Here is a 55,005-nt window from a genome sequence, read left to right as displayed (position 1 = left end):
CTTTCACTTCGGACGTGCCGAGGTCGATGCCTAGGTACATGGGAGCGAAACCTTCGTCGTTGGGGATGCGCTACTTTAGCGGTTCATCGCGCGCGCTGTCATGCGCATTAAGCCTGGCTAGTCGCGCCGCGTTCGGCGAGCCATGCGTCGACCCGCGCGAGCGCGCCCGCGAGCGCCGCTTCGAGCTCGGGCGTCTGCGCCATGCCGCCCCACAGCAGCCGGTCGGCCGCGAACGCGCGCAGCGGATCGGGCGCCGTGAAAAAGGCGTGCGCGACGCGCGCTTCCATCACGCCGTCCTGATACGCGTAGGGCAGCTTGCCCGTGTGCCAGCGTTCCAGAAAGCGGAAGAACAACGCGGGCAGCATCGCGCTCGCCGCCGGCGTGACGCCGCGCTCGAAGCATTCGGCGAGTGTCGGCGCGATGAAGCCGGGCAACTTCGAGAAGCCATCGGCGGCGACGCGCTGGTTCGTGTCGAGGATATGCGGGTTGCTGAAGCGCTCGAGCACGACGTCGCGATAGCGTTCGAGATCGAGCGGACTCGGTGTCAGACACGGGATCACGTCCTCGGTCACGTAGTCGTACGCGAACTGGCGGATGTCGGCGTCGAGCGTGCCTTCGTGGATGTAGTTCAGGCCGACCAGCGTGCCCGCCCACGCGATGCAGCTATGCGTCGCGTTGAGAATGCGGATCTTCGCTTCCTCGTACGGCAGCACCGAATCGACGAGTTCCGCGCCGACCTTCTCCCAGGCCGGCCGTCCCGCGATGAAGCGGTCTTCGATCACCCACTGGATGAACGCCTCGCCCATCACCGGACTCGCGTCGTCGACGCCGGTCGCGGCCTTCACGCGCTCGCGCACGTCGGGCGTCGGACGCGGCGTGATGCGATCGACCATCGAACACGGGCATGACGTGTTGTCGTCGAACCATTGCGCGAGTTCGTTCGCGCCGCGTCGTTCGAGAAACTCGCTCATGCCCGCATGAAAGCGCTCGCCGTTGCTGCGCAGGTTGTCGCAGGTCTGCAGCGTGACGGGTCCCGCGCCGCGCTTCGCGCGCGCGTCGAGAATCGCCGCGAGCGCGCCGTAGATCGTCGTGTGGCCGCCGGCGAGGTCGGCGGCGAGATCGGCATTCGCGGTGTCGAGCCGGTCGTGTTCGTCGAGGTAATAGCCGCCTTCGGTCACGGTGAACGCGATGATCTTGCAAGCCGGATCGGCGCCCGCTTCGATCAGTCCGTCGAGGCTTTCGCTCCACGGCAGCACGCGCTCGATCGAGCGGATCGTCTCGTAGGCGCGCTCGCCTTGCGGCGTGACGGTTTCGAGCGTGTAGACGCCGTTCTGCGCGGCGAGCGCTTCGAGCACCGGGTTCATGTCGCCGCGGATATTGCCCACGCTCAGCGACCAGCGCGGCTCGCCGGCCGTGCCCGCTTCGTTCAGCCGGTGCAGATACCACGCCTGATGCGCGCGATGAAACGATCCCGCGCCGATGTGCAGGATCACGTGTGCGGCCGCGCCGCTGCCTTGCCCGCTGTTCATGTTGTGTCTCCAAAAACTTGTCCGCGGCGCTCGCGGCGCGCGTTCTGTGCGTGCAGAGCATTTGCTCTGTATGTGAGCGAATGATCGTACCCGGAGAAACGAAAGTCAAGGCAAGGGGGCGGGCTTTTGATGGCGCAGCGCGGCATGGGCGATGCGCCGGCGGGAGCGACGAGCGCGGCGAGAAAACGAATCGCACCACTCATATTGCATTGCATCAAATTTGACCGCGCACGCGTCGGGGCTAATCCGAATACAAAAAAGTATCGGTCCGCGGTTTCTTTTAAAGTGGTCGCCAACGCGTTTGGCGGTTACTTTTCGCTTTACAAGATCAAGATCGGCGGCGCCTCCCGCGCGCCGCTTCATGGAGGCAGACAGTGCAACCTGATCTCGAAATCGTGGCCGTACGCCACGACGAATCGTTCAAAGTGTGGTCGCATGGCTATCCGTATCGCACGGTGCGCTGGCACTTTCATCCGGAGTACGAAATCCATCTGATCGTCGCGACGACCGGCAAGATGTTCGTCGGCGATCACATCGGCAGCTTCGCGCCCGGCAACCTCGTGCTGATGGGGCCGAACCTGCCGCACAACTGGGTCAGCGACGTGCCCGAAGGCGAGAGCGTCGCGCAGCGCAATCTGGTCGTGCAATTCGGCCAGGAGTTCGTATCGAACTGTCTCGAGAGTTTTCCGGAGTGGCGTCAGGTCGAGGCGCTGCTCGCCGATGCGCGTCGCGGCCTGTCGTTCGGTCTGGAGACATCCGCGCAGATCAAGCCGCTCTTTCTCGAACTGCTCGCGGCGCGCGGGCTGCGCCGGCTCGTGCTGTTCATGTCGATGCTCGAGATCCTGATCAACGCGCCGGATCGCGATACGCTCGCGAGTCCCGCTTATCAGGCCGATCCGACCAGCTTCGCGGCGACCCGCATCAATCACGTGCTCGCGTATATCGGCAAGAACTTCGCGAACGAGTTGCGCGAGTCGGAGCTTGCGCAACTCGCCGGCCAGAGCGTCAGCGCGTTTTCGCGTTATTTCCGCCGCCATACCGGGCTGCCGTTCGTGCAGTACGTGAACCGCATGCGCATCAATCTCGCGTGCCAGTTGCTGACCGACGGCGAACTGAGCGTGACCGACATCTGCTTCAAGGCGGGCTTCAACAACCTGTCGAATTTCAACCGGCAGTTTCTAGCGATGAAGGGCATGGCGCCGTCGACGTTTCGCCGTTATCAGCAACTGAACGATGCGAGCCGCGATGCTTCCGAGCAAGCGGCCGCGCATGGCAGGGGCATCGACAACGCGCCGGCGATCGTGCTCGCGCCGGGCTTGTCGCGTAGCGGCGTCGCGTACCCGGTCACGTAGTGCCCATCCGGTAGTTCACAGCTTTATTCCACTCGCGTTTCAACACGCATCGATCGCGCTGTGCGCCCACAGCGCGAGGGGGCGTGCTCACTTCAAAAAATGGAGACAACCATGAAGCCGTCTACTCTTTCGCTCAACCCTTCGATGATGTTCGCGCGCCGTGTCGCCGCGCTCGCGTTCGGTTTGTCGCTAGTCGCTGTGTCGGCAGCGCAGACCGCGCAGGCCGCGCCGCTCAAAATCGGCATGACGTTCCAGGAACTGAACAACCCGTACTTCGTGACGATGCAGAAAGCGCTGAACGACGCGGCCGCGTCGACCGGCGCGACGGTCGTCGTCACCGACGCGCATCACGACGTCAGCAAGCAGGTCAGCGACGTCGAAGACATGCTGCAAAAGAAGATCGACATCCTGCTCGTCAATCCGACCGACTCGACCGGCATCCAGTCGGCGGTCACGTCGGCGAAGAAGGCGGGCGTCGTCGTGGTCGCGGTCGATGCGAACGCGAACGGTCCGGTCGATTCGTTCGTCGGCTCGAAGAACTACGACGCGGGCGTGATGGCGTGCGAGTACCTCGCGAAGTCGATCGGCGGCAGCGGCGAAGTGGCGATTCTCGACGGCATTCCGGTCGTGCCGATTCTCGAACGCGTGCGCGGCTGCAAGGCGGCGCTCGCGAAGTCGCCGGGCGTGAAGCTCGTCGATACGCAGAACGGCAAGCAGGAACGCGCGACCGCATTGTCCGTCACCGAGAACATGATCCAGGCGCATCCGAATCTGAAGGGCGTGTTCAGCGTGAACGACGGCGGCTCGATGGGCGCGCTGTCGGCGATCGAATCGTCGGGCAAGGACATCAAGCTGACGAGCGTCGACGGCGCACCGGAAGCGATCGCCGCGATCCAGAAACCGAATTCGAAATTCGTCGAGACGTCCGCGCAATTCCCGGCCGACCAGGTGCGCATCGCGCTCGGCATCGCGCTCGCGAAGAAGTGGGGCGCCAATGTGCCGAAAGCGATTCCGGTCGACGTGAAGATGATCGACAAGAGCAACGCCAAGGGCTTCAGCTGGTAACGCAAGCGCAGGCTGCCGCGCGTGCGGATCATGCGCGGCGGCGCGCGGCACAGGAACATGCGATGGACACGATTCTGAAGCTCGACAACATCAGCAAGAGCTTTCCCGGCGTGAAGGCGCTGCAAGGCATTCACCTCGAGATCGCGCGCGGCGAGATTCACGCGCTGCTCGGCGAGAACGGCGCGGGCAAGTCGACGCTGATGAAGATTCTATGCGGTATCTACCAGCCGGACGAAGGCACGATCACGCTCGACGGCGAGCAACGCCACTTCGCGAACTATCACGACGCGGTGGCCGCGGGCGTCGCTATCGTGTTTCAGGAGTTCAGCCTGATTCCGTATCTGAACGCGGTGGAGAACATGTTTCTCGGCCGTGAATTGCGCAATCGCTTCGGTCTGCTCGAACGCGGCAGCATGCGGCGCGCGGCGGCGCGGATTTTTGAGCGGCTTGGCGTAGCGATCGATCTGTCGGTGGCGATCCGGGAACTGTCGGTAGCGCAGCAGCAGTTCGTCGAAATCGGCAAGGCGTTGTCGCTCGATGCGCGCGTGCTGATTCTCGACGAACCGACCGCGACGCTGACGCCCGCCGAGGCCGCGCATTTGTTCACGATCATGCGCGAGCTGAAGCAGCAGGGCGTCGCGATGATCTTCATCTCGCACCACCTCGAAGAGATTTTCGAGGTGTGCGACCGCATCACGGTGCTGCGCGACGGCCAGTACGTCGGCACGGCCGAGGTCGCGCAATCCGACGTGAGCCGGCTCGTGCAGATGATGGTGGGACGCCGCATCGAAAGCAGTTTTCCGCCGAAGCCGACGCCGCGCGCCGGCGCGAAGGTCGTGCTCGACGTCGCGCGCTTGCAGCTGTTCAAAGACAGCCCCGAGCTGAGCTTCACGCTGCGCGAGGGCGAGATTCTCGGCTTCGCGGGACTCGTCGGTTCGGGGCGCACCGAGACCGCGCTCGCGGTGATCGGCGCGGACCGTGCGTACGCGAAGGAAATTCGCGTCAACGGCGCGGCCGCGAAGCTCGCCGACCCGGCCGATGCGCTGCGCGCGGGCGTCGGCATTCTGCCCGAGAGCCGCAAGACCGAAGGGCTCATTACCGAGTTCTCGATCAAGCAGAACATCTCGATCAACAACCTCGGCAAGTACCGGTCGCTACGTTTCTTCATCGACCAACGTAGCGAAGCGCGCGCGACCGCCGACATCATGAAGCGGGTCGGCGTGAAGGCCCCAACCATGCACACCGAAGTCGCGACGCTGTCGGGCGGCAATCAGCAGAAGGTCGTGATCGCGCGCTGGCTCAATCACCACACCAACATCCTGATCTTCGACGAACCGACACGCGGCATCGACGTCGGCGCGAAGGCCGAAATCTATCTGCTGATGCGCGAACTGACCGCGCGCGGCTACTCGATCATCATGATCTCGTCCGAGTTGCCGGAGATCGTCGGCATGTGCGACCGCGTCGCCGTATTCCGGCAGGGCCGCATCGAAGCGCTGCTCGAAGGCGACGCGATCGAATCGAATGCCGTGATGACCTATGCGACCGCCGGTTCGGCTGGAGCCTCTCATGAACATGCCTAATCCTTTCTCTTCGCCGAAAACATCGAGTGTCAACCGCGACACGCCGGGCGCGCCGGTGCGCTTCACGTGGGCCGCGCTGAAACGCTCGACACTGTTCTATCCGTTCATCGGCCTGCTGGTCGTCTGCATCGTGATGGTGTTCGCGAGCGACAGCTTTCTGTCGGCCGCGAACATCGAGAACGTGCTGCGCCAGGTGTCGATCAACGCGATCATCGCGGTCGGCATGACCTGCGTGATCCTGACGGGCGGCATCGATCTGTCGGTCGGCTCGGTGATGGCGCTTTCGGGCACGCTGTCGGCCGGGCTGATGGTCGCCGGCATGAATGGGGTGGCCGCGCTTGCGGTCGGCCTCGCGGTCGGTCTCGGCTTCGGCGCGGCCAACGGCTTTTTCGTCGCGTTCGCCGGCATGCCGCCGATCATCGTCACACTCGCGACGATGGGTATCGCGCGCGGCCTCGCACTGATCTACACGGGCGGCTACCCGATCGACGGTCTGCCCGACTGGGTCAGCTTCTTCGGCAGCGGCAAGATTCTCGGCGTCCAGGCGCCGGTCGTGATCATGGCGGTGATCTATCTGATCGCGTGGGTGCTGCTCGAACGGATGCCGTTTGGCCGCTATGTGTATGCGATCGGCGGTAACGAGCAGGCGACGCGATTGTCCGGCGTGCGTGTGGCGCGCGTGAAGCTGGTCGTCTACACGATCGCGGGTTTGACGTCCGCGTTCGCCGCGATCGTGCTGACCGCGCGCCTGATGAGCGGCCAGCCGAACGCGGGCGTCGGTTTCGAACTCGACGCGATCGCCGCCGTCGTGATGGGCGGTACGTCGATCTCCGGTGGGCGCGGCTCGATCATCGGCACGCTGATCGGCGCGCTGTTACTCGGCGTCCTGAATAACGGCCTGAACATGGTCGGCGTGAATCCGTACGTGCAGAACGTGATCAAGGGCGGAATCATTCTGCTCGCGATCTATATCAGCCGCGAGCGCAGAAAGTAACGCTCGCTTCCCCACATCCCTCTTTTCGCAGGATCATGCAATGACGACTCAATCCGACCAGCGGAACATGACCGCCATCGTCTGTCATGCACCGAAAGACTATCGCGTCGAGCAGGTTCAGAAACCACGCGCGCGCGCGCACGAACTCGTGATCCGCATCGCCGCGTGCGGCATCTGCGCGAGCGACTGCAAATGCCATTCGGGCGCGAAGATGTTCTGGGGCGGCCCGAGCCCATGGGTCAAGGCGCCGGTGATTCCGGGCCACGAGTTCTTCGGCTATGTCGAGGAACTGGGCGAAGGCGCGGCCGAGCATTTCGGCGTGCAGAAGGGCGAGCGCGTGATCGCCGAGCAGATCGTGCCGTGCGGCAAGTGCCGCTATTGCAAGTCCGGCCAGTACTGGATGTGCGAAGTGCACAACATCTTCGGCTTTCAGCGCGAGGTGGCGGACGGCGGCATGGCCGAGTACATGCGCATTCCGCCGACCGCGATCATCCACAAGATTCCCGACGGCATCTCGCTCGAAGACGCCGCGATCATCGAGCCGCTCGCGTGTGCGATTCACACGGTCAATCGCGGCGATCTGCAACTCGACGACGTGGTCGTGATCGCGGGCGCGGGGCCGCTCGGTCTGATGATGACGCAGGTCGCGCATCTGAAGACGCCGAAGCAGCTCGTCGTGATCGATCTGGTCGAAGAACGGCTCGCACTCGCGCGCGAATATGGCGCGGACGTGACGATCAATCCTCGGAAGGACGACGCGCTCGCGATCATCCGTTCACTGACGGACGGCTACGGTTGCGACGTCTATATCGAAACGACGGGTGCGCCGATTGGGGTGAATCAGGGGATGGACCTGATCCGCAAGCTCGGGCGCTTCGTCGAATTCTCGGTGTTCGGCGCGGATACGACGCTCGACTGGTCGGTGATCGGCGATCGCAAGGAACTCGACGTGCGCGGCGCGCATCTCGGGCCCTATTGCTATCCGATCGCAATCGATCTGCTCGCGCGCGGACTCGTTACGTCGAAGGGCATCGTCACGCACGGCTTTTCGTTGGAAGAATGGGACGAAGCGATCAGGATCGCGAACTCGCTCGATTCGATCAAGGTGCTGATGAAGCCGCGCGCGTGAATCTGGGGCGCGGCGTTTCAACGGAGACTCTATGAACTACGTCATCGGCGTCGATATCGGCACGCAGAGCACGAAGGCGCTGCTGGTCGACGAGCACGGCGCGATCGTCGCGCAGCATGCGTCGAGCTATCAGCCCGATACGCCGAAGCCATTGTGGGCCGAGCAGTGGCCCGCGGTGTGGCTGAAGGCCGTGGTCGAATGCGTGGCCGCGTGCGTCGGCGAGGCGAAGGCGGCCGGCATCGCGCCGGGCGCGATCAAGGCGCTGTGCGTGAGTAGCCTGTACGGCGGCTCGGGCATTGCGGTCGACAACGACATGCGGCCGCTCGCGCCGTGCCTGATCTGGATGGACCGGCGCGCGACCGCGCAGGTCGACTGGGTGCGCGAGAACGTCGATCTCGAACGGCTCTATACGATCACCGGCAACGGGGTGGACAGCTACTACGGTTATACGAAGATGCTGTGGCTGCGCGAGAACGAGCCGGACGTGTGGGCGCATACGCGCTATTTTTTGCCGCCGAACGCATACGTGATCTACATGCTGACCGGCGAGGTCGCCGTCGATCACAGCTCGGCCGGCAATATCGGCGGCGTCTACGATATCGCGCGGCGCGACTGGTCGGACGAAGCGCTCGACATGCTCGGCATTCCCGCGACGATGATGCCGGAGCGGCTGGTCGAATCGTCGGAGGTGGTGGGCGGGCTGTTGTCGCAATGGACCGCGCAGCTCGGGCTCGACGCGGGCACCGCGATCGTCGCGGGTGGCGTCGATGCGGCGATGGCGACGTTCGCGGCCGGCGTCACGCGCGCGGGGCAGCACGTCGCGATGATCGGCACCAGCATGTGCTGGGGTTACATCAATCAGCGTGTCGACGCACGGCACGGTTTGATCAGCATGCCGCACGTTTTCAACGGGCAGCACGACATCTACGTATTCGGCGGTGCGATTACCGCGGGCGCGTCGGTCACCTGGTATCGCGAGCAGTTCTGTCACGCGGAGATCGAGGCCGCGCGCGCGACACCGCATGGCGATCCGCATCGGCTACTCGAAGAGAGCGCCGCGCAAGTGCCGGCCGGCGCCGACGGCGTGCTGTTCCTGCCGTATCTGATGGGCGAGCGCAGCCCGGTGTGGGATGCGAAAGCGAGCGGCGCGTTCGTCGGGCTGTCGCTGTTTCATACGCGCGCGCATCTGTATCGCGCGGTGCTCGAAGGCGTGTCGTTCGCGCTGAAGCACAACATCGAGGCGGGGCGCAAAGGCGCGCAATCGCTCGACGACAAGCTGATCGTGGTCGGCGGCGCCGCGCATTCGGACCTGTGGATGCAGATCATCGCCGACGTCACCGGCTATCCGGTCTACACGATTGAGCAGGACGTCGAAGCCGCGATGGGCGCCGCGCTGCTCGCCGCGCTCGGCGTCGGCCTCGTGTCGCGCGAAGCGGCGCAAGGCGGCTGGGTCACGCTGATCGAGCGCGCGCAGCCCGACGCACGGCGCATGGCGCTATACAAAGGGCGCTTCGGCGTGTACACGGACCTCTATCCGGCGTTGAAGCCGGTCATGCATCGCTTGCAATCATCATGAACGCTACTTTCGATTTTTCCGGCCGCTCGATTCTGGTGACGGGCGCCTCCAGCGGCATCGGCCGCGCGACGGTCGAGGCGCTGTGCGCGAGCGGCGCGTCGGTCGTCGCGGCCGCGCGCAACGTGAACGAGCTCGCGCGGCTCGCCGAGGAAACCGGCTCCGAGCCGTTGAGGCTCGACATCAGCGACGAAGCCGCGATCGACGAAGCAATGGCCTCGCTCGAACCGTTCGACGGTCTGGTGAATTGCGCGGGCATCGCGTTGCTCGAACGCGCGGTGGAAACGACGGCCGCAAGCTTCGATCGCGTGATGGCGGTGAATGCGCGCGGGGCGGTGCTGGTCGCGAAGCACGTCGCGCGTGGCATGCTCGACGCGGGGCGCGCGGGCAGCATCGTCAACGTGTCGAGCCAGGCCGCGCTCGTCGCCCTCGACGATCATCTGAGCTATTCGGCGTCGAAGGCCGCGCTCGATGCGATCACGCGCGCGTTGTGCATCGAGCTGGGGCCGCACGGAATTCGCGTGAACAGCGTGAACCCGACGGTCACGCTGACGCCGATGGCGGTGCTGGCGTGGAGCGATCCTGTCAAACGCGATCCCGCTTTGCAGGCGATTCCGCTCAGGCGCTTTGCCGAATCGGCGGAAGTCGCCGCGCCGATTCTGTTTCTGTTGAGCGACGCGGCGTCGATGATTAGCGGGGTGTGTTTGCCGATCGATGGTGGTTATACGGCGCGCTAGCGGGTGTCAGGCACTGCCGGTTGCCGGGTGAAATGGAAGTACGCGGAGGCCCTACCCGATGGTGTGGGGCCGTCCGGTGGGAGGAAGTGCGTGCTACTCACTCAGAAGAAGACGCTTAAGTTTGTCGAGAAAAGCCTCAGTGGTCTGCTCCCACGCCGTCGGATCGCACTGGTAGCCAAATTCCTCCTCGAAGGCCGCGTCAAGATTTCCAGCATGATCGCTCTTGAACCGGTCTATGTCGGCCACCGTCGCGTTGATCATGTCTGGCGTGCATCCGCTTGCACAAGCCCGGACCAACTCTTCAATTGTGTTTCCCCAGTAGTCGAAATCTTCATTGAAGTAGCCAAGGATCAATTGATCCAGATTGTCGTATCTCATATATCGATATTCACTCGAAATCAGTTCACGGAAGCCCTACTAACTGACGGGGGGCCGTCCGGTGCGAGGAAAATCAGGCTACTCGCTCAGGAGAAGACGCCTAAGTTTGTCGAGAAAAGCCTCAGTGGACTGCTCCCACGCCGTCGGATCGCACTGGTAGCCAAAATTCTCCTCAAAGGCAGCGTCAAGATTTTCAGCATGGTCGCTCTTGAATCGGTCTATCTCGGCCACCGTCGCGTTAATCTCTTCCGGTGTGCATTCGCATGTAAAAGACAAAACCACTTCCTCAATTGTGTTTCCGAACAAGTCGAAATCTTCATGGAAGCGGCCACAAATCAATTGATACAAATTTTCGTATCTCATAGATCGCTGTCCATGCGGAATCAACGCTGAGCGACGCGTCGTCGATGTTCAGCGGCGTGTGTCTGCCGATCGACGGAGGCTGCACCGTGCGCTAGCGGGGGGGGGCGGGCACTGTCGGTTGCCAGGTGAAATGAAGGTAGACGGAAACCATATCAGACGGCATAGGGACGTCTGGTGGGAAGAAGCACAGGCTTACTCACTTAGAAGGAGACGCTTAAGCTCGTCAAGAAAAGACTCGGTGGTGTGACCCCACAGCGTCGGATCGAACTGCCTGCCGAATTCCTCCTCGAACGCAGCGTCCAGATTTCCAGCGTGATCTCTCTTGAACCGGTCTATGTCGTCCACCTTCGCGTTAATCATTTCTGGCGTGCATCTGCTTACACAAGCGCGAACCAACGCTTCAATTGTGTCTCCCCAGTAGTCGGAATCTTCATTGAAGTAGACTCCGATCAATTGATCTAGATTGTCGTAGCTCATGTATCGGTATTCATTCGAAATCAGTCACTGAGCATGGCTGTGAGAATGTAGTACGGCATCCCGTTATACGTTTCGTATTTCAAGACAACCCATACTTTACTGCTATCCACCAACGTGTCGGTCTTTCTGACCAGTGCGTAACCCACTTTTCTTCCGACGTCCTTCTTCAGCCTAAGAGGCTCCCTCGGTGCTTTTGTCCATGCGTTAATCAGCAAGGCATTTGCGCGCATCGTTTCCGATATAGCCCACTCCGCCTCCTCGAGATTTACGAAAGACGATACTACGCGTTTTGTCGGCTCCAGCCTGAGTCTTTCCCGCAACTGCGCTTCAGTCCGACCGACATGTTTCAAAAGCGTATGTCCGCCAATCGAGCTGCCCGCCTTCGCCTCATGCATGTCCAGCTTGATCCGGCCCATCGTGACGCGCGCAGCGCGTGCCGCCCTGATCGAGCCGGCAAAGCCGAATGGCACGGCGATATCGAGCGACAGGCCGATATTGTTCGCCATGTCAGGGCTCGCCTTCATCGCTTCAGCGAGTTTCGTCGTGCCCTGCTGGGTCAGCGTGGCCGTGTCCTGACCAGTCCAGACCTGCCGCAAGCCAGCCGCCGCCGAGTCGGAGCCATGTACTCCGAACACGACACAGCCGGCTTTGCTCGCCATCGTCGGTTCCGGCAAAACGCACAGCGCACCCGCACCAACCATTTCCAGCACGCCGCCGATGACCTGTAACCCGCCCCAAAGCCGGTTGGAAAGCGTCTCCGTCTGGCTGATCGACTGGCGGGATAGCACTGCCGCGAGTTGCGGAGCACTTAGTACAACCTTCACTCCTTCGGTGTTATCGGCACCGGGCATATCGAACCCTCTGATGTTTTTATGGGGTTCCGATGCTGCCGTGCGGACGGTCTCTCAAGATTCGGACGACTCCGAATTTTCCGTAGCCCGATGCACGAGGCCTGTTCTGCATCACTGCAAGTAGTGATGGCTTGCTCTTTGTTCCCCGCCAGGATGCCAGGTTTGCCCGGGAAGTGCCTTACACGCGCTAACCGTTACAGCATCGTCCGCACGTGCCACAGCTCGGGAAACAGCACCACGTCGAGCATCTTGCGCAGATACTGCGCGCCGCTCGTGCCGCCGGTGCCCTGCTTGAAGCCGATGATGCGCTCGACCGTCGTCACGTGGCGGAAGCGCCACTGGCGAAACGCATCCTCCAGATCGACGAGTTCCTCGGCCATCTCGTACAGATCCCAATACTCGGACGGATTGCGATACACCTCGAGCCACGCCGCTTCGACCGATGAATCATGTTCGGTCGGCTTCGTCCAGTCGCGTTCGAGCCGCGCGGGCGAAATCCTGAAGCCGCGGCGCGCGAGCAGCCTCACCACTTCGTCGTAGAACGACGGCGCTTCGAGTGATGCCTTCACTTGCGCGTACACGTCGGCGCGATGCTCGTGCGGCTTCAGCATCTGCTCGTTCTTGTTACCGAGCAGGAATTCGATCTGCCGGTACTGATACGACTGAAAGCCCGACGAACTGCCGAGGTACGGCCGCATCGCCGTGTATTCGGACGGCGTCATTGTCGCGAGCACGCTCCACGCCTGCACCAGCTGCTCCATGATTCGCGACACGCGCGCAAGCATCTTGAACGCGGGCGGCAGGTCGTCGCGATGCACGGCCGCGAGCGCCGCGCGCAGTTCGTACAGCGCGAGCTTCATCCATAGCTCGCTCGTCTGATGCTGGATGATGAACAGCATCTCGTTGTGATCCGGCGACAACGGATGCTGCGCGTCCAGCACCGTGCCGAGCGACAGATAATCGCCGTAGCTCATCGACTCCGAGAAGTCGAGCTGCGCGTCGTGCCAGCCGCTGTCGGCCGCGCTCGCAGACGGCGCCGACGCCGTCCGTCCGTGCCCGAACGGGCAGCCTTGTGCCGCCGGTTCTTCTGGCAAGCCCGGCGTGTGCATGTGATCGGTCATTCTGTCGTCCTCAGGTAACGGCGCCGCGCTGGGCGAATTCAGGGGCCCGCCAGGCCTCGCGGGTGAGCACGTCGCGCAAGATTTCGACGGCGTCCCATACGTCAACGAAGCGCGTGTACAGCGGCGTGAAGCCGAAGCGCAGCACGTGCGGCTCGCGATAGTCGCCGATCACGCCGTGCGAGATCAGCGCCTGCATCACCTCGTAGCCGTGCGGATGTTCGAAGCTCGCGTGCGAGCCGCGCTGCGCATGCTCACGCGGCGTCACGAGCTTCAGTGGAAATTCGCTGCAACGTGTCTCGACGAGTTCGATGAACAGATCGGTCAGCGCGAGCGACTTCTGGCGGACCGCCTGCATAGACGTTTGCAGGAACACGTCGAGCCCGCATTCGACGAGCGCCATCGACACCATCGGCTGCGTGCCGCACAGGTAGCGGCCCACGCCGTTGTCGGGCTGATACGTCGGGTTCATCTCGAACGGCGCGCGATGCCCCCACCAGCCCGACAGCGGCTGCGCAAACTCGTTCTGGTGACGTCTGGGCACCCACACGAACGCGGGCGAACCGGGACCGCCGTTCAGATACTTGTACGTGCAGCCGACCGCGTAGTCGGCACCGACGCCGTTCAGATCGACCGGCACCGCGCCCGCCGAATGCGCGAGATCCCACAGCGCGAGCGCGCCCCTGTCGTGAATCAGCTTCGTCAGCGCGGCCATGTCGTGCATGTAGCCGGTGCGGTAGTTCACGTGCGTGATCATCGCGATCGCGGTGTCCTCGCCGATCGCGTCGGGCAGTTCGGACGGATCGTCGACGAGGCGCAGCTCATAGCCGCGATCGAGCTGCTCGATCAGGCCCTGCGCGATATACAGATCGCTCGGGAAGTTCGAGCGCTCGGACACGATCACGCGACGCTTCGGATCGCGCGCATTGGCGAGCCGCACGGCGGCCGACAGCAGCTTGAACAGGTTGATCGAGATCGTGTCGGTAATCACGACTTCGTCTTCGGCCGCGCCGATCAGCGGCGCGAGCTTGTTGCCGAGTCGGCGCGGCAGCGCGAACCAGCCGGCATTGTTCCAGCTGCGGATCAGTCCTTCGCCCCATTCGGCGGCGATCACGGTCTGCGCGCGCTGCGCGGCGGCGGCCGGCGGCACGCCGAGCGAGTTGCCGTCGAGATAGATGGTCGTCGGCGACAGCGCGAACTGGTCACGCAGCGCTGCGAGCGGTTCGGCGCTGTCGAGCGCCACGGCTTCATCACGATGGTTCATAGTGGTTCGATGGGTTGGGTTGTCGGGTTGATCGCTCGCCGGGGAGCGTGGCTGAGCGCGAGCCGGGCAGTGCACGCAGCACCGCGCGCACCGGGCTCGCGTCGAGCGTGGTCAGCTTCAGCGGCAGCGCGATCAGTTCGTAGTCGCCGGGTTCGACCGCGTCGAGCACGATGCCCTCGAGAATCGCCATCCGGTGCGCGCGAATGCGGTGATGAGCGTCCATCGTCTTCGATTCCTGCGGATCGAGCGACGGCGTGTCGATGCCGAGCAGCGTCACGCCGCGCGCGGCGAGCAGGTCGACGGTCTCGGGCGCGACCGCGCAGAACGCACTATCCCACTCGCGCGTCGGCGCTTTTCTGTAAGTGTGCAGTAAGACTCGCGGCGGCAAATCGTCGAGCGAGCCGGCCAGATGTTGTGGCGTCACAACAGGCGACGCGCCGATACAGTCAATCACTCTGCATAAACCGAGATATGCGTCGAGCGGCACATTGCCGATCGCGGCGCCGTCGGCGTCGTAGTGCAGCGGCGCATCGGTATGCGCGCCGGTGTGCGGCGAGATCGTCAGACGCGCGACATTGACCGGCGAGCCAGCCTCCATGCGCCAGACGCGCTCGATGCCGACCGGCGTGTCGCCCGGCCAGACGGGCGTGGTGGTATCGACGGCGGGGGTGATGTCCCAGAGTGCTCGCATGACGGTGTCGACGGTTGGTGACTATCTCTAAATCATAGAGGTCAAGCTGTGAAATGTGATTGCGAAATAATCTCCTTAGCAGCCGTGTCTTGGAACATAATTTGAGTCAAACGGGAAAGGGAGACCGAATATGAACGCGATCTCGCTCGACGCCACCGATTGCCGTATCTTGACGGTGCTTCAGCAGGAAGGACGGATCAGCAATCTCGACCTGGCGGAGCGCATCTCGCTCTCGCCATCGGCCTGTCTGCGACGCCTGCGTCTGCTGGAAGAGCAGGGCGTCATCGAACACTACCGAGCGTGCCTGAACCGCGAAGTTTTGGGGTTCGAGCTGGAAGCGTTCGTGCAGGTATCGATGCGCAACGACCAGCAGAACTGGCACGAGCGCTTTGCCGAAGCGCTGCGCGACTGGCCAGAAGTGGTCGGCGCTTTCGTCGTGACCGGCGAAACCCACTATCTGCTGCGCGTGCTCGCTCACAACCTCAAGCACTATTCGGACTTCGTGCTCAATCGCCTGTACAAGGCGCCGGGGGTGATGGACATCCGCTCGAACATCGTGCTCGAAACGCTGAAGGAAGATTCGGGCGTGCCGGTGTCGCTCGTGAAGAAGAACAGCGGGCACGGAGCCACGCATAGCGACCGTTGAGGATGATGAGGGCGGGGCGCGCTGTTTTCGACGCGTCCGACCGACAGGCGCTACAGACGCCAGGGAAGCGCCGCGCCGCTCAAAGCGGCTTCAGGCCGTGGAACTGCGCGCTCTGGAACACGAGCGGCAGCATGTCCGCGGCATTTTCGTGCACACCGCAGCGCTCCACTTCGCCGACGAAAATCACGTGGTCGCCTTCCTCGTAGCGGCTGCGGTTATGGCATTCGAACCACGCGAGTGCGCCGTCGAGCACCGGCATGCCGCTGTCGCCCGCCGCGTGCGACACGCCTTCGAAGCGGTCGCCCTTCACGGTCGCGAAGCGCTTGCACAGATCGAGCTGCGTCGAGGCCAACACATTGATCACGTAGTGACTGTTGGCGCGGAACACCGGCATCGACGCGGAGCGCGTCGCGAGACTCCACAGCACGAGCGGCGGAGAAAGCGACACCGAGTTGAACGAACTGGCCGTGATGCCGATCAGTTGGCCGGACGCGGCGCGCGTCGTAATCACGGTGACGCCGGTCGCGAACTGGCTGAGCGCCTGTTTGAACGCGGACGGGTCGAAGTTGGGTGGGCTCGCGCGCTTCATCGGGGCGAGGCCCCCGTCGCGCGCCGTGTGAAAGACCGACTACGGCGCGAATCAAGGCGCGAATTGAAGCGTATACCCGCGCGGCGGGAAGCGGATGTTTCGAAAGTCATAGTGAAAATCGTTGATTTCCGCCAATTTTAACTGCAATCGCCGCGCGCGCCGCAGCACGATGCGTGCGGTGCGTGGCAGCCGGGCGGCTGGATCGGTGATCTCCTCGACGGGCTGCACCCGAAAATTTGCCGATCGTGCTGGATCGAGGCGCGGGCGCGGCGCTTGCGTGTGTGAGGCACGGTTATTCACCCGTTGCGTGCCGGCGTTTCTATACTCGATATCTGCACGGCCGGATTTGCGGTCATTGCGCGACGGGTGCCTGACTCGTGCCTGACTGCGCCTTTCGGAACGCGTTTTCGGCCATATATTCGGATGCGGTGGCAGATACGGCGGCGCTACGCAGGCCGGCTGCCGATCATGGTGTGAATCTGATCCTGGGGTGAAGCTTATGAACGAGACAGCAACGCTCGGCGGTGGATGTTTCTGGTGCCTCGAAGCGGTGTATCTGGGTGTCGAGGGCGTCAATGCGGTGGAGTCGGGTTATGCGGGCGGTCACACGCGCCATCCGAGCTACGAGCAGGTCTGCGACGGCGACACCGGTCACGCGGAAGTGGTCAAGATCGACTTCGATCCGGCCAAGATCAGCTATCGCGAGATTCTCGACATCTTTTTCGCGATCCACGATCCGACCCAGCTGAACCGGCAGGGCAACGACGTCGGCACGCAATACCGCTCGGTGATCTTCACGCATTCCGACGCGCAGCGCGAGACCGCGCTGCAGGCGATTCGCGAGATCGGCGAACAGCGCATCTACGGCGGCAAGCTCGTGACCGAGGTGCTGCCGCTCGGCGACAACTACTGGCCCGCCGAGGCTTATCACCAGAACTATTTCGCGCAGCATCCGAATCAGGGCTACTGCTCGTTCGTGGTAGCGCCGAAAGTCGCGAAATTCCGCCAGAAGTTCGCGCATCGGATCAAGGCGGGTTAGCGGCGCAGCGCGGGGATTGGAGTCGGCAACGGGCGGATGCGTGAGACCGCCCGCTGCTGTTCGTCACTGCGGTTCCTGTGCTCGCGATGGCACCTCGTCGCCGTTATCGCCGCGCCCCTGCGTGACACGCACGCAGGCTTCGACGATTTCTGCGGCCAGTTTCGCGCAGCTGAGCGGCGCCGATCCCTCCGCCTTGTTGTTGACCGCGATCATGACCGGCTGACCAGCAAGCGCGTAACGCGCGGCCAGTTCGGCGAGCGACGCGCGCGTCGCCGGATCTTCGTCGACGAGCCGGTTGAACGGCTCGTACTTCGCCTTCGCCTGTTCGTACTTGAAACCGCCGTGCAGGCTCCAGCGCACGATCAGCGGACCGGCCGGCTCGCCATCGAGCAGCGCGAGCGCCGCGGCCTGGCGCAGCGGATCGGGCATCCGCGCATGAATGCCGACGCAGTAGCGCACGCCAGCCGTCTTCAGCATGCGGATGAAGCGCGGCGTGAGCAGGCTCGCGTCGCGAATCTCGACCGCGTAGCAACTGCCGTCGGGCAGCCCGGGCAGCGCGTCGAAAAACTCTCCCAGTCGTTCGATGAATACCGCCGGCTGCGCGAGCATCTGATCCGGCAGCGGCGAGAACTGGAACACCAGCGCGCCGGCCTTTGCGCCGAGCCCTTCGAGGCAGGGCGTGACGAAATCGTCGATCGCCATCCGCGCGTTCAGGAAGCACGGGTTCAGCGATACCGGCTCGCCGCGCTCGGCGCGCACGGTGGCGTCGGTGATCGTCATCGGCGCCTTGACGATGAAGCGGAAGTGCTCGGGCACCTGCTGCGCGTAGCGCAGGTATTCGGTGACCGTCAACGCCTGGTAGAACGAGCGGTCGATGCTGACCGTCTTCAGCAGCGGATGTGCGCCGTACGCACTCAAGCCCTCGCGCGACAGTTTGCTGTTGCTGTAGTCGTCGCCGTAGACGATGCCTGTCCAACCCGGGAACGACCATGTCGACGTGCCGAGGTGGATCTGCGGCGGCAATTGCGCCGCGAGCGCGAGCAGCTCCGGCGACGGCGGTGCAGCGAGCACGGCGCGGCTGCGGCGCTTTTTCGGGGCGTCGGCGGAGGCCGGGGCGGAGTCTGGCTCAGGAGGGGGGCTGTCGGGCGGGGTGTCGGCTTCGAACAGCGACGCGGGGGCGTTGGATATTGCGGTCTTCGGCGCGCGCTTGTGCTCTGGCTGCGCGGCAGCGCTTGCGGCCGAATCGGCTTCACGTGCGGACATGGCCGGCGCTTCTGCCGCGGCCTCCATCGGCATCCCGAACAGATCGAACTGCTGCGTGGCCTGATGCGCCGCATCGTCCGCGCTGCCGTCCTTGCCGTTCAACGGCTCTTCAACGTCACTCGTCCTGCTCTGGTCCATCAATGTCCGGCCTGCTGTTCATCAGAATTACGCCGCGGCGCGCGCTCCATGCACGCCGCCGCGGCGCGACCGGTCACACACCAGGTCACAGCCGGGTCACAGCGGTTTTTCGTACATGTAGCGGCGCGACCACGGCAGGGTTTTCGCGCTGCGGCCGGCTTTGCGGCACACCACCTGGAAAATCGACACGTCGTCGTTTTCGAACGCATACGCGCAGCCGGCCAGATACACGCGCCAGATGCGGAATTTTTCGTCGTCGACGAGCTTGCGCGCCTGGTCTGCGTGGGCCTCGAAATTTTCCGCCCAGATGTCGAGCGTGTGCGCATAGTGACGGCGCAGGCTTTCGACGTCAACCGGTTCGAGCCCGCCGCGCTGCATCGCTTCGAGCGCGAGGCTGATGTGCGGCAGCTCGCCGTCCGGGAACACGAAGCGGTCGATGAACTCACCGCCGCCGAGCGCGGTTTCGCCGCTGTCGGCGTCGCTCGATGTGATGCCGTGGTTCATCGCGATGCCGTCGTCGGCGAGCAGATCGTGCATCTTCTGGAAATAGCCGGGCAGGTTCTTGCGGCCGACGTGCTCGAACATGCCGACGCTCGTGATGCGGTCGAACTGCCCCTTGATGTCGCGATAGTCCTGCAGGCGGATATCGATCTGGTTTTCGAGGCCCGCCGCTTTCACGCGCGCGGTGGCGAGATCGAACTGGTTCTGCGACAGCGTGACGCCGACGCACTTCGCGCCGAATTTCTGCGCGGCGCGCAGCACGAGCGCGCCCCAGCCGCAGCCGATGTCGAGCAGACGCTGCCCGGGCTGCAGCTGGATTTTGGTCAGAATGTGATCGATTTTCTTCAGCTGCGCGGTCGCGAGGTCTTCGGTGCCGGTCTCGAAGTACGCGCACGAGTAGACCATGTTCTCGTCGAGCCACAACTTGTAGAACTCGTTCGACACGTCGTAGTGATACTGGATCGCTTTCTTATCCGACGTCTTCGAGTGATTGAAGTAGCGCCGCACGCGCGCGAGCTTGCCGGCGCTCGTCACGGTGCTGCGCGCGAGCTGATAGCCGATATTGATGATGTCCGACAGCTTGCCCTCGATGTCGATCTTGCCTTTGACATAGGCTTCGCCAAGATTGTCGAGGCTCGGTTCGAGCAGATAGGGCAGCGCGGTTGCGCTCTTCACGTGTAGCGTGACCCGGGGCGCGGCGAACTGCCCGAAGTCGTGTTGCTGACCGTCCCACAGCACGAGGCGTGCGGGCAGGTTAGCTGTGGTTTTGACATCTTCAACCCACTGCGCCAGCTTTTTCTCCCAGAACATGTGATCTCTCCGTGTTCGTTGATTTAAAGCAAAGCTATGTGGATCGCGACACGGCGCGGCGCATTCCGCGGGCCGCGCAACGCAATCCCGCCGACGCGCGCCGCTACGTTGGCGCCGCCGCCGGCCTCATTCGTCCGGTTATCGACCGGTCAGGGCGACAGGCGTGCGATCAGCCAGTTGGCGCTTTCTTCCGCGCGCGTGTAAAGCAGACGATCGTGCAGCCGAGACGGCCGCCCCTGCCAGAATTCGATCGCGTCGGGCACCAGACGGTAGCCACCCCAGTGCGGCGGACGCGGAGGATTTTCGCCGTATTGCAGGCTGATTTCGCGTTCGCGTACTTCGAGCTGCGAACGGCTTTCAATCACCTGACTCTGATTCGATGCCCATGCGCCGATCCGCGAGCCGAGCGGACGAGACGCGAAATACGCGTCACTGTCTGCCTCGCTCGTTTTGACGACGCGGCCCTCGATGCGCACCTGGCGTTCGAGTTCGATCCAGTGAAACAGCAGGCTCGCGTAGGGGTTCACGTTCAGTTCGCGGCCCTTGCGGCTTTCATAGTTGGTGAAGAATACGAAACCGCGCTCGTCGACGCCCTTGATAAGCACGATGCGTGCCGAAGGCCGGCCGCGCGCGTCGACCGTGGCCAGCGTCATTGCATTCGGCTCGGGCAGCTTGGCGTCGATGGCCTGCTGGAACCACGTGTCGAATTGACGGAACGGATCGTGGTTGACGTCGGCAACGTCCAGTGAGCCCAGCGAGTAGTTTTTTCGAAGCTCGGCGAGTGAGATCATGTTCTTATGCGAACGCTACAGTGTGGGCCAAGTATAGCTAAGGCGTCAGGTTTTTGCGCGCGAGCGGAGCAACGTATGGCGCGGCGCATGTTGCGCCAGCGCAAGCCTGCAACATCGCGTCGCTGCTCGTGGTCCTGCGCGGCTGTTTTCACGTGTTCAGGCAAAATACGGGCTGCGCGCCCCATTTGCCAAAGCAATTTGCCCAGGCGATTTGCCAAAGCGCCGCCGCTTGCTTTGTTCCGCCTGTGTTTTCGAGCCCTGCCATCATGTCCAGCACCACCGCGCAATCCGATCTTACTACCAGCCTCGACGCGAACGAAACCGCCGACCGCGCGCGCCGTTTCGGCGGCATCGCCCGTCTGTATGGCGCGCCCGCGCTCGCCGCATTCGAGGGTGCGCACGTCGCGGTGATCGGCATCGGCGGGGTGGGGTCGTGGGTCGCGGAGGCGCTTGCGCGCAGCGCGCTCGGCACGCTGACGCTGATCGATCTCGACAACGTCGCGGAAAGCAACACGAACCGGCAGATTCACGCGCTCGACGGCAACTACGGAAAACCGAAGGTCGAAGCGATGGCCGAACGCATCGCGGCAATCAATCCGTACTGCGAGGTGCGGCTGATCGAGGACTTCGTCGAGCCGGACAATTTCGCGGCCACGCTCGGCGGCGGCTTCGACTATGTGATCGACGCGATCGACAGCGTGCGCACCAAGACCGCGCTGATCGCATGGTGCGTCGAGCGCAAGCAGCCGCTGATCACGGTCGGCGGCGCGGGCGGTCAGCTCGACCCGACGCGGATCCGCATCGACGACCTCGCGCTGACGATCCAGGACCCGCTGCTGTCGAAGGTGCGCGGGCAGTTGCGCAAGCAGCATGGCTTTCCGCGCGGGCCGAAGGCGAAGTTCAAGGTGAACGCCGTGTATTCCGACGAGCCGCTGATCTATCCGGAAGCGGCCGTCTGCGATATCGATGAAGAAGCCGAGCACGTGAGCACGTCGCCGGGGCATACGGGGCCGGTCGGCTTGAACTGCGCGGGGTTTGGCTCCAGCGTGTGCGTGACCGCGAGCTTTGGTTTTGCGGCCGCGGCGTACGTGTTGCGGGAGCTGGCGAAGAAGGCGACGGTTTAGGTGGCAGCCCGGGCGGCGGTTTCAACCGCGCTGACCCAGGCTGCCATCGGGCAAAACATCACAATCGATCAATACAACGACGCGCTCAGCCTGCGCCGCCACTGCGACACCAGCTCCGGCTGATGCGCGGCCAGATCGAACACCGACAACATCGTCTTGCGGCCGATATCGTCGCGGAACGCGCGGTCGCGTTGCACGATCGCGAGCAGATGTTCGAGCGCCTGCGCGTATTTGCGTCGCGCGATAAACGCATTCGCGAGATCGAAGCGTGCTTCGAGATCGTCGGGGTGGCCGGCGACACGCGCTTCGAGCGCATCGGTGGGCGGCAGGTCCGCGGCGGCGTCCACCGCGTCGAGCCGCGTCTTGATCGCGTTGAAACGCGCGTCGATGCCTTGCGTGGTTTTCGGCGACAGCAGATCGACTTCGTTGCGCGCCTCATCGATGCGGTTGTCTTCGAGCAGTAACTCGATGCGGTCCATGCGCGCGTCGTCGAAGCCCGGGTCGTAAGCGAGCGCCGCTTGCAGCAGGTCGTAGGCGTCGTCGCGGCGGCCTTCGGCGAGCGCGGTCTGCGCTTCGATGCGCGCGGCCGGCGCCCCTTGCGGCACGAGCCGGTCGAGGAACTCGCGCAGCTGCCCTTCCGTCAGCACGCCGACGAACTGATCGACGGCCTGGCCGTCGGCGAACGCGATCACGTGCGGAATGCTGCGCACCTGGAAGTGCGCGGCCAGCTCGTGGTTCTCGTCCACGTTGACCTTCACGAGCTTCCATTTGCCGGCGGCTTCGGCTTCGAGCTTTTCGAGCATCGGGCCGAGACTCTTGCAGGGGCCGCACCACGGCGCCCAGAAATCGACCAGCACGGGGGCCAGCATCGACGCCTTGATGACGTCCTGTTCGAAAGTGGCCAGAGTGGTGTCCATTGCGTCCTCGTCGATAGAAACGGTTTGTGAACAGGCGCTAGGTGGGGCCGAATCGCGCGAATTCAATGCGGTGATTCGCGCGCGGCCCGGCGCCGTCACTTGCGCTGCGGCAGCGGAATCCATTCGGTTTCGCCGGGCACGTGGCCCATTTCCTGATTGGTCCACGCGAGCTTCGCGGCTTCGATTTTCTCGCGCGAGCTCGCGACGAAATTCCATTCGATGAAGCGCTCGCCGTCGAGCTTCTCGCCGCCGAGCAGCATCGCGCGCGCGCCGTGCGTGCTCGCGAGCGTGACGGTTTCGTCGAGCGCGAGCACGGCCATCTGGCCCGCTTCGAGCGGCGTGCCGTCGATCTCCAGATCGCCTTCCACCAGATATACACCGCGCTCCTCGTGCTCCGGTTCGAGCGCGAACGCGCTGCCCGGCGTGAAGTCGGCGGCGACGTACAGCGTGCCCGAAAACGTCGCGACCGGCGACACCGCGTCGAACGCGGTGCCCGCGATCACGCGCAGCGTCACGCCGTTGCGCTCGACGACCGGCAAGGTCGCCGCCGCGTGATGCGCGAACGACGGCTCGGCGTCTTCATCGGCGAGCGGCAGCGCGACCCAGGTCTGGATGCCGTGAATCGTCTGGCCGCGCGCGCGGTCTTCCGGCGGCGTTCGCTCCGAATGGACGATGCCGCGCCCGGCCGTCATCCAGTTGACGTCGCCGGGGACGATCTTCTGCTCGGAGCCGAGGCTGTCGCGATGCATGATCGCGCCGTCGAACAGATAGGTGACGGTCGCGAGGCCGATATGCGGATGCGGGCGCACGTCGAGGCCGCTGCCGGGTTCGAGGGTCGCGGGGCCCATGTGGTCGAAGAAAATGAACGGGCCGACGAGGCGCGCCGCCATCGCGGGCAGCACGCGCCGCACGGTCAGATTGCCGATGTCGCGTAAGTGCGGTTTGAGGACGGCTTTGATCGAGGAAGTCATGGGCAGGCTCGACGGGAAAGTGAAGGAGAAGGCTCGAATGGTCGATTCTACTGCGCGTCGCGCGCGGCCGAGGCATCGGCGCACGCTCGCCATGAGCGGGCGCACCGAAGCGAATTTGCGGCCTCCGTTACACTGCCAGATCGAACCATTTCTTTGGAGACCCGGATGTCGCCCAGGGACTTGCTGCTCGCGCTGATCGTCGTGCTCGCGTGGGGCGTCAATTTCGTCGTGATCAAGGTCGGCCTGCACGGCGTGCCGCCGATGCTGCTCGGCGCGCTGCGCTTTACGCTCGCTGCGGTCCCGGCGGTGTTTTTCGTCAAGCGGCCGCAGATGCCGTGGCGGTGGCTGTTCGCCTACGGCGCGACGATCTCGTTCGGGCAATTCGCGTTCCTGTTCTCGGCGATGTACGTCGGCATGCCAGCGGGGCTTGCATCGCTGGTGCTTCAGGCGCAGGCGTTTTTCACGCTGATCTTCGCGGCGCTGTTTCTGCACGAGCGCTTCCGTTTGCCGAACGTCGCGGGTCTGCTGATCGCCGCGGCGGGGCTTGCGGTGATCGGCCTGCAAGGCGGCCACACGATGTCCGTCGCTGGTTTCCTGCTGACGCTGTGCGCCGCGTGCATGTGGGCACTCGGCAACATCGTTACGAAGAAGGTCGGCAAGGTCGATCTGGTCGGACTCGTCGTGTGGGGGAGCCTGATTCCGCCGCTGCCGTTTTTCGCGGCGTCGTTCGTGTTCGAAGGGCCGCGCGAGATCGCCGCCGCGCTGACCGGTATCAGCGCGCTGTCGATCTTCGCGATCGTCTATCTGGCGTTTATCGCGACGCTGCTCGGCTATGGCTTGTGGAGCCGTCTGCTGTCGCGCTATCCGGCGAGCCAGGTCGCGCCGTTCTCGCTGCTGGTGCCAATCGTCGGACTCGCGTCGGCGTCGCTGCTGCTCGGCGAGCAACTGTCTGCGATGCAGGTGGCGGGCGCGTTGCTCGTGATGGCGGGGCTCGCGGTCAACGTGTTCGGCGGCTGGGTCGTGCAGCGCTTGATACCGGCACGCTGAGCAACCGTTGCGCCACGGGTTGCGAGCGTGAACAACAAAGCGGCCGGCGGGCCGTTTTGTGATTGCTTCGTGTGTGCCGACATCACGTCATGCGGCTCTTTGCGAGCGGCGGATTCGCCGCGAAATAGCGCTTGATGCCGGTCAGGATCGCGCTGGCCATCTTGTCGCGATACGCGTCGTCGTTGAGGCGGCGCTCTTCGTCCGGATTGCTGATGAACGCGGTCTCGACGAGGATCGACGGAATGTCCGGCGCCTTCAGCACCGCGAAGCCGGCCTGCTCGACCGAGCCCTTGTGCAGCTTGTTGATGTCGCCGATCTCTTTGAGCACGAAGTTGCCGTAGCGCATCGAGTCGCGAATCTGCGCGGTGGTCGACATGTCGAACAGTGCGCGGTTCACGGTGGCGTCGTCGGACTTGATGTTGATGCCGCCGATCAGATCCGACGAGTTCTCCTTGTTCGCCATCCAGCGCGCGGCCGCGCTCGACGCGCCGTGCTCCGACAGCGCGAACACCGAGGAGCCCTTCGCCTCGGGCGTCGTGAACGCGTCCGCGTGGATCGACACGAACAGGTCCGCGCCGACGCGGCGCGCTTTCTGCACGCGCACGTTCAGCGGCACGAAGAAGTCGGCGTCGCGCGTCATCATCGCGCGCATGTTCGGCTGCGCGTCGATCTTCGCGCGCAGCTTCTTCGCGATGTCGAGCGCGACGTGCTTCTCGTATGTGCCTGCGCCGCCGATCGCGCCCGGGTCCTCGCCGCCATGACCCGGATCGATTGCGACGGTGAGCAGTCGCACGGTGTTGCTGCGGCTCGACTTCGGTGTGGTGAATGCGTAGGTGTCGCCGCTGTCGCCGAGGTTGTCGTTGTTGCTGTCGAGACCGCGTGCGGTGCTGTTGCTGTTGGCGTTGCCACCCTTGTTGCGCGCCAGTGCGGCAGGCGGCGCGGAGGGCGCGGACGGCGCCGCCTGCCTGCCGGCAATGACCGGCGCGGACGGCGCCGTCGTGCCATGCGTGGGCGGATGCGGTACGCCCGCGGCGCCATTGCCCGCGCCACCGTTCTGCGCGTAGTGCTCGAAGAACGCTTCGCTGTTGTCGACGGGCGGCGCCGTGCCGGGGCCGGCAAGCGTCGCGGGCGGCGCGCTGTTTTCTTCGTTGAGCGCCTGCTGCTTGCGCTCGGTCTGCGCGAGCAGGTCCATCAACGGATCGGGCGCGACAGCCGGATACAGGTCGAACACGAGCCGGTACTTGTACGCGCCGACCGGCGGCAGCGCGAACACCTGCGGCTTCACCGAGCCCTTCAGGTCGAACACCATGCGCACCACGTGCGGCTGATACTGCCCGACCCGCACCGACGAAATCTGCGGATCGTTTGGTGTGATCTTCGAGACCAGCTCCTTCAGCGCCTGATCGAGGTCGAGGCCGTTCAGATCGACGACGAGCCGGTCCGGTCCCTGCAGCAGTTGCTGCGTGTTCTGCAGCGGCTGATCGGATTCGATCGTCACGCGCGTGTAGTCGCGCGCGGGCCACACGCGCACGCCGAGCACCGAGCTCGCAAACGCGAGACGCGGGGCGACGAGGCCGAGCACCAGCGTCGACGCACCGGCGCGCAGGATCTGCCGGCGCCGCCAGTTATGCGTTGCGCCCGCCGCCGATTCGATCGAATGGAATGGTTTGATTAACATCTTTCGAGACATGCCTTTCCTGATTCGCTATAAGCGCGTGCGACGAGTACCCGTGCGTCCGCGTTTGCGTCTGTGTTGCCGACGAGCCCGAGCGAGAAGACGAGATCCGGCACGCCGAGCAGCGGTCCCGCGCGTTGCGGCCATTCGACGAGGCAGACCGCGCCGCTGTCGAAATATTCGCGAAAGCCCGCGTCGGCCCATTCGGCCGGATCGGTGAATCTGTACAGATCGAAGTGATAGAGCGCGAGTTCCCCGGCGGGCCGCTCGAGCACATACGGTTCGACGAGCGTGTAGGTCGGACTGCGCACGCGGCCGGTGTGGCCGAGGCCGCGCAAGGTCGCGCGCACGAGCGTGGTTTTGCCGGCGCCGAGGTCGCCGACCAGTTGGACTTGCAGGCCGTGGAACGCGAGGCTGCTTACAGCGCCAGGCTGGGCTGGCTGTGCCTGATGCGAGGCCGCGCGCACGCTTTCGATCGCCTGTGCGAAGCGCGCGCCGAACGCCTGCGTGGCGGCTTCGTCCGCGAGCGCGAAAGAGCGTTCGAGCAGCACGGGAGCGGACGGTAGGGGCGCGTGATCGGGATTGACAGGCATTCTCGTAAAATGGCGTGATGAACCGAAGTCCGAAGTCCCCTGTTTCCTGCACGCCCGCATCGGCCGATGATGCCGTGCGAGCTTCTGGCGCAACGTCCCGTTTCGACGAGGCGGCGCTTCGTGCGCTCGCGCTCGACATCAAGACGTGGGGCCGTGAACTCGGTTTCGGGGCGATCGGCATTAGCGATACCGATCTGTCGGCCGCCGAAGCGCCGCTTGCAGCGTGGCTCGAAGCGGGTTGCCACGGCGAGATGGATTATATGGCCAAACACGGCATGAAACGCGCGCGGCCGGCCGAGCTTGTGGCCGGCACGCGACGCGTGATCACCGCGCGCATCGCCTATTTGCCTGCGCAGACGCTGGGAGCAGAGGCGGCTGAAGGGGCGCATGAAGGGAGACATGAAAGCGCGCCTGAAAGCATGCCGCAAGACGTAACGCAACCCGTCTCACGCGCGACACTCCGCGCGCGCGACTGGCGCGCGGCCGAGCACGCGCGGCTCGCGGACCCGTCGACGGCGGTCGTGTCGATCTACGCGCGCGGCCGCGACTATCACAAGGTGATGCGTCAGCGCCTGCAACAACTGGCCGACCGGATCGAAGCGGCGATCGGGCCGTTCGGCTATCGCGTGTTCACCGATTCGGCGCCGGTGCTCGAAGTCGAGCTCGCGCAGAAGGCCGGCATCGGCTGGCGCGGCAAGCACACGTTGCTGCTGCAGCGCGACGCCGGCTCGCTGTTTTTCCTCGGCGAGATCTATGTCGACGTCCCGCTGCCGACCGACGCCGAAACCTCACCCGAGGCCGCGCCCGAAACGCCGGGCTCGCATTGCGGCAGCTGCGCGCGCTGCATCGGCGCCTGTCCGACCGGCGCGATCGTCGCGCCGTACAAGGTCGACGCGCGGCGTTGCATCTCGTATCTGACGATCGAGCTGAAGGGCAGTATTCCGCTCGAGCTGCGGCCGCTGATCGGCAATCGGGTGTACGGCTGTGACGATTGCCAGCTCGTGTGTCCCTGGAACAAGTTCGCGCAGGCCGCACCGGTCGCCGATTTCGACGTGCGGCACGGGCTCGATCGCGCGTCGCTGGTCGAACTGTTCGCGTGGAGCGCCGAGGAGTTCGATACGCGCATGCAGGGCAGCGCGATTCGCCGCATCGGCTACGAGAGCTGGCTGCGCAATCTCGCGGTCGGCATGGGTAACGCGTTGCGCGCCGCGCCAGGAAGTCTCGACCTCGATGCCCGTGGCGCGATCGTGCTGGCTTTGAGGCAGCGAGCCGACGATCCGTCGGCGGTCGTGCGCGAGCATGTGGAGTGGGCGCTCGAAGCGGCGTAAAGTCGTGGCAATTCGGTGCCGGCAATCTGGCACGCTAGGGTCTGTTTACATATGGAACGCACGTGCGGATGCCCGCTATCGGCCGTCCCCCAAGGGGACTTCCTTCGGGGCGCAGGGCAAGGAGCAAGGAGCGCTGCGTGGCCGCGCCACGTGAGCGACGCGCGACGCCGCCATGCGGCCGATAGCGGGCATTCCCCTAGAATGAAATTCAGAACTGGGGTTGCCGCGAGAAGGGCCGCTCGCTGCGTCATGCTCCTTGCGAATACGTCGAGTATTCGCGGCGTCGCAATCCTTGCGAGCGGCCCTTCTCGCGGCAACGCACGTGCGTTCCATATGTAAACAGACCCTAGAGGAGCAGGCAGTCATGTTCAACGCAGTGATCGATGCGCCGTTCGGCAAGATCGGCATCCGGCTCGAAGGCGAAGCCGTGCGCGAGATCGTCTATCTGCCCGACTCGACGCCCAACGTCGCGCCCGACACGCCGCTCGCACGCGAGGTGGCCGAACAGATCGAGCGTTATTTCGAGCACGCGTCAGCGAAATTCGAGCTGCCGCTCGCCGAGTGCGGCACCGCGTTCCAGCGGCGCGTGTGGCAGGCGATCAGCGACATCCCGCCCGGCGTCGTGCTGACTTACGGACAACTCGCGAAGCAGCTCGGCAGCGTGCCGCGCGCGGTCGGCCAGGCGTGCGGCGCCAATTTCTTTCCGATCGTGATTCCGTGTCACCGCGTGGTGAGTTCGAGCGGCATCGGCGGCTTCGCGCACGATGGCGGCGACGGCTTCTTCCGCAACGTGAAGCGCTGGTTGCTCGCGCATGAAGGTGTGCCGTACGTATGAGCACGAGCACCACCAATACCGCTGTACACGTCGAAGACACAGCCGCCGCATCACCGCTGCTGCTGACCAGCTCCGCATCGATCGACGCCTTCTGCGACGCGCTGTGGCTCGAGCATGGCCTGTCGCGCAACACGCTCGACGCGTATCGCCGCGACTTGCGGCTCTTCTGCGAATGGCTCGCGCACACGCGCAATGCTTCGCTCGACACCGCGAGCGAAGCCGACCTGAGCGCCTACAGCGCGGCGCGGCAAAAGGACAAGGCGACCTCGGCGAACCGCCGGCTGTCGGTGTTTCGCCGCTATTACGCGTGGGCGGTGCGCGAGCATCGCGCGGCCGCCGATCCGACCTTGCGCATCCGCTCGGCGAAGCAGCCGCCGCGATTTCCGTCGACGTTGAGCGAGGTCCAGGTCGAAGCGTTGCTCGGCGCACCCGACATCGACACGCCGCTCGGCTTGCGCGATCGCACGATGCTCGAGTTGATGTACGCGAGCGGCTTGCGCGTGACCGAACTGGTCACACTGAAAACCGTCGAGGTGGGACTCAACGAAGGCGTCGTGCGCGTCACTGGCAAGGGCTCGAAGGAGCGGCTGGTTCCGTTCGGCGAAGAGGCGCACGCGTGGATCGAGCGCTATCTGCGCGAGGCGCGCCCGGCGCTCCTCGGCCCGCGCGCGGCCGATGCGCTATTCGTGACGACACGCGCGGACGGCATGACGCGCCAGCAGTTCTGGAACATCATCAAGCGACACGCGCAGGCCGCGGGCGTCCATGCGCCGTTGTCGCCGCACACGCTGCGGCACGCGTTCGCGACTCATCTGCTCAATCACGGCGCGGATCTGCGCGTCGTGCAATTGCTGCTCGGTCACACCGATATTTCGACGACGCAGATCTACACGCACGTCGCGCGAGAGCGGCTGAAATCGCTGCATGCGCAGCATCATCCGCGCGGGTGAGCACGACGTGAAGCGCGCGGGTGCCCGCGCGCTTCACACGACCTCGCGTAACCGGTGCTTGAGAATCTTGCCGGTCGATGCGGCCGGCAGCGCCGCGAGCACCTTCAGCTCGGCTGGCCGCTTATACGGCGCGAGCCGCTCGCCGCACCACGCGATCAACTCCGCGGGCGTGACCGTCGCGCCGGAAACCAGTTCGACGAACGCGATCACCTCCTCGTTGCCCTCGACCGCGCGTCCGATCACCGCCGACTGCACGACCTGCGGATGCGCGTTCAGCACGTGCTCGACCTCGGCCGGATACACGTTGAAGCCCGAGCGGATGATCAGCTCCTTGCTGCGCCCGACGATATGCAACGCGCCGTCCGCGGCCTGCCGCGCGAGGTCGCCGGTCTTCAGCCAGCCATCCTCGGTGACGGTCGCGCGGGTCTGCTCGGGGTTGCGGTAATAGCCGAGCATCACGTTCGGCCCGCGCACCCATAGCTCGCCGATCTCGCCCGGCGCGGCGTCGGCGCCGTCGAGCCCGACGAACTTCACTTCGACGCCCGGAATGACTTCGCCGACCGAGCAATCGGCGCGCGGTGCGTCGACCATCGTCTGCGACACGGTCGGGCTGCTTTCGGTCATGCCGTAGCCGTTGTGCAGCGGCAGACCGTACACGGCTTCGACCTGCGCCTTCAGCGCGGCGTCGAGCGGCGAGCCGCCCGAGTACGCGAAGCGCAGTCGCGGCGCGGACCATGCGTGGCCGTGCGTGTGCAGATGTTCGAGCAGCTTCGCGTGCATCGCCGGCACGCCCTGGAAGATCGAGACGTGCTCGGTGGCGAGGGCGAGGCGCACCGCTTCCGGCACGAAGCGCGGCGCGAGCCGCAACGTCGCGCCCGCATGCAGGCTGCCGAGGCACACCGACGCGAAGCCGTACACATGCGAGATCGGCAGCACCGCATAGACGACGTCGTCGGGCTCGACCTGGCGCAGCCGGCTCGACACGGCCGCGATGTACAGCAGATTGCGATGCGACAGCATCACGCCTTTCGGCGTGCCGGTGGTGCCGGTCGTGTAGATCAGCGCCGCGCATTGGCGGTCGCTGGCGGCTTCGTCGGCTTCGGCTTGCACGCTGCTGTCCACCGCATACGACCATGCGCCGATGTCCGGCGACAGCGTGGGTGCGTGCGTCGCTCGATGCCGCTCAGCATGCTGGCGCGCGTCGGGCGAGCTTTCGAGCGCATACGCGATAACGCGCGGTTGCGCATGCGCGCGGATCGATTCGAGTTCGGCGGCCGACAGTCGGGCGTTCGACACGAGCGCCCACGCCTCGAGCTTCGCGGTCGCGAACAGCAGCACGATTTGCGCGATGCTGTTCTCCGCGACGATCATCACGCGATCGCCGCCGCGCACGCCCCAGTCGCGCAGCAGCGCGGCGGCCGCATCGACGGCCTCGCGCAGTTGCGCGTTGGTCAGGCGGCGCGCATCTTCGATCAGCGCGACATGCCGCGGATCGCGTGCGGCGGCGAGCGCCGGAATGTCGCCGATGCGCGCGGGCAGGGCGGCGAGCAGCGCGGGGATATCGATCGTGGAACGGATGGATGAAGCCTGCTTCAACACTGTCTCCTCTTTACCAATTCGTGGCCCTGCGCGCAGTATCTCGCAACGCGCCGGCATATTTTCGAACGATCGTGCCACAAGTGTCGAACCCGCACAATTGGCCATCCGGCAAATAGCCGTTGTGCAAACTCGCCATTACAATGCGCCGATGAGCAAATCCAGACATGTGTCGGAAACACCCGCCACGCAGCTGCTGCGCCGTCACGGCGTCACGTTCGGCGAGCATCCTTACGACTACGTCGAGCATGGCGGCACCGCGGAATCGTCGTGCCAGCTCGGCGTCGACGAGCATCACGTCGTGAAGACGCTGGTGATGGAAGACGAGCACGCGAAGCCGCTGATCGTGCTGATGCACGGCGATCGCACCGTCAGCACCAAGAACCTCGCGCGGCAGATCGGCGCGAAGCGCGTCGAGCCGTGCAAGCCCGAGGTCGCGAACCGGCATTCGGGTTATCTGATCGGCGGCACGTCGCCGTTCGGCACGCGCAAGCAGATGCCGGTGTATGTCGAGTCGACCATTCTCGAGATGGACAAAATCTGGTTGAACGGCGGGCGGCGCGGCTTTCTCGTCAGCATCGAGCCGAAGGTGCTCACCGATCTGCTCGCGGCAAAGCCGGTGCAATGCGCGAGCGTGGACTGACGCCGATGAGCGGGTTGACGTTTGCCTGAATGTTTTTCGCGCGGACGCGTTCGGTAAAATGTGCGCCGCCCTGATTCGACGGGCATGCCCTGTTGCGGTTGGGGTATCGAATGTCAGACCGCGATCCTTATAAGAGTCCCAGATGCAAAACCTGATCGTCGCTGTCATTGCCTATCTGATCGGTTCGTTGTCGTTTGCCGTGATCGTGAGCGCCGTGATGGGTCTCGACGACCCGCGCTCGTACGGCTCGGGCAACCCGGGCGCCACCAACGTGCTGCGCAGCGGCAGCAAGAAGGCCGCGATTCTGACGCTGATCGGCGACGCCTTCAAGGGCTGGTTGCCGGTATGGCTGGTCGTGCATTTCGGCGCGCGTTACGGGCTCGACGAGCGCGCGATCGCGATTGCGTCGCTTGCGGTGTTTCTCGGTCACCTGTATCCGATTTTCTTCCGCTTCAAGGGCGGCAAAGGCGTCGCGACCGCCGCGGGCGTGCTGCTCGCGATCAACCCGACGCTCGGCGTCGCGACCTTGCTAACCTGGCTGATCGTCGCGTTCTTTACGCGCTACTCGTCGCTCGCGGCGCTGTGCTCGGCGCTGTTCGCGCCGCTGTTCTACGTGTTTCTGTTCGGGCCGCGCATCGTCGCGCTCGCGGTTCTGGTGATGAGCCTGCTGCTCGTGTGGCGGCATCGCGGCAATATTGCGAAGCTGATGCGGGGGCAGGAGAGCCGTATCGGCGACAAAAAGAAGGCAGCCGGTCCGGCGGCGGGCAACGATCTTTGAAGTGGGCTGAGCGCTTCGCCCGGCCCGATGGCCCGATGCGAAGCGCTTCCGGGTCCGCGTGAGGCTCGTTGCAAGCCAGGCGCGTCGTGCCGCTTAGTCGCGGAAGTTGTTGAAGTCGAGCGGCGTGTCGGTCACGTCCTTGCGCAGCATCGCGATCACGCTTTGCAGATCATCGCGCTTCGCACCGGTGATGCGCACCGCATCACCCTGAATGCTCGCCTGCACCTTGATCTTGCTGTCCTTCACCAGACGCACGATTTTCTTCGACAGATCGCCCGAGACGCCCTTCTTGATCTTGATGACCTGCTTGACCTTGTCGCCGCCGATCTTCTCGATCTTGCCGTAGTCGAGGAAGCGCACGTCGACGTTGCGCTTGGCCATTTTCGACAGCAGCACGTCCTTCACCTGGCCGAGCTTGAAGTCGTCGTCGGCGTACGCGGTGATTTCGTTTTCCTTGTGTTCGACGCGCGCGTCGGACCCCTTGAAGTCGAAACGCGTCGAAATTTCCTTGTTGGACTGCTCGATCGCGTTCTTGACTTCGATCATGTTCGCTTCGCAGACGACGTCAAACGATGGCATTGCTTTCTCCCAATAGTGCGGCAGTGCGCGACACAGCCGGTCGGCTGAGCGCGAGGCACTCGCTATAATCACGGACCGGACGTCATTTTACCGACGCCGCTCTCTTTTGCCCAAGGCCGCCGCGCGGCGTCGCGACGGCGGGCGATCCCGCGTCGGGCGGCGCCGCTCGTGTCGTCAGGCGCGTCGTTGGTTGTTTTTGTCGTTTCCTGTCGCTTCCCGTCGTTGCCCTGTTGCCATTCCGATGTCCCAATCCGCTCTTGCCGCTCCCGCCGTCGCGTCCCTCATGGCCGGCTATCCGCTGAAGGCCCACAACACGTTCGGCTTCGACGTACGCGCGCAGTTCGCGTGCCTGATCGAGCGTGAGGAACAGTTGCTCGCCGCGGTGCGCGATCCGCGCGTCGAGGGCCTGCCGCGCCTCGTGCTGGGCGGTGGCAGCAACGTCATGCTGACCGGCGACTTCGCCGGGCTCGTACTGCTGGTGGCGCTGCGCGGGCGCCGCGTGGTGCGCGAGGATCAGGATGCGTGGTATGTCGAGGCGGCTGGCGGCGAGCCGTGGCACGAGTTCGTCGCGTGGACGTTGGCGCAGGGCATGCCCGGCCTCGAGAATCTCGCGCTGATACCTGGCACGGTCGGCGCGGCGCCAATCCAGAACATCGGCGCGTACGGGCTCGAAATGTGCGAACGCTTCGCGTCGCTGCGGGCGATCGAGCTCGCGACCGGCGAGGCCGTCGAACTCGACGGCGATGCGTGCCGGTTCGGCTATCGCGACAGCCTTTTCAAGCGGGAAGGGCGCGAGCGCTTCGTGATTGCGTCGGTGACGTTCCGTTTGCCGAAGGCGTGGCAGCCGCGCGCGGGCTACGCGGATCTCGCGCGCGAGCTGGCGGCGCGCGGTCATGCGGCGAGAGCTGGCCAAGCCGAGGGTGCGGCCGCGCAGCCGACCGCGCAAGCCATTTTCGATGCGGTCGTCGCCGTGCGGCGTGCGAAGCTGCCCGATCCGCTCGAACTGGGCAACGCGGGGAGCTTCTTCAAGAATCCGGTAATCGATGCCGCCCAGTTCGAGGCGCTGAAGCGTCGCGAGCCGGAAGTCGTGTCGTATGTGCAAGCGGATGGGCGGGTGAAGCTGGCGGCCGGCTGGCTGATCGACCGATGCGGCTGGAAGGGCCGCGCGATGGGCGCGGCGGCCGTGCATGAGCGACAGGCGCTGGTGCTGGTGAATCGCGGTGGCGCTAGCGGCACGGAAGTGTTGGCGCTGGCACGGGCGATCCAGCACGACGTGTTCGAGCGATTTGGCGTGGAACTGGAGGCGGAGCCAGTTTGCCTGTGAGCGGCAGTTCTCTCTTTTCGCGCTGAGTTGCCCCGCGGAGCGTCGCCGCCGACGAATGCAAAAGGCGCCGGGAGTTTCCTCCCGGCGCCTTTTTTGTGCCCGCGGTTCCGGCGCGTGTATGGACCAGCGGCTCGCTCAGTGATTGAGCTTGCCGAGCAGCAGGTATTCCATCAACGCCTTCTGCACGTGCAGACGGTTTTCCGCCTCATCCCACACGACGCTCTGCGGTCCGTCGATCACTTCCGCGCTGACTTCTTCGCCGCGATGCGCGGGCAGGCAGTGCATGAAGAGCGCGTCGGGATTCGCGCGCGCCATCATGTCGGCGTCGACGCACCAGTCTGCGAAGGCCTTCTTGCGCGCTTCGTTCTCGGCCTCGAAGCCCATGCTGGTCCACACGTCGGTGGTGACGAGATCGGCGCCCGTGCAGGCTTCGTTCGGGTCGTCGAATTCCTCGTAGAACGACGCGCTTTCCGCCGCGACGAGCGCGCGGTCGAGCTTGTAGCCGGGCGGCGTGGACAGGCGCAGCCTGAACCCGAGAATCTGCGCGGCTTCGATCCACGTGTACAGCATGTTATTCGCGTCGCCGACCCACGCGACCGTCTTGTCGCGAATTGGACCGCGATGCTCGAAGTACGTGAAGATGTCTGCGAGCACCTGACACGGGTGGTATTCGTTCGTGAGCCCGTTGATCACCGGCACGCGCGAATTCTCGGCGAAGCGCTGGATGATGTCCTGGCCGAACGTGCGGATCATGATGATGTCGACCATGCGCGAGATGACCTGCGCGGCGTCTTCGATCGGCTCGCCGCGGCCGAGCTGCGTGTCGCGCGTGCTCATGAACACGGCGTGGCCGCCCAGCTGGAAGATGCCGGCTTCGAACGACAGGCGCGTGCGTGTCGAATTCTTTTCGAAGATCATCGCCAGCGTGCGGTCATGCAGCGGGTGATAGGTCTCGTAGTTCTTGAATTTGCGTTTCAGGATGCGCGCGCGCTCCAGCACGTACTCGTAGTCTTCCAGCGAGAAGTCCTTGAACTGCAGGTAGTGGCGAATTTTCTTGGCGGTCATGAAACAAATACGGCGGTCTCACCCGGCAGGGTTGCCGGACTGCGCCGCCGTCGGTGTGGTGGTAACTCCATGCAGCATAAAGGATTTCGCCTCGTTTGACGAGTCGGCGGGAAGGCGCCGCAAGCGATTCGAAAGCGTCGTATCGGGCTTCGCGGGGTCATCGGAAGGCGCTTGTGTGCGCTGCGGAAAAGGGCCCGCTGCGCTATAATCTGCCGGTTATCCCAAAGCCCAGCAGGCCGGCGTTTCGCATGAAGAAACGCGGCTCGCGCGGCGCGGAAAGCCTGTCAAGGCGTGGCCGTCATGACAGACGCCAGAGCGGTTCAGCCGGTTCGCCGCAGCGGTTCTCGTGGTGCGGTTCGTCATTGTTGCGTTAGCGCCAGATCCCACGCACGTCGCAGGTGGCTGCAAGCGCTTGCCGTACATGCCGCTTGCGGTGAGTTCGAGCGTACAACTGGCGTCGCCGGTTGGTCGTCATTCCGCTGGGCAGTCACACAGGTATTTCTACATGGCCGAAGCAGCTCCAATCGAATATTTCATTCAGGGCATTACGTCGACCGGAAAAAAATTTCGGCCGAGCGACTGGTCGGAGCGGCTCGCGGGCGTCATGTCGTCGTTCGGGCCCGGCGTGAGGAAGGGGCCGAACGCCTATATGCAGTACTCGCTGTACGTGCGGCCGACCATGATCGGCGACCTCAAATGCGTGATTCTCGATTCGCGGCTGCGCGACATCGAACCAATGGCCTTCGATTTCGTTATGAACTTCGCGAAAGACAACGACCTGCTGGTCACCGAGGCGTGTGAACTGGAACTCGAGCATGCGCCTGCGCCGCAAGCCAAACGGCACGTCATCTGATGTAAGTCGACCGGATCGGCAAAAGCAAAAAAACAAAAACCCGCAAGCAGCGGGTTTTTTTGTGGCTGGCAATTGAACCAAAACAAAAAAGCCCGCCAAAGCGGGCTTCTTGTGCAGCGGAAACAGGAGGTAGCCCGCCGAAGCGGGCCGACCGGAATTACTGCGCTGCGGGCGCTTGCAGACCCTTGACGGCTGCAGCGAGGCGGCTCTTGTTGCGAGCTGCCTTGTTCTTGTGAACGATGTTCTTGTCGGCGATGATGTCGATGGTCTTCGACGATGCCTTGAAGATTTCGGCGGCCTTAGCGTGATCGCCTGCGTCGATTGCCTTGCGGACAGCCTTGATAGCCGTGCGGAACTTCGAGCGCAGTGCCGAGTTGTGCGAGTTTGCCTTCGCGGCCTGGCGGGCGCGCTTGCGTGCTTGTGCGGAGTTAGCCATGACGGTTCCTTATCCTGTTCCTGTTTCCAGTACCCAGCCTTCAATGATGAGGCGAGGTGCTGCTTCTCGATCCGAACCCTTGGAAGCGATTGCCCAAGGGCGCAAAAGTGTCGAAAAAATCGATCGAACTACGCGAAGGCGGGCCCGTGTTTCAAGGCATCCGGATGTATTGACAGACGGCGCTGCGCCAACCTGAGAACCGCGTCCGAAGACCATTCGAAAACTGAGCAAGCTTCGAAACCGACGATTATAGCAACAAAATCAGGCACGTGACAACGGAAAACACGCGCCGGCGCCACGATGACCGGAGCGGCGTCATGTCGGCGCGTATGTGCTGGCCCTCCTGCGAGGGCACCGATGGAAGGCGGGGGCGCTGCCGGGAAGACCGCAGAAAACAGAAAAAATCGCGCTTTCCGGTCGATCGCGGCGAACGTCCGCGTGGCAAATCGGTCCGAATCGCGTTCTGGCTCGTCGCCCGCATTGGCGGGACCCGTATAATAAGCGCCCCATGAATCTATTACGAGCCCTGCTGACGGTCAGCGGCTTCACGCTGCTGTCGCGCGTGACCGGACTGGCCCGTGAAACGTTGATCGCCCGTGCGTTCGGCGCCAGTCAATACACCGACGCTTTCTACGTCGCCTTTCGCATTCCGAACCTGCTGCGTCGCATTTCCGCCGAAGGCGCGTTCTCGCAGGCCTTCGTGCCGATCCTCGCGGAGTTCAAGAACCAGCAAGGCCACGACGCCACCAAGGCGCTCGTCGACGCGACCTCGACCGTGCTCGCGTGGGCGCTCGCCGTGCTGTCAGTGATCGGCGTGGTCGGCGCGTCGGGCGTCGTGTTCGTCGTCGCGTCGGGCCTCGCGCACGAGGGCCACGCGTACCAGCTTGCGGTCGCGATGACGCGCATCATGTTCCCATACATCATTTTCATCTCGCTGACGTCGCTGGCGTCGGGCGTGCTGAATACGTACAAGAACTTTTCGTTGCCCGCGTTCGCGCCCGTGCTGTTGAACGTCGCGTTCATCGTCTCCGCCGTATTCCTCGCGCCGCGCCTGCAAACGCCGGTCTATGCGCTCGCCTGGGCAGTGATCGTCGGCGGCGTGCTGCAATTCGTCGTGCAACTGCCGGGCCTCAAGAAGATCGACATGGTGCCGCTCATCGGCCTGAACCCGCTGCGCGCGCTCGCGCATCGCGGCGTAAAGCGGGTGCTCGCGAAGATGGTGCCGGCGATGTTCGCGGTGTCGGTCGCGCAGATCAGCCTGATCATCAACACCAACATCGCGTCGCACATCGGCCCCGGCGCGGTGTCGTGGATCAACTACGCCGACCGGCTGATGGAGTTTCCGACCGCGCTGCTCGGCGTCGCGCTGGGCACGATCCTGCTGCCGAGCCTGTCGAAAGCGCACGTCGATGCCGACTCGCATGAGTATTCGTCGCTGCTCGACTGGGGACTGCGCGTCACGTTCCTGCTCGCCGCGCCGAGCGCGATCGCGCTGTTCTTTTTCGCCCAGCCGCTGACAGCGGTGCTGTTCAACTACGGCAAGTTCGACGGCAATGCGGTCGTGATGGTGAGCCGCGCGCTCGCCGCCTACGGAGTCGGCCTGATCGGCCTGATCCTGATCAAGATCCTCGCGCCGGGCTTTTACGCGAAGCAGGACATCAAGACGCCAGTGAAGATCGGCATCGGCGTGCTGGTCGTCACGCAGTTGAGCAACTACGCGTTCGTGCCGGTGTTCGCGCATGCGGGTCTCACGCTGAGCGTCGGGCTCGGCGCTTGCGTCAATGCGTTGCTGCTATTCATTGGTCTGCGCAAACGTGGCATTTATATGCCGTCGAGCGGCTGGCTCAAGTTTTTCGTGCAGTTGCTCGGGGCGTGCCTCGTGCTCGCCGGCGTGATGCGCTGGCTCGCGATCAGCTTCGACTGGATCGGCATGCATACCCAGCCGGTCAGCCGCATGGTGTTGCTCGGTGCGTGTCTCGTGCTGTTCGCCGCGCTGTATTTCGGTATGCTTTGGCTGATGGGCTTCAAGTACGCGTATTTCAGAAGGCGAGTGAAGTGATCACCATGTCGCGGGTTCTCGATTATTTCAGTACGCTCGTCGCCGAAGACGAGAGTTTGCCGCTGACCGAGACGGCGCTCTCGATCGCGCAGGATGCCTATCCCGACCTCGATCTGCAGTCGGTGCTCGCCGAGATCGACGAGCTGGTGCTGCGGCTGCGACGCCGCATGCCCGACGATGCCGACATCCGTCAGAAGGTTGGCATTCTCAACCGTTTCTTTTTCCGCGAACTCGGTTTCGCGAGCAACCTGAACGATTACTACGACCCCGACAACAGCCATCTGAACGTCGTACTCAAACGTCGCCGCGGCATTCCGATTTCGCTCGCGGTGCTCTATCTGGAGATGGCCGAGCAATTCGGCGTTCCGGTGCGTGGGGTGTCGTTTCCAGGCCACTTCCTGCTGCGCGTGACGATGCCCGACGGCGACGTGATGCTCGATCCGACCACCGGTCATTCGCTGTCCGAAGCGCAGATGGTCGAGATGCTCGAGCCGTACGTTGCGTCGGCTGGCGATTCGGTCGGGCGCGCGCTACGCATGCTGCTGCAACCGGCCACGCATCGCGAGATCGTCGCGCGGATGTTGCGCAACCTGAAGGCGATCTATCTGCAGACCGAGCGTTGGCAACGTCTGCTCGCAGTGCAGCAACGGCTCGTCATTCTGCTGCCGGACAATATCGAGGAAGTGCGGGATCGCGGTTTCGCGTATGCGCGGCTCGATTATCTACGGCCCGCGCTCGAGGACCTCGAAAGCTATCTCGGCGATCGCCCCGATGCGGAAGATGCCACCGTGGTCGAGTCGCAGTTGCATGAATTGCGGCAGCGCACGCGGCATGATGGCGGCGAATAGCGACGCGCGTTTTCACGCTGCATAAAACACAAACGCCTGCACATGTCGCACATGCACAGGCGTTTTTCTATCGCCGTATGCAGGCCTTGGCCAAGCATCGGCGACCCGATCGATCGCTAAGCGATCCTCACTTCGGCTGCATGCGGATCGCGCCGTCCAGCCGGATCACCTCGCCGTTCAGCATCGGATTGTCGAAGATCTGCTTGGCGAGCATCGCGTATTCGGCCGGTTTGCCGAGGCGCGGCGGGAACGGCACCATCGCACCGAGCGCGTCCTGCACTTCCTGCGGCATGCCGAGCAGCATCGGCGTTTCGAAGAGGCCGGGGGCGATCGTCATCACGCGGATCGCGTTGCGCGACAGGTCTCGCGCGATCGGCAGCGTCATACCGACCACGCCAGCCTTCGACGCGGAGTAGGCCGCCTGGCCGATCTGGCCGTCGAACGCGGCGACCGATGCGGTGTTGATGATCACGCCGCGCTCGCCGTCGGCGTTCGGCTCGTTCTTCGACATTTGCACCGCGGCGAGCCGGATCATGTTGAACGTGCCGATCAGATTGATCGAGATCGCGCGCGTGAACAGATCGAGCGAATGGGGGCCATCCTTGCCGACGGTCTTCGCGGCCGGCGCGACGCCCGCGCAGTTGACGAGACCGCGCAGCGTACCGAGCTTCGTCGCGGCTTCGACGGCCTGTTGCGCGTCCTCTTCCCGGGTCACGTCGCATTTGACGAAAGCGCCGCCGAGTTCCTTTGCGAGCGCCTCGCCCGCGTCCAGATTCAGGTCGGCGAGGACGACCTTGCCGCCGTTCTCGACGAGCAGGCGCGCGGTGGCAGCGCCGAGCCCTGATGCGCCGCCGGTGATCAGGAACACGTTGTCACGAATTTCCATGTCTTCTCCTTTGCTACGGTTGTTCAGTGCGGTCTCGAGCGAAGCATTTTTCGACGACGATCGATTGTAGCGGCTGTGCTGCGCTGCGGAAAGCGAAGCGGGCGGCGGCATGCAAGCGCTATGGAAACCTAACTGGTTCCGCTGGGCGTTTCCCACCGCTTGCCGCTTTTGGTTTGCGCACCGAGCCAGATAAAAAAACCCGCCCAACGTGGGCGGGTTTTGGTCAAACGAAAACAGCGGTAATGTTTGGACCAAGCCGGCTTACTTCAGCGCGTCGAACGCGCGGGCGCGAATTTCATCGACGCTGCCGAGGCCCGAAATGCGGCGATATCGGGGCGCCTTCACCGAGCTCGACGTATCGCCGTTCTTCGCCCAGCCGTTGTAGTACTCGATCAGCGGCTTGGTTTGCGATTCGTACACTTCCAGACGCTTCTTGACCGTTTCTTCCTTGTCGTCATCGCGCTGGATCAGCGGCTCGCCGGTCATGTCGTCGATGCCCTCGACCTTCGGCGGATTGAACGTCACGTGATAGGTGCGGCCCGACGCGGGGTGCGAGCGACGGCCGCTCATGCGCACGATGATCTCGTCGAACGGCACGTCGATTTCGAGCACGTAGTCGATCGCGACACCGGCCTGCTTCATTGCTTCGGCTTGCGGAATCGTGCGCGGGAAGCCGTCGAACAGATAGCCGTTCGCGCAGTCCGGCTGCTGCAGACGTTCCTTCACGAGGTTGATGATCAGCTCATCCGTGACGAGCTCGCCGGCGTCCATGAAGCGCTTTGCTTCGAGGCCGAGCGGCGTGCCGGCCTTGACGGCCGCGCGCAGCATGTCGCCGGTCGAAATTTGCGGGATGCCGAACTTTTCCTTGATGAAGTTGGCCTGAGTGCCTTTGCCGGCACCCGGTGCACCCAACAGGATCAAACGCATGGATATCTCCAGATCTATGTGAATTCTTTGTTGACGCGGCATGCTTCCCGGCGATTCTCGCAGGTTCCGCATCGGCTACCGTTGGCTACCTCGCGCTGCACGTCGAATACGACGGCGCTGCAAGATCCGCACGGCGCGGCCGGGATAACCCGAGTGTCCCCTGCGCTGGGAGGCGCGCATAACCGTTCGATTATGCCACGGCTTCCCGCGCTCAAGACCCGAATAAGGCCCGTACGCGCGCGAGATCGGCGGGGGTATCGACCCCCGCCAACGGTACGTCTTGCGTGACGAGGACCGCGATGCGCTCGCCATGCCACATCGCGCGCAGTTGTTCGAGCGCTTCGACCTGCTCGATCGGCGAGATCGCGAGGCTCGGGTACGTGCGCAGAAATTTCGCGCGATACGCGTACAGGCCGATGTGCCGGTATACGACGGCGGGCGCGGCCGGCGTCGGCATCGACGCGACGTTGGGCCAGTGCGATTGCCATGCGTCGCGCGCCCACGGGATCGGCGCGCGCGAGAAATACAGCGCGACGCCGCGCGCATCGGGCACGACCTTGACGACGTTCGGATTGAAAATTTCGGCGGGATCGGTGATCGGATGTGCGGCCGTCGCGATCGCGCAGTCGCTCGTCGTTGCCAGATGCGCGGCGACGCCGCGCACGAGCGCCGGGTCGATCAGCGGCTCGTCGCCCTGCACGTTGACGACGATCGTGTCGTCGCTCCAGCCGAAACGCGTTGCCACTTCCGCGAGACGGTCGGTGCCCGACGGATGGTCGGCGCGCGTGAGAACCGCGTCGAAGCCGTGGTCTCGCGCCGCGTCGAGCACTTCCTGCGCGTCCGACGCGACCAGCACCTGTTGCGCGCCCGATTCGCGCGCGCGCTCCGCGACGCGCACGACCATGGGTTTGCCGCCGATGTCCGCGAGCGGCTTGTTGGGCAGACGCGTCGACGCGAGGCGGGCCGGCACGACGGCGATAAACGGATGAGGGGTGGTGTGGATCATCGGATCAGGAACGGACGGCGATCAGGCCGGAGGAAGAGGCTGCGCGCGCGACGCTCACGCAGGGTCGGACATGAGCCGGAGCGGCGAAAACGGCTGCGGATCGATATTGGAGCGCATGCGGGGAGGGGGCGGCGGCATCAATGAGGCCTGCCTTGACCGCGCGCGCGAGACGTCGCGGCGCCTCGGTGCCGCGACCCGGCGGGTCAGGCGACCGAGCCTGGATTCAGATCGACCGGCGTGCCTTCGACGGTCTGCCTCGCTTCGTCGACGAGCATCACGGGAATGCCGTCGCGGATCGGATAGGCGAGCTTGTCCGCGTTGCAGATCAGTTCCTGCGCGGCGCGGTCGTAGCTGAGCGGGCCCTTGCAGATCGGGCAGACGAGGATTTCAAGCAGGCGAGCGTCCACGGACTTTCTCCACAACTAATGCAGTGAGGCGGTGATCAAGCGCGGCTTCGACCGGGACTACCCAGATGCGCGCGTCGTGCCAGGCCCCCAATTTTACCGCATCCTTTTCCGTAATCAGGATCGCGTCGGCGTCGACGTCGGTGAACGGATTGCGCTCGAACGCGTAGTGGTCGGGCAGCGCGCGCGTCGTGGGCGCGAGGCCGGCCGCGCGCACTGTCGCGAAAAAGCGTTCCGGCGCGCCGATGCCGGCCGCGGCCAGCACGCGTTGACCGGCGAATTGCGCAAGCGGGCGGCGCAGTGCGGGATTGTCGAGATGCCACGCGTCGGCAGGGGCGAGCTGCAGTGCGAACGTGTTCGGCCACGCGGGCAGCGTGCGCGCATACGGATCGTTGATCAGCGTCGCGTCGCGGCGGCGCGACAGCGGCTCGCGCAGCGGCCCGGCCGGTAGCAGGAAACCGTTGCCGCCGAGCCGGTGATCGAACACGACGAGTTCGACATCGCGCGCGAGGCGATAGTGCTGCAAGCCGTCGTCGCTGACGATCACGTCGACGTCGCGATGCGCGGCGCACAGCGCCTGCGCGGCGGCGACGCGGTCCGGACAGACCCACACGGGTGCGCCGGTGCGGCGCGCGATCAGCAACGGCTCGTCTCCGCCGACCCGTGCCGACGAACCGGGCGTGACCTGGGTCGGGGTGCTCACGCGCGCGCCGTAGCCGCGCGACACGATGCCGGGCGTTAAGCCCGCAGCGCGCAACGCTTCGACGAGCGCGATGACGGTCGGCGTCTTGCCAGTGCCCCCGACCGTCACGTTGCCGACCACCACCACCGGCACGCCGACGCGCACCGATTTGAGCCAGCTAAGCGAAAACGCGGCGCGGCGCGCGGCCGCGACTGCGCCGAACACGCAGGCGAGCGGCGTCAGCGCCCAGGCGAGCGGTCCACGTTGCTGCCATTCGCGCGAGAGGCGCGCTCCGAGACGGTCGCTGAGTTCGCTCATGGGCGGGTTGCGAGCACGGACTGCGCGCCGTGCGCACTACGCGGGGTCAACATCAACGCGGTTCTCCGGGCAATCGAATGCGAATACGGGTCGAAAAATGAGGTGCGAGCGGCGCGGCGAAAGGGCCCGCGCCCAGTGGCCTCGGGCCGGCAAGCTCTCCGCCGCGCTGCGCGATCGACATACCGTCGAACCCGGCACTGTAGCGCGCGGGCGTCCCGCCCGGCAAGTCGCGTAAGGTCCAACGCACGCCGCTCCACGCTATGTGCGGTTGCTCACAGTCTGTGGATAACTTTGTGGAGAACCTGCCGTCCGATCGTCCCGAAGGGCCGTTCCGTGCGCTTTGGATCGTAGTACTCGCTCGCTATCGAGATGCAAACGCCATATAAATCAAGGCTCTGCCAGGAATTTATTGACGTTGGCGGGCGTTCTGGCGGAATTCGTCAGGCGGTTCCCGCCATGTGGACACTTTTAACAATCCTGCGATTCCGGCTGGACGCCGCTCTTCGCTCGGTCTATCGTCTGTCCGGCCAGCGCTATTTATTCCTTGCATGAACCCCGAAAATCCTTTTGCTTCTGCGGCCACACCTGGCGGTGAGGTCGTCGTTCCCGTCTCCGCGCTCAATCGCGCGATCGGCACGATGCTTGAACGCTCGTTTCCACTCGTTTGGGTCGCGGGTGAAGTGTCGAACTTCACGCGCGCCGCGAGCGGCCATTGGTACTTCTCGATCAAGGACGCACAGGCGCAGATGCGCTGCGTGATGTTCCGCGGTCGAGCTCAGTACGCCGAATTCATGCCGCGCGAAGGCGATCGCATCGAAGTGCGCGCCCTCGTCACGATGTACGAGCCGCGCGGCGAACTGCAGCTAAATGTCGAAGCGGTGCGCCGCACCGGCCAGGGGCGTCTGTACGAAGCGTTTCTGCGGTTGAAGGCGCAACTCGAGGCCGAGGGGCTGTTCGCCGCCGAGCGCAAGCGCGCGCTGCCGACGCATCCGCGCGCGATCGGTATCGTCACGTCGTTGCAGGCGGCCGCATTGCGCGATGTGCTGACGACGCTGTCGCGTCGCGCGCCGCATATTCCGGTGATCGTTTATCCGGCGCCGGTGCAGGGCGCGGGCGTCAGCGCGAAGCTCGCGGCGATGGTCGAGGCGGCTGGCGCGCGCCGCGAGGTCGACGTGCTGATCGTGTGTCGCGGCGGCGGCTCGATCGAAGATCTGTGGGCGTTCAACGAAGAAGTGCTCGCGCGCGCGATTGCGGAAAGCGTCATACCCGTGGTGAGCGGCGTCGGTCACGAGACGGATTTCACGATTGCCGATTTCGCCGCCGACGTACGTGCACCGACGCCGACCGGTGCCGCCGAACTCGTCAGTCCACAGCGCGTCATGCTGCTGCGCGAACTCGATCATCGGCACGCGACGCTCGCGCGCGCGTTCGGCCGCATGATGGAGCGGCGCGCGCAGCAGCTCGACTGGCTGGCGCGCCGGCTCGTGTCGCCCGCCGAGCGGCTCGCTCGGCAGCGCACGCATCTGCAGCAGTTGCGCGTTCGGCTCGCGTCGGCGGGCGCGCGGCCGGTGCGCGACGCTCGTGCGCGATTTTCGCTGCTGCAGATGCGCTGGCAACGCTGGCGTCCGGATCTCGCGGCCGAGCGCACGCGCGTCAATGTGTTGGCGCAGCGTCTGAATGCGGCGCTATCGCGCCGGCATGAACGACAGGTCGCGCGCATCGACATGCTCAGCGCGCGACTCGAAGTGCTGAGTCCACAGCGCACGCTCGAGCGCGGTTATGCGGCCGTGCTCGATGCGCAAAGCGGTCGGGCGATTCGCACGCCGTCGTCGCTGAAACCTGGACGTCGTCTGACGATGCATCTCGCCGAAGGCTCGGCCGATGTCGCGCTCGCCGACGTGCAGGCGCGTCTGACCGACGGTTTCTGACGTTTCGCCGGTGGGCGCGTGACGCCTGTTTACTGTCTTCCGACGAGCCGGGCACGCGCCATGCGCGCCCTTCTCAAGGGCCTTGCGCACGGCGTGTTCGACATGCCGGACATAAAGGCCGTTGGTTTGCGGGGTTATTCCAACTCGCCTACAATCGAGTGCTCGATAGCGTCATCCGCAGACTCCCCACAACAGATACAGAGAAGGAAAGCACCATGGAACATACGCTCCCGCCGCTGCCATTTGCGAAAAACGCGCTCGCTCCGCACATGTCGGAAGAGACGCTCGAGTTTCACTATGGCAAGCATCACCAGACCTATGTGACCAACCTGAACAATCTGATCAAGGGCACCGAGTTCGAGAACCTGTCGCTGGAAGAGATCGTCAAGAAGTCGTCGGGCGGTATCTTCAACAATTCGGCTCAGGTGTGGAATCACACGTTCTTCTGGAACAGCCTGTCGCCGCAAGGTGGCGGCGCACCGACCGGCGCGCTGGCTGACGCCATCAACGCGAAGTGGGGTTCGTTCGACAAGTTCAAGGAAGAGTTTGCGAAGACCGCGGTCGGCACGTTCGGCTCGGGCTGGGCATGGCTCGTGAAGAAGGCTGATGGTTCGCTCGACCTCGTGTCGACGAGCAACGCCGCCACGCCGCTCACCACCGAGGCGAAGGCTCTGCTGACGATCGACGTGTGGGAGCACGCTTATTACATCGACTATCGCAATGCGCGTCCGAAGTTCGTCGAGGCGTACTGGAACATCGTCAACTGGGACTTCGCAGCGAAAAACTTCGCTTGAGATTGCCTGTTCCGTGACAATAAAGTTTGGAAACGGCAATAAAGTTTGGAAAACGGGCAAGGTGCCGCGCAAAAGACTTTGGAAACTGTAGGTGATATGTAAGCCCTCCGTTGGAGGGCTTTTTTGTGACCGTCTTTCGTCGGGCAGAGTTCGGCCAGCTTCTGCCGCTCGCCCGCACCATATAGCGCACACTCGAACGGCTGGTCCGCGATGCTCAACGCGAGCATCTCGGCCTTCCCCGTGGCCTCCTGCGGCGGTTCGCCTTGGCGTATGAAAGCGACGCGGAACTGCGGATAAGTGAATCCTTTCGGCCACAGGGCCGTGATGGCAACAGGAGTGATGCCGGACACTCATTCTTCGGTGCATCTCGGCGTTTTGAGTAGACAATCTTGTGATTGACCGCCGTAAAGACGGTGATGCCACCACCCAGCATCCACATCACCGCTAACGTCAGCGAGAAAAATGACAGCAGCTCGAGGACAGTCATGCTAGCGCCCCCTTGACCCTTGACCAACCGAATCAAACGGAAGTGAACGGGCGACACGGGGCCAACTGAGGGGCGCTCGCTAGCGACGCTATGCAGTTTCTTCGGTGCCTCCTCCCGATATCATCAGCCTGATAAGCGACGACTCTCCGGTTGCAGGAGGATCTTCGTGATGACGTAATGAACCGGCACGCCGCTCGGCGGAAGGCACATGATGACTTGTCCGCAACGCGCACCCAACAGTGCGATGCCCGTCGGCGAGAGAACGGACAGTCGCCCACGCTGATAGTCGGCCTCGCGCGGGTAAACCAGCGTCCATTCATGCGTATCAGTGCCGTCGGTGGTCGTACATTCGACCGTTGTATTCATCGTGACGACGTCCGGTGGTATCTCGGCGGAATCGACAAACAAGGCTGTCGCTTCCATGGCGTCCAGGAGGGCGCGCTGCGTCGGTGACACCCTCGGCAGGTGCGCACATTCCCGGAGTCGTTCCATGTCGGATTCGGACACGACCGGCTGGCCTTCCATGCGGCCGGTTATGGCCGTGATCGAAATGTTTTTGGCAGACAACATGTGTGCCTCCGGCTGGAAAACAGGTTACAGATATCCGCGCAATCGCGGTCATTCCATACGTCGAGCCACGAACCGTCCAGGAAAATGAGCCGATCGATGGTTCCCAAATGTTGTATATCGAGCAACGCGCTCCGGTTGACGAACGCACCGGGTCGATCGTCAGGAAAGACGACCTGCATCAGGGGAGCGAAGCGCCGGGTTATCTCGGTGAAGCTCGCCTCACTAGACGGTTCCGTCACGTCAAGCCAGTAGACAAGCGCCGCCGTTGGACTTCCTGCCTTCCGAGCAATAAAACGGAGTGTTTTTTCGCCTGACGATTCATTCATGATCACCTGCCCGGTTAGTACGCTCCTCTTTCAAAAGCAGTTCGGCGCTGCTTGCCGGGCTTGCCGATACGACGCGCTGTGGGGCGACTTTCGTAAGCCGGTGGTCGACCCATATCCGTCCCCATCGGATCGCGTACTGCAAGGCCTGCGCTGGGTCGTAGAAATAATCCAGCGCATGGAAGCAGCGCTGTGTCGGGCAGCCCGGCCCTTCGATCACAAGATGGGCCGCGTGCAACGCACTCTCCACGGGTTCTGCTCGCGCCGTCAAACGGTAGCCCTGATGTTCAGCCTGATAGCTCACAGAGCCGATGCGCCTGCTTTGCGAAACGTTCCACTGCGAGGCCAAATTCTGGCCACTGATTGTGACGGAGCGTTCCTGCCTGACCGTCGGCGTCTCATTCAGACGTTTTGTTTGCGTTCTCATGGCTTCTCGATCCTTCGAAGACGATCCGATTCCGCCGCTGTTCGGTCGCGCGGCTAAAGACCTGCGAACAGGCAGCGCAACGGATCTCGAGTTTGTTCGGCACGCGGGCGGACGCCCATCACGCAAGTCGTGATGGAGTACCGTCGGTGGTCAACAGAAAGATGGTGAGCCCGGCTCTCGCTTTACTGACTTTTGGTTTATGCGGAGAGCCGGGCAGAAGGAAGTGCTGACTTATCCGCGCGGCTAGCGCGGTTCCGTGTGGGCTTCAAGGCCTCGGATTTTCGATGCCCGCCAGTACGCGCCCCAGCTAATGCAGGAATGCCGAAAAAGGCGAGGCGAGAACTCGGGATGAAAAGCATGACTATGACCTCGAGTCAGTGACCAGGGGGTAATCAAGAATGCGGCAGGCCTCCCTATTAGAGCGTACCTGTTAGCATTTTGCAAGGTTCGTTGGCGTCATCGTCGTGCGGCATTGAGATGCAAAGACAAATCGGCAAGCACGGCCTGCAGATCGTGCCGATCTTGTCGGTATAACTTCGAGGCATTCGCCGCGCACGTAAACAGCAGCGCTATAGCGTGGTCGATCGCTCCACTATCATGACAGACGGCGCATTCGCGGGCGATTTGACAGGACAAACGTGATGTTGACCATCGCTTTCGGGCCACGAATCGGATGCTACGAACCGAGTCGCTGCTCGATCCGCTCTAGGCGCGGTCTTAACGCACGTAAAGTCCCTTTCTTGCCGCGCCCCAATACCGGCTGCCGTAAATCGCAATACGGTCACAGGCAACGCGCGCCCCTTGAAACGCCGGGTAAGACGGCGGAGCCGTCTGTGAGAGTGTGAGTTTGCTGATGCAGGAAGCGCGTCCAGCTGGATGTCACAACCGTTAGCTTTTCCAGATTGCTGACGCAGAACCCGGCTCGCCCTAATGTCGACAACGGGCGAACTGGTGTCCTCGGAACTCCGACGTAGACGACCGGACCACTCTGTTAGCTGCCCGTGGATGCGCGACCGCGTCACCGGCAGCTGTGGGTCGACTTGAGCCGGTCGCCGTCGCCGGCATCGTCCGTTCGACAGCCCGGCCTGACTGGGTCCAGGTTACACGGTCGCAGGGACATGGCTAGAAAGATTCTCTTCTTCTCTCAATGGCTGTATTTCGGCCACCAAGTCGCCTTATGCAAATCAAGCCGCTGCAATGGATCTGACAGCGCGAGTTGAGGATTTTATTTCCAGTCCAAACGAAATAAAAACGTCAATTCGCCCCAGTCCGAATTAAAGGTGTCACTTCGCATCGCGCGGCTTGAAATATGTCGCAATGCATTGATTTGTCAAGAAATTCCCTTGCAACAAGGCCGCTTGTCAAAAAGCTGAAGGAAGTCTTCCCAGAAAATTGCATGGGCTCGTAACCGATGCACCTGGGAAAGTACAACACATTGAAGATCGCCTATTCAGACTGCGTAGTTGGCGCTGCACCGTCCGACACCTCATTTCCCTTCGCGCGCATGCATTCCAGGTACGCGAGATAGTATCTTTGCTGCACATTCAGTTGTGCCCGTGACACGTTGGCATCGCTCTGAGCGCGAGTGTCCACGCCGCGCGCCAGCTGCTCTCTCGCATACTGTTTGCACTGCGCATCGTCCCGCAGAAAGACGGTGAATGGCTTGTCGCGCCCCGGCTTCACAGCTACCGCCGGCCCAATCGGCTGCGACACGCATCCGGTGACAACCCCGGAAATCGTTACGGCAATCTGGACTCGGCAGAGAATACTCACGGCGTCCGTCCTTATCCGAAGCTCAAAAAGCATCTGTAGCCCAGTACACGCAATAGTGATAGCAGGACCATCACCATTGCAAGTCCCCTGGCTGCCATATCCGGGGCCCTGCCAGCCGATATTGACCCATCACCGCGTGCGGGCTCTTTCCGGCCATCAAGGGACACTCGTTTGACTTGTGGTGGCGACATTCGACCGGCCGTTGCACTGGCTTGACCGGACATTCAACCGATTGCTACGTCAGCTGTCGCACAACGTGCGAGGCGTGCGACCAGTTCAGCGAGCAAGCCAACGCCACAGCAACCAGGCGCCGAGTGCCCAGATAGCCAAAATTGTCGCGAGACCGACTATGCTTCTTGGCTTTACCGGGTTGTCAGTTAGCCAGCCTTCGGCCTTTCCGCGATTGTCTTGGATAGACAGCCTTCGGGATGAGACGCAAGCAAAGCCAGACTCCAAGCGGCACGACGACCAGATCTGTCAGATGCCGAGGACGGATATGAAGTCGGGAATAAGGTCGACAGGGCTGAACGCATATGCCACCGTTGCCAATGCGAGAAATTTCGCAAGCAACGGCGTGGCCGGATCGCGACTGGCGAACATAAGCGTGACTAAATCTCGCTTTAGCCGCGTTGCCCAAGCCGTGAGTGATTGCAGCCAGCAGTTGATCACTTCAGCAGTGCGTTGGGCTAGCCTTGTGTTCCAGTGCCCACGGTTGTCTGTTCCTCCAGCCACCCACGCCACACTGCCATCAGGACCGCCAGGATGACGGGACCTACAAACAGTCCTACCAGGCCAAAGGCCGCAAGCCCGCCCAGCACACCGAACACGACCAGAAGAAACGGTATCCGGGTAGCGCTGCTGATCACGAGCGGACGAATCAGGTTGTCCACCCAGCTAACGACCAGTGCGCCCCAGAGTAAAAGACCGACCCCGGCTATCGTTTTTCCTGTGACGAGGAGCCATACACCGATCGATCCCCATACGAACGGCGTGCCAAAGGGTATCAACGCGATCAGCACCGTAAACGCAGCCAGCAACACCGGCGCCTGCATCCCGGCAACCCAGTAACCCAAGCCGGCAAGCGCGCCCTGCGCCAGTGCCGTCAACACGAGCCCGTAGACGACCGCCTTGGTCGTTCCGCCGATAGAAGCGAGATAGGCGTCCAGGCGATCGCCCAGAAAACGCCGTAGTATGTGGCGCACTTGATCCAACGCGCTTTCGCCGTCCCGGTACATAAAAAACAGCGTCAGCAAGGCAAAACCCAATTTCGTCGCATTGCGACCCACGCCGCCGACTAACTGGCCGACCTCCCCGGTCCACTGCCGGCCCCACTCAGCGATTTGCGCGCGCAAAGCCATCGGATCGGCCGATACTTGATTCAGTAGATCCTGCAGCCACAGCCCGAGCCACGGGACGCGCGCAATCAATTCCGGCAGTTTGTGTGGCCCATTGGCGAGGTAGCTGGCGACGGTCTGGTAGGCCGCGGTCAGTTCGTCACGCAGCAGCACGATCAGCCAGATTGACGGCAGAATGAACGCCACCGAGAGAATGATCGTCATCAGCATCGCGCTGCCGGTGGCGTTCCCGCGCATAAGCGAGCGCAAGCGGCGATAAGCGGGCCAGGTCACGTAGGCAAAGATGGTGGCCCAGGCCACTGGCACCAGGAACAGGTGCAGCACTACGTAGCTCAGCACTACGAGCCCGCCAAGAAGAAATGCAAGGATGATGCGCTTGACCAGGGACATCTGATAGCTCTCGTCCATGAACGCCTTCCCTTTAGATACGCTGAGAATTTGCGGGCGCGCCGGTGCTTCCGCCCGCCGTGGCACGTGGTCGTTACAGGAAGCCCCATACCGGCCCGCGCCTGAGCACCCCCTGTCTAAACGTCGACGTCGCATGTTGGAATGCCGCGCGCAGCCCTGCTTTATTGACTACCCGCTGCTTTGCAGCACAGCAATACGCCTGTCGATCGGTGGGTGCGTGGAGAAGAGCCCGAGCCACCCCGGCTTGTCGGTGATGCCGGATGCCTTGAAGGATTGCGGAAGTTCGCCGGGTGCAAGTCCACCCAGGCGGGCCAGCGCATTGATCATCGGTCGCGGAGACGCCAGCAGTTGCGCAGAGCCCGCATCAGCGCGGAACTCGCGCCGGCGCGAGAAGTACGCGACGATCACCGAAGCGAGAATGCCGAAAATAATCTCGCAAACAATAACGGTAATGTAGAAGCCGGGACCGACACCGCGTTCGGTACGAAACAAGGTCTTGTCCACGAAGTACCCGACCACACGGGCCAAGAAAATCACGAAGGTATTCACCACGCCCTGAATGAGCGTCAAGGTGACCATGTCGCCGTTGCTCACGTGCGAAATCTCATGGGCAAGGACAGCCTCCACTTCCTCCTTGTTCATCGATTGCAGCAATCCGGTGGAGACAGCCACCAGGGCTGAATTCTTGAAAGCCCCTGTGGCGAACGCGTTCGGCGCGCCTTCAAAAATGGCGACTTCCGGCATACGAATGCGAGCACGCTGCGCGAGCTCCCGTACAGTGTCGATCAGCCATTGCTCAGTCGAATCGCGCGGCGGATCGATGACACGCGCCCCGGTTGCCCATTTCGCCATCGGTTTGGAGATAAGCAGCGAAATGATGGAACCGGCGAAGCCGATCACCAGCGAGAACACGAACAGCGCATTGAAGTCGAGCCCGCTCCCGGTCAAGAAGCGGCCGACGCCCAACACATTCATTACTATCGAAAGCACCAACACCACCGCGAGGTTGGTGGCGAGGAACAGCAAAATTCTTTTCATTCACAAGTCTCCTGTGGAAACTGGCTGAATGACTGCGGTGACATAGAACCCTCAACTCTCCTTTGACACCGGATAACCGAAAGGTTTATGTAATGTTTCTATTTCAGCACAAGACGTTTGCTATCTGGCTTCATAGGAATTCGCGCGTACCTTGTTCATCGCCCGTAAACGGCATCAAAATCACGGGGACCCCGAGTCGCGATGCGCGCCTGCTGCCTGCGGATGATCGAACGCGCCGCGCGGGCCAGCGCGAGATCGAGTGCGCCGCGCCAGTCTCTTGCGATCGACGTCACGACGACAGGCGTCGCATTGGGCGTCTGCACCTGCACCTGGCAGCGTTTGTCGAGTCCGCCGCGCGGGCCGTTGATGTCCGACATGCTGACGGTCGCCTTCGAAATCAGCCAGTCCATGCGGCGAAACACGAACCGGATGCGTTGGCGCGCGAAGCTGCGCAGACGGACGGCTTCACGGTCGCGGGACTTGAACAGGACTTGCATGAGACACCTCCTTCGTGGGTACAGTTCAAGAGTACGGTGAGGAGGCGTCGAGGAAAAAGCAGAAATAACGGAAATGCAGCTTCGGAAAAACCGAACCTTCTTTTTCGTGATCACGAACGCGCTCACGCATGCGCCGCACTCAACACCTTTTGCGTCAAAGGATGATGCCGCCCGCGCCGCGACACGATTGCGTGTATTTCCTCCTTCACTTCCGGCGAGCGGCCGAGCCAGCGCAAGCCGCGATGCATGGGATCGTTGCGCTCGGCGCCGAACGCCGCGAGCGGAAACACGCCCATGCCGCGCGACGCGAACAGCGCCATCAACGCGCTGTCCTCGAACTCGCCCGCGACGCGTGGCCTGATGCCTTCCGCTTCGAACCAGCGGTCGAGGCGCGAACGCAGCGACGAGTGCCCCGTCGGCAGCAGCACCGGCAGCGACGCGAGGCATTGCGGAAAATGATCGACATGCGTTTTTCGCACCACGGCGGCCGGCCCGTACCAGTCGATCGGCGAAGCGATCAGGCGCTCGCTGGATAGACGCAGATTCGAGTTGTGCGGCGCGGGCTGGCTGGACAGCACGAGATCCAGATGGTGATGCGCCAGTTCCGCCAGCAGGTCTTCCGCCTCGCCTTCGTGGCAGAGCAGCCGTAGCGAAGGCGTGTCCAGCACGCCCGCAAGAAT

General features: G+C 63.6%; 57 protein-coding genes (1 of these 57 only partly in view). 22 read left to right on the top strand and 35 right to left on the bottom strand.

The window, feature by feature from the left end; genetic code table 11:
- Together xylB and dalD are read right to left on the bottom strand one after the other, a co-directional pair.
- Positions 1-40: the 5' portion of a xylulokinase gene (xylB, locus tag F6X40_RS20440; protein WP_090801671.1), read on the bottom strand. 1,442 nt of this gene lie to the left of the window's left edge; only the first 40 of its 1,482 coding nucleotides appear in the window; it begins with the start codon at positions 38-40; the stop codon falls past the left edge of the window.
- 67 nt (positions 41-107) lie between these two features.
- On the bottom strand, positions 108-1,529 hold the full coding sequence (dalD, locus tag F6X40_RS20435; RefSeq protein WP_187629009.1) for a D-arabinitol 4-dehydrogenase: 1,422 nt from the start codon (positions 1,527-1,529) through the stop codon (positions 108-110).
- Positions 1,530-1,903: 374 nt separating this feature from the next.
- On the opposite strand from dalD, the gene F6X40_RS20430 reads away from it, so the two are divergent.
- From F6X40_RS20430 to F6X40_RS20400, 7 genes are all read left to right on the top strand, one after another.
- Positions 1,904-2,881 carry an AraC family transcriptional regulator gene (locus tag F6X40_RS20430; RefSeq protein ID WP_187629008.1) on the top strand — a complete coding sequence of 326 codons (978 nt, stop codon included), beginning with the start codon at positions 1,904-1,906 and terminating at the stop codon, positions 2,879-2,881.
- 111 nt (positions 2,882-2,992) lie between these two features.
- On the top strand, positions 2,993-3,946 hold the full coding sequence (locus tag F6X40_RS20425) for a substrate-binding domain-containing protein (RefSeq protein WP_187629007.1): 954 nt from the start codon (positions 2,993-2,995) through the stop codon (positions 3,944-3,946).
- 62 nt (positions 3,947-4,008) lie between these two features.
- Complete coding sequence (locus F6X40_RS20420) at positions 4,009-5,529, top strand: sugar ABC transporter ATP-binding protein (protein WP_187629006.1); 1,521 nt, start codon at positions 4,009-4,011, stop codon at positions 5,527-5,529.
- Entirely contained in the window at positions 5,516-6,523 is a 1,008-nt protein-coding gene (locus tag F6X40_RS20415) for an ABC transporter permease (RefSeq protein WP_187629005.1), read from the top strand. The genes F6X40_RS20420 and F6X40_RS20415 overlap by 14 nt, the downstream gene beginning before the upstream one ends.
- Positions 6,524-6,563: 40 nt before the next feature.
- Positions 6,564-7,652 carry an alcohol dehydrogenase catalytic domain-containing protein gene (locus F6X40_RS20410; RefSeq protein ID WP_187629004.1) on the top strand — a complete coding sequence of 363 codons (1,089 nt, stop codon included), beginning with the start codon at positions 6,564-6,566 and terminating at the stop codon, positions 7,650-7,652.
- Between the two features lie 31 nt (positions 7,653-7,683).
- Positions 7,684-9,228, top strand: a complete 1,545-nt coding sequence (locus tag F6X40_RS20405; protein ID WP_187629003.1) for an FGGY-family carbohydrate kinase — start codon at positions 7,684-7,686, stop codon at positions 9,226-9,228.
- Entirely contained in the window at positions 9,225-9,962 is a 738-nt protein-coding gene (locus F6X40_RS20400) for an SDR family oxidoreductase (RefSeq protein WP_187629002.1), read from the top strand. The genes F6X40_RS20405 and F6X40_RS20400 overlap by 4 nt, the downstream gene beginning before the upstream one ends.
- Before the next feature lie 93 nt (positions 9,963-10,055).
- On the opposite strand, the gene F6X40_RS20395 is transcribed toward F6X40_RS20400, so the two are convergent.
- From F6X40_RS20395 to kynB, 7 genes are all read right to left on the bottom strand, one after another.
- Positions 10,056-10,340 (bottom strand): contact-dependent growth inhibition system immunity protein, encoded by a 285-nt coding sequence (locus F6X40_RS20395; protein WP_187629001.1) that lies wholly within the window; start codon positions 10,338-10,340, stop codon positions 10,056-10,058.
- 78 nt (positions 10,341-10,418) lie between these two features.
- The gene (locus F6X40_RS20390) at positions 10,419-10,703 is read right to left on the bottom strand and encodes a contact-dependent growth inhibition system immunity protein (RefSeq protein WP_187629000.1); all 285 of its coding nucleotides are present in this window, start codon (positions 10,701-10,703) and stop codon (positions 10,419-10,421) included.
- Positions 10,704-10,895: 192 nt separating this feature from the next.
- Positions 10,896-11,180 carry a contact-dependent growth inhibition system immunity protein gene (locus F6X40_RS20385; protein ID WP_187628999.1) on the bottom strand — a complete coding sequence of 95 codons (285 nt, stop codon included), beginning with the start codon at positions 11,178-11,180 and terminating at the stop codon, positions 10,896-10,898.
- Between the two features lie 20 nt (positions 11,181-11,200).
- Positions 11,201-12,031 carry an RNase A-like domain-containing protein gene (locus tag F6X40_RS20380; RefSeq protein WP_187628998.1) on the bottom strand — a complete coding sequence of 277 codons (831 nt, stop codon included), beginning with the start codon at positions 12,029-12,031 and terminating at the stop codon, positions 11,201-11,203.
- Between the two features lie 194 nt (positions 12,032-12,225).
- A complete protein-coding gene (kynA, locus tag F6X40_RS20375) occupies positions 12,226-13,152 on the bottom strand; it encodes a tryptophan 2,3-dioxygenase (RefSeq protein ID WP_187628997.1) in 927 nt (308 codons plus the stop codon).
- A gap of 10 nt (positions 13,153-13,162) precedes the next feature.
- A complete protein-coding gene (kynU, locus tag F6X40_RS20370) occupies positions 13,163-14,413 on the bottom strand; it encodes a kynureninase (protein WP_187628996.1) in 1,251 nt (416 codons plus the stop codon).
- On the bottom strand, positions 14,400-15,104 hold the full coding sequence (kynB, locus tag F6X40_RS20365) for an arylformamidase (protein ID WP_187628995.1): 705 nt from the start codon (positions 15,102-15,104) through the stop codon (positions 14,400-14,402). Before kynB ends, kynU begins: the two co-directional genes overlap by 14 nt.
- 130 nt (positions 15,105-15,234) lie before the next feature.
- Here kynB and F6X40_RS20360 point away from each other — a divergent pair, with 130 nt between their 5' ends.
- Positions 15,235-15,750, top strand: coding sequence for an Lrp/AsnC family transcriptional regulator (locus F6X40_RS20360; protein WP_013090375.1), 516 nt, complete (start codon positions 15,235-15,237; stop codon positions 15,748-15,750).
- Positions 15,751-15,829: 79 nt separating this feature from the next.
- Here F6X40_RS20360 and F6X40_RS20355 read toward each other — a convergent pair whose 3' ends face one another.
- A complete protein-coding gene (locus tag F6X40_RS20355) occupies positions 15,830-16,339 on the bottom strand; it encodes a flavin reductase family protein (protein ID WP_090801653.1) in 510 nt (169 codons plus the stop codon).
- A 51-nt stretch (positions 16,340-16,390) separates the two neighbouring features.
- Positions 16,391-16,639 (bottom strand): hypothetical protein, encoded by a 249-nt coding sequence (locus tag F6X40_RS20350; protein WP_187628994.1) that lies wholly within the window; start codon positions 16,637-16,639, stop codon positions 16,391-16,393.
- Between the two features lie 199 nt (positions 16,640-16,838).
- Here F6X40_RS20350 and msrA point away from each other — a divergent pair, with 199 nt between their 5' ends.
- Positions 16,839-17,378: a peptide-methionine (S)-S-oxide reductase MsrA gene (gene msrA, locus F6X40_RS20345; protein WP_187628993.1), complete on the top strand. Its 540-nt coding sequence runs from the start codon at positions 16,839-16,841 to the stop codon at positions 17,376-17,378.
- 63 nt (positions 17,379-17,441) lie between these two features.
- On the opposite strand, the gene F6X40_RS20340 is transcribed toward msrA, so the two are convergent.
- The 3 genes from F6X40_RS20340 to pdxH all read right to left on the bottom strand — a co-directional run bounded on the left by F6X40_RS20340 (position 17,442) and on the right by pdxH (position 20,881).
- Entirely contained in the window at positions 17,442-18,779 is a 1,338-nt protein-coding gene (locus tag F6X40_RS20340) for a DUF72 domain-containing protein (RefSeq protein ID WP_187628992.1), read from the bottom strand.
- Positions 18,780-18,875: 96 nt separating this feature from the next.
- Complete coding sequence (locus F6X40_RS20335; protein WP_187628991.1) at positions 18,876-20,090, bottom strand: SAM-dependent methyltransferase; 1,215 nt, start codon at positions 20,088-20,090, stop codon at positions 18,876-18,878.
- A gap of 149 nt (positions 20,091-20,239) precedes the next feature.
- Entirely contained in the window at positions 20,240-20,881 is a 642-nt protein-coding gene (gene pdxH, locus F6X40_RS20330; RefSeq protein WP_090801646.1) for a pyridoxamine 5'-phosphate oxidase, read from the bottom strand.
- Between the two features lie 266 nt (positions 20,882-21,147).
- Here pdxH and tcdA point away from each other — a divergent pair, with 266 nt between their 5' ends.
- Positions 21,148-22,005 carry a tRNA cyclic N6-threonylcarbamoyladenosine(37) synthase TcdA gene (gene tcdA, locus F6X40_RS20325; protein ID WP_184066406.1) on the top strand — a complete coding sequence of 286 codons (858 nt, stop codon included), beginning with the start codon at positions 21,148-21,150 and terminating at the stop codon, positions 22,003-22,005.
- 68 nt (positions 22,006-22,073) lie between these two features.
- Here the strand turns inward: tcdA and trxA are convergent, their stop codons facing one another.
- Complete coding sequence (trxA, locus tag F6X40_RS20320; RefSeq protein WP_090801643.1) at positions 22,074-22,922, bottom strand: thioredoxin; 849 nt, start codon at positions 22,920-22,922, stop codon at positions 22,074-22,076.
- Between the two features lie 95 nt (positions 22,923-23,017).
- Positions 23,018-23,893 (bottom strand): pirin family protein, encoded by an 876-nt coding sequence (locus F6X40_RS20315; RefSeq protein ID WP_184066403.1) that lies wholly within the window; start codon positions 23,891-23,893, stop codon positions 23,018-23,020.
- 165 nt (positions 23,894-24,058) lie between these two features.
- On the opposite strand from F6X40_RS20315, the gene F6X40_RS20310 reads away from it, so the two are divergent.
- Complete coding sequence (locus F6X40_RS20310) at positions 24,059-24,940, top strand: EamA family transporter (protein ID WP_187616365.1); 882 nt, start codon at positions 24,059-24,061, stop codon at positions 24,938-24,940.
- Between the two features lie 82 nt (positions 24,941-25,022).
- Here the strand turns inward: F6X40_RS20310 and F6X40_RS20305 are convergent, their stop codons facing one another.
- A complete protein-coding gene (locus F6X40_RS20305) occupies positions 25,023-26,630 on the bottom strand; it encodes an N-acetylmuramoyl-L-alanine amidase (protein ID WP_187628990.1) in 1,608 nt (535 codons plus the stop codon).
- Complete coding sequence (tsaE, locus tag F6X40_RS20300) at positions 26,612-27,208, bottom strand: tRNA (adenosine(37)-N6)-threonylcarbamoyltransferase complex ATPase subunit type 1 TsaE (protein ID WP_187628989.1); 597 nt, start codon at positions 27,206-27,208, stop codon at positions 26,612-26,614. Before tsaE ends, F6X40_RS20305 begins: the two co-directional genes overlap by 19 nt.
- 17 nt (positions 27,209-27,225) lie before the next feature.
- On the opposite strand from tsaE, the gene queG reads away from it, so the two are divergent.
- From queG to xerD, 3 genes are all read left to right on the top strand, one after another.
- Positions 27,226-28,536, top strand: coding sequence for a tRNA epoxyqueuosine(34) reductase QueG (gene queG, locus F6X40_RS20295; RefSeq protein ID WP_187628988.1), 1,311 nt, complete (start codon positions 27,226-27,228; stop codon positions 28,534-28,536).
- A 364-nt stretch (positions 28,537-28,900) separates the two neighbouring features.
- Positions 28,901-29,371 (top strand): methylated-DNA--[protein]-cysteine S-methyltransferase, encoded by a 471-nt coding sequence (locus F6X40_RS20290; protein ID WP_090801634.1) that lies wholly within the window; start codon positions 28,901-28,903, stop codon positions 29,369-29,371.
- Positions 29,368-30,321, top strand: coding sequence for a site-specific tyrosine recombinase XerD (xerD, locus tag F6X40_RS20285; protein WP_187628987.1), 954 nt, complete (start codon positions 29,368-29,370; stop codon positions 30,319-30,321). The genes F6X40_RS20290 and xerD overlap by 4 nt, the downstream gene beginning before the upstream one ends.
- Positions 30,322-30,354: 33 nt before the next feature.
- On the opposite strand, the gene F6X40_RS20280 is transcribed toward xerD, so the two are convergent.
- Positions 30,355-31,917 (bottom strand): class I adenylate-forming enzyme family protein, encoded by a 1,563-nt coding sequence (locus F6X40_RS20280; protein WP_187628986.1) that lies wholly within the window; start codon positions 31,915-31,917, stop codon positions 30,355-30,357.
- A 151-nt stretch (positions 31,918-32,068) separates the two neighbouring features.
- Here F6X40_RS20280 and ybaK point away from each other — a divergent pair, with 151 nt between their 5' ends.
- Together ybaK and plsY are read left to right on the top strand one after the other, a co-directional pair.
- Positions 32,069-32,560, top strand: a complete 492-nt coding sequence (gene ybaK, locus F6X40_RS20275) for a Cys-tRNA(Pro) deacylase (RefSeq protein ID WP_090801630.1) — start codon at positions 32,069-32,071, stop codon at positions 32,558-32,560.
- Between the two features lie 142 nt (positions 32,561-32,702).
- A complete protein-coding gene (gene plsY / locus F6X40_RS20270; RefSeq protein ID WP_187628985.1) occupies positions 32,703-33,338 on the top strand; it encodes a glycerol-3-phosphate 1-O-acyltransferase PlsY in 636 nt (211 codons plus the stop codon).
- 93 nt (positions 33,339-33,431) lie between these two features.
- On the opposite strand, the gene F6X40_RS20265 is transcribed toward plsY, so the two are convergent.
- Positions 33,432-33,917 carry a YajQ family cyclic di-GMP-binding protein gene (locus tag F6X40_RS20265; protein ID WP_018421633.1) on the bottom strand — a complete coding sequence of 162 codons (486 nt, stop codon included), beginning with the start codon at positions 33,915-33,917 and terminating at the stop codon, positions 33,432-33,434.
- A gap of 241 nt (positions 33,918-34,158) precedes the next feature.
- Here F6X40_RS20265 and murB point away from each other — a divergent pair, with 241 nt between their 5' ends.
- Positions 34,159-35,241 carry a UDP-N-acetylmuramate dehydrogenase gene (gene murB, locus F6X40_RS20260; protein WP_262421492.1) on the top strand — a complete coding sequence of 361 codons (1,083 nt, stop codon included), beginning with the start codon at positions 34,159-34,161 and terminating at the stop codon, positions 35,239-35,241.
- Between the two features lie 135 nt (positions 35,242-35,376).
- Here murB and argF read toward each other — a convergent pair whose 3' ends face one another.
- Positions 35,377-36,306, bottom strand: coding sequence for an ornithine carbamoyltransferase (gene argF, locus F6X40_RS20255; protein WP_018421631.1), 930 nt, complete (start codon positions 36,304-36,306; stop codon positions 35,377-35,379).
- Between the two features lie 505 nt (positions 36,307-36,811).
- Between argF and F6X40_RS20250 the strand changes: the two genes are divergently transcribed.
- Positions 36,812-37,159, top strand: a complete 348-nt coding sequence (locus F6X40_RS20250) for a DUF3579 domain-containing protein (RefSeq protein WP_008923011.1) — start codon at positions 36,812-36,814, stop codon at positions 37,157-37,159.
- A gap of 157 nt (positions 37,160-37,316) precedes the next feature.
- On the opposite strand, the gene rpsT is transcribed toward F6X40_RS20250, so the two are convergent.
- On the bottom strand, positions 37,317-37,595 hold the full coding sequence (rpsT, locus tag F6X40_RS20245) for a 30S ribosomal protein S20 (protein ID WP_027198671.1): 279 nt from the start codon (positions 37,593-37,595) through the stop codon (positions 37,317-37,319).
- Positions 37,596-38,103: 508 nt separating this feature from the next.
- Between rpsT and murJ the strand changes: the two genes are divergently transcribed.
- Positions 38,104-39,654, top strand: a complete 1,551-nt coding sequence (murJ, locus tag F6X40_RS20240) for a murein biosynthesis integral membrane protein MurJ (RefSeq protein WP_187628983.1) — start codon at positions 38,104-38,106, stop codon at positions 39,652-39,654.
- Between the two features lie 5 nt (positions 39,655-39,659).
- Positions 39,660-40,502: a SirB1 family protein gene (locus F6X40_RS20235; RefSeq protein WP_184023308.1), complete on the top strand. Its 843-nt coding sequence runs from the start codon at positions 39,660-39,662 to the stop codon at positions 40,500-40,502.
- 127 nt (positions 40,503-40,629) lie between these two features.
- On the opposite strand, the gene F6X40_RS20230 is transcribed toward F6X40_RS20235, so the two are convergent.
- The 5 genes from F6X40_RS20230 to lpxK all read right to left on the bottom strand — a co-directional run bounded on the left by F6X40_RS20230 (position 40,630) and on the right by lpxK (position 44,725).
- Positions 40,630-41,388, bottom strand: a complete 759-nt coding sequence (locus F6X40_RS20230) for a 3-hydroxyacyl-CoA dehydrogenase (protein ID WP_187628982.1) — start codon at positions 41,386-41,388, stop codon at positions 40,630-40,632.
- 261 nt (positions 41,389-41,649) lie between these two features.
- Complete coding sequence (gene adk / locus F6X40_RS20225; RefSeq protein WP_187628981.1) at positions 41,650-42,315, bottom strand: adenylate kinase; 666 nt, start codon at positions 42,313-42,315, stop codon at positions 41,650-41,652.
- 211 nt (positions 42,316-42,526) lie between these two features.
- Positions 42,527-43,321: a 3-deoxy-manno-octulosonate cytidylyltransferase gene (gene kdsB, locus F6X40_RS20220; protein WP_187628980.1), complete on the bottom strand. Its 795-nt coding sequence runs from the start codon at positions 43,319-43,321 to the stop codon at positions 42,527-42,529.
- A gap of 203 nt (positions 43,322-43,524) precedes the next feature.
- Complete coding sequence (locus F6X40_RS20215; RefSeq protein WP_007180583.1) at positions 43,525-43,728, bottom strand: Trm112 family protein; 204 nt, start codon at positions 43,726-43,728, stop codon at positions 43,525-43,527.
- Entirely contained in the window at positions 43,709-44,725 is a 1,017-nt protein-coding gene (lpxK, locus tag F6X40_RS20210; protein ID WP_184023072.1) for a tetraacyldisaccharide 4'-kinase, read from the bottom strand. The genes F6X40_RS20215 and lpxK overlap by 20 nt, the downstream gene beginning before the upstream one ends.
- A gap of 548 nt (positions 44,726-45,273) precedes the next feature.
- On the opposite strand from lpxK, the gene xseA reads away from it, so the two are divergent.
- Complete coding sequence (gene xseA, locus F6X40_RS20205; protein ID WP_090801614.1) at positions 45,274-46,653, top strand: exodeoxyribonuclease VII large subunit; 1,380 nt, start codon at positions 45,274-45,276, stop codon at positions 46,651-46,653.
- A 215-nt stretch (positions 46,654-46,868) separates the two neighbouring features.
- Positions 46,869-47,447, top strand: coding sequence for a superoxide dismutase [Fe] (gene sodB, locus F6X40_RS20200; protein WP_184074462.1), 579 nt, complete (start codon positions 46,869-46,871; stop codon positions 47,445-47,447).
- A gap of 610 nt (positions 47,448-48,057) precedes the next feature.
- Here the strand turns inward: sodB and F6X40_RS20195 are convergent.
- The 8 genes from F6X40_RS20195 to F6X40_RS20165 form a co-directional block, all read right to left on the bottom strand.
- A complete protein-coding gene (locus tag F6X40_RS20195; protein WP_262421491.1) occupies positions 48,058-48,504 on the bottom strand; it encodes a GreA/GreB family elongation factor in 447 nt (148 codons plus the stop codon).
- Positions 48,505-48,822: 318 nt separating this feature from the next.
- Positions 48,823-49,254, bottom strand: a complete 432-nt coding sequence (locus F6X40_RS42385) for a hypothetical protein (RefSeq protein ID WP_262421490.1) — start codon at positions 49,252-49,254, stop codon at positions 48,823-48,825.
- A gap of 1,446 nt (positions 49,255-50,700) precedes the next feature.
- Positions 50,701-51,027, bottom strand: a complete 327-nt coding sequence (locus tag F6X40_RS41875) for a hypothetical protein (RefSeq protein WP_187615560.1) — start codon at positions 51,025-51,027, stop codon at positions 50,701-50,703.
- Between the two features lie 477 nt (positions 51,028-51,504).
- Positions 51,505-51,627 carry a YkvA family protein gene (locus F6X40_RS43245; protein WP_316251821.1) on the bottom strand — a complete coding sequence of 41 codons (123 nt, stop codon included), beginning with the start codon at positions 51,625-51,627 and terminating at the stop codon, positions 51,505-51,507.
- An 86-nt stretch (positions 51,628-51,713) separates the two neighbouring features.
- Positions 51,714-52,790 carry an AI-2E family transporter gene (locus tag F6X40_RS20180; RefSeq protein WP_187628979.1) on the bottom strand — a complete coding sequence of 359 codons (1,077 nt, stop codon included), beginning with the start codon at positions 52,788-52,790 and terminating at the stop codon, positions 51,714-51,716.
- A gap of 168 nt (positions 52,791-52,958) precedes the next feature.
- Complete coding sequence (gene htpX, locus F6X40_RS20175; RefSeq protein ID WP_184074564.1) at positions 52,959-53,828, bottom strand: protease HtpX; 870 nt, start codon at positions 53,826-53,828, stop codon at positions 52,959-52,961.
- Between the two features lie 155 nt (positions 53,829-53,983).
- On the bottom strand, positions 53,984-54,325 hold the full coding sequence (locus tag F6X40_RS20170) for an HPF/RaiA family ribosome-associated protein (protein WP_187628978.1): 342 nt from the start codon (positions 54,323-54,325) through the stop codon (positions 53,984-53,986).
- A gap of 122 nt (positions 54,326-54,447) precedes the next feature.
- Positions 54,448-55,005 (bottom strand): LysR substrate-binding domain-containing protein (locus F6X40_RS20165; protein ID WP_262421489.1); only part of this gene is annotated, 558 nt, incomplete at its 5' end.

The sequence above is a fragment of the Paraburkholderia sp. UCT31 genome (assembly GCF_014397655.1).
GTDB classification, from domain to species: Bacteria; Pseudomonadota; Gammaproteobacteria; order Burkholderiales; family Burkholderiaceae; genus Paraburkholderia; species Paraburkholderia tuberum.
Note: the sequence above shows the minus strand (reverse complement) of the source record. Positions and strands in the feature narration are given on the sequence as shown.

Excerpts from the sequence above, each read along its gene's own strand:
- F6X40_RS20390 (WP_187629000.1), bottom strand. The coding sequence starts at position 10,703 with ATGAGATACGAAAATTTGTATCAATTGATTTGTGGCCGCTTCCATGAA.
- F6X40_RS20195 (WP_262421491.1), bottom strand. The coding sequence starts at position 48,504 with ATGTTGTCTGCCAAAAACATTTCGATCACGGCCATAACCGGCCGCATG.
- F6X40_RS20360 (WP_013090375.1), top strand. The coding sequence starts at position 15,235 with ATGAACGCGATCTCGCTCGACGCCACCGATTGCCGTATCTTGACGGTG.
- F6X40_RS20170 (WP_187628978.1), bottom strand. The coding sequence starts at position 54,325 with ATGCAAGTCCTGTTCAAGTCCCGCGACCGTGAAGCCGTCCGTCTGCGC.
- murB (WP_262421492.1), top strand. The coding sequence starts at position 34,159 with ATGTCCCAATCCGCTCTTGCCGCTCCCGCCGTCGCGTCCCTCATGGCC.
- F6X40_RS20250 (WP_008923011.1), top strand. The coding sequence starts at position 36,812 with ATGGCCGAAGCAGCTCCAATCGAATATTTCATTCAGGGCATTACGTCG.
- F6X40_RS20230 (WP_187628982.1), bottom strand. The coding sequence starts at position 41,388 with ATGGAAATTCGTGACAACGTGTTCCTGATCACCGGCGGCGCATCAGGG.
- sodB (WP_184074462.1), top strand. The coding sequence starts at position 46,869 with ATGGAACATACGCTCCCGCCGCTGCCATTTGCGAAAAACGCGCTCGCT.
- kynB (WP_187628995.1), bottom strand. The coding sequence starts at position 15,104 with ATGCGAGCACTCTGGGACATCACCCCCGCCGTCGATACCACCACGCCC.
- tsaE (WP_187628989.1), bottom strand. The coding sequence starts at position 27,208 with ATGCCTGTCAATCCCGATCACGCGCCCCTACCGTCCGCTCCCGTGCTG.
- F6X40_RS20415 (WP_187629005.1), top strand. The coding sequence starts at position 5,516 with ATGAACATGCCTAATCCTTTCTCTTCGCCGAAAACATCGAGTGTCAAC.
- F6X40_RS20310 (WP_187616365.1), top strand. The coding sequence starts at position 24,059 with ATGTCGCCCAGGGACTTGCTGCTCGCGCTGATCGTCGTGCTCGCGTGG.
- F6X40_RS20380 (WP_187628998.1), bottom strand. The coding sequence starts at position 12,031 with ATGCCCGGTGCCGATAACACCGAAGGAGTGAAGGTTGTACTAAGTGCT.
- ybaK (WP_090801630.1), top strand. The coding sequence starts at position 32,069 with ATGAGCAAATCCAGACATGTGTCGGAAACACCCGCCACGCAGCTGCTG.
- F6X40_RS20235 (WP_184023308.1), top strand. The coding sequence starts at position 39,660 with ATGTCGCGGGTTCTCGATTATTTCAGTACGCTCGTCGCCGAAGACGAG.
- F6X40_RS42385 (WP_262421490.1), bottom strand. The coding sequence starts at position 49,254 with ATGAGAACGCAAACAAAACGTCTGAATGAGACGCCGACGGTCAGGCAG.
- F6X40_RS20290 (WP_090801634.1), top strand. The coding sequence starts at position 28,901 with ATGTTCAACGCAGTGATCGATGCGCCGTTCGGCAAGATCGGCATCCGG.
- dalD (WP_187629009.1), bottom strand. The coding sequence starts at position 1,529 with ATGAACAGCGGGCAAGGCAGCGGCGCGGCCGCACACGTGATCCTGCAC.
- F6X40_RS20385 (WP_187628999.1), bottom strand. The coding sequence starts at position 11,180 with ATGAGCTACGACAATCTAGATCAATTGATCGGAGTCTACTTCAATGAA.
- pdxH (WP_090801646.1), bottom strand. The coding sequence starts at position 20,881 with ATGATCTCACTCGCCGAGCTTCGAAAAAACTACTCGCTGGGCTCACTG.
- F6X40_RS20355 (WP_090801653.1), bottom strand. The coding sequence starts at position 16,339 with ATGAAGCGCGCGAGCCCACCCAACTTCGACCCGTCCGCGTTCAAACAG.
- murJ (WP_187628983.1), top strand. The coding sequence starts at position 38,104 with ATGAATCTATTACGAGCCCTGCTGACGGTCAGCGGCTTCACGCTGCTG.
- F6X40_RS20180 (WP_187628979.1), bottom strand. The coding sequence starts at position 52,790 with ATGGACGAGAGCTATCAGATGTCCCTGGTCAAGCGCATCATCCTTGCA.
- rpsT (WP_027198671.1), bottom strand. The coding sequence starts at position 37,595 with ATGGCTAACTCCGCACAAGCACGCAAGCGCGCCCGCCAGGCCGCGAAG.
- xseA (WP_090801614.1), top strand. The coding sequence starts at position 45,274 with ATGAACCCCGAAAATCCTTTTGCTTCTGCGGCCACACCTGGCGGTGAG.
- F6X40_RS20305 (WP_187628990.1), bottom strand. The coding sequence starts at position 26,630 with ATGTCTCGAAAGATGTTAATCAAACCATTCCATTCGATCGAATCGGCG.
- lpxK (WP_184023072.1), bottom strand. The coding sequence starts at position 44,725 with ATGAGCGAACTCAGCGACCGTCTCGGAGCGCGCCTCTCGCGCGAATGG.
- F6X40_RS20410 (WP_187629004.1), top strand. The coding sequence starts at position 6,564 with ATGACGACTCAATCCGACCAGCGGAACATGACCGCCATCGTCTGTCAT.
- kynA (WP_187628997.1), bottom strand. The coding sequence starts at position 13,152 with ATGACCGATCACATGCACACGCCGGGCTTGCCAGAAGAACCGGCGGCA.
- xerD (WP_187628987.1), top strand. The coding sequence starts at position 29,368 with ATGAGCACGAGCACCACCAATACCGCTGTACACGTCGAAGACACAGCC.
- F6X40_RS20315 (WP_184066403.1), bottom strand. The coding sequence starts at position 23,893 with ATGACTTCCTCGATCAAAGCCGTCCTCAAACCGCACTTACGCGACATC.
- F6X40_RS20420 (WP_187629006.1), top strand. The coding sequence starts at position 4,009 with ATGGACACGATTCTGAAGCTCGACAACATCAGCAAGAGCTTTCCCGGC.
- kynU (WP_187628996.1), bottom strand. The coding sequence starts at position 14,413 with ATGAACCATCGTGATGAAGCCGTGGCGCTCGACAGCGCCGAACCGCTC.
- kdsB (WP_187628980.1), bottom strand. The coding sequence starts at position 43,321 with ATGATCCACACCACCCCTCATCCGTTTATCGCCGTCGTGCCGGCCCGC.
- F6X40_RS20335 (WP_187628991.1), bottom strand. The coding sequence starts at position 20,090 with ATGTTCTGGGAGAAAAAGCTGGCGCAGTGGGTTGAAGATGTCAAAACC.
- F6X40_RS20395 (WP_187629001.1), bottom strand. The coding sequence starts at position 10,340 with ATGAGATACGACAATCTGGATCAATTGATCCTTGGCTACTTCAATGAA.
- tcdA (WP_184066406.1), top strand. The coding sequence starts at position 21,148 with ATGTCCAGCACCACCGCGCAATCCGATCTTACTACCAGCCTCGACGCG.
- F6X40_RS20405 (WP_187629003.1), top strand. The coding sequence starts at position 7,684 with ATGAACTACGTCATCGGCGTCGATATCGGCACGCAGAGCACGAAGGCG.
- htpX (WP_184074564.1), bottom strand. The coding sequence starts at position 53,828 with ATGAAAAGAATTTTGCTGTTCCTCGCCACCAACCTCGCGGTGGTGTTG.
- F6X40_RS20400 (WP_187629002.1), top strand. The coding sequence starts at position 9,225 with ATGAACGCTACTTTCGATTTTTCCGGCCGCTCGATTCTGGTGACGGGC.
- argF (WP_018421631.1), bottom strand. The coding sequence starts at position 36,306 with ATGACCGCCAAGAAAATTCGCCACTACCTGCAGTTCAAGGACTTCTCG.
- F6X40_RS20265 (WP_018421633.1), bottom strand. The coding sequence starts at position 33,917 with ATGCCATCGTTTGACGTCGTCTGCGAAGCGAACATGATCGAAGTCAAG.
- msrA (WP_187628993.1), top strand. The coding sequence starts at position 16,839 with ATGAACGAGACAGCAACGCTCGGCGGTGGATGTTTCTGGTGCCTCGAA.
- F6X40_RS20425 (WP_187629007.1), top strand. The coding sequence starts at position 2,993 with ATGAAGCCGTCTACTCTTTCGCTCAACCCTTCGATGATGTTCGCGCGC.
- queG (WP_187628988.1), top strand. The coding sequence starts at position 27,226 with ATGAACCGAAGTCCGAAGTCCCCTGTTTCCTGCACGCCCGCATCGGCC.
- F6X40_RS43245 (WP_316251821.1), bottom strand. The coding sequence starts at position 51,627 with ATGTTCGCCAGTCGCGATCCGGCCACGCCGTTGCTTGCGAAATTTCTC.
- plsY (WP_187628985.1), top strand. The coding sequence starts at position 32,703 with ATGCAAAACCTGATCGTCGCTGTCATTGCCTATCTGATCGGTTCGTTG.
- adk (WP_187628981.1), bottom strand. The coding sequence starts at position 42,315 with ATGCGTTTGATCCTGTTGGGTGCACCGGGTGCCGGCAAAGGCACTCAG.
- trxA (WP_090801643.1), bottom strand. The coding sequence starts at position 22,922 with ATGGACACCACTCTGGCCACTTTCGAACAGGACGTCATCAAGGCGTCG.
- F6X40_RS20340 (WP_187628992.1), bottom strand. The coding sequence starts at position 18,779 with ATGGACCAGAGCAGGACGAGTGACGTTGAAGAGCCGTTGAACGGCAAG.